Genomic DNA, 45,481 nt, shown 5'->3' with positions numbered 1-45,481 from the left:
GCCAGGCCCTGATCTGGCCGTCGGTCTGGATCTGGATCAGCTCGGACCTCCCGTCGTCGTCGAGGTCGGCGAAGCGCACCCTGGCCGGGTCGGTGAATCCGGTCGCGATGACGACGGAGTTCCCGTACGGCGAGGCGGCGAAGCCGAGGTCGTTGTGCCAGGCCCTGATCTGGCCGTCGGTCTGGATCTGGATCAGCTCGGACCTCCCGTCGTCGTCGAGGTCGGCGAAGCGCACCCTGGCCGGGTCGGTGAAGGAGGTTCCGATGACCGCGGCGGCGCCGTACGGCATGGCGTCGAAGCCCTTGTAGTTGTGCCAGGCCTTGATCTGGCCGTCGGTCTGGATCAGGGCGATCTCTGCGCGGCCGTTGCCGTCGAGCGAGGACTTGCGGCTGCCGCCCTGGACCGGTAGGCCGTTGACCCAGCGGAGGTCGATCGAGTACATGTGCCTGCTGCCGTCCGCGACCGCGGCGTGCATCACGACCTTGTCGCCGCCGCCCAGCCCGTCCTGGGCCGTCACGACGTCCGCCCCACCCGGACCGCAGAGTCCCGTGTTCGCCTGGGTCATGAAGGCGCTCTGCGCCGGCGTCCAGGGGCCGGTGACCGCCGGCGCCGTGGCGTACGACGTGTAGTAGCCGCAGCTGGCGAAGGACCCACCGGAGTAGAACAGCACCATCTTGTCGTCACGCTGGACCAGGTCCGGCGCCTCGATGATCTGCCCTGCCGCAACGGTCAGCATCGCGGTCGTCGGACCGACCAGGGTGGTGCCGTTGTTGGTGACCTGGCTGACCCAGAGCGTGGACGGGCGGTTGATGGCGTTGCCGTCGTTCTTCCAGGTGAGGTAGCGCGTTCCGTTCCGTGCGACGAAGGTGTTCGCGTCGATCGCGCCGCCCTGGCTGAGGGGGCAGATGAGCGGCCCTGATCCGTAGGGCACGAACCCCCCGAGCGGCGAGGTCGCGATCGCCACGCCGATGCACTGACGACCAGAGGCGGCGTCCTGGGCCGTGTAGGTGAGGGTCAGACTGCCGTCAGGGTTGGGCTGCACGTCGGGCGCCCAGGTTCTGCCGGCGACGGCCCAGCTGCCGGGTCCGCCCGGCATCGCGTCACCGAGGACCTGCCACGGCCCGTCGATGGTGGGCGCGCTGGCCACCGGGAGGTGCCTGAAGTCGTTGGTGGCGTAGGCGTACCAGGTCTGGCCGATGCGGACCACGTCCGGGTCTGCGAACCCTTGTGCGATGAGCTTTCTGGGGCCTTCGGCCACGGCGGTGACGGCACTCGGGCCTGCCACGACCGGCGCTGCCGGCACGACCAGAGCGAGGGCGGCAAGCGCGGCGAGCAAGGCGGCGTGGGCCTGGCTGCGGCGGATGGGCGGGATACGCATGGCGATCTCCCTTCGGGGTCGGCCGTCGATGTCGGCGGCACGGCCAGATACCGGACTAGGCCAGTATCGTGGAGCCCGGTCGGGTCGATGTCAATGGATCGCTACGCACAGCGACCCGGACCAGCGCCTGTCGTTCGCCGGTAGGGGGTTGACGTGGTCGGGAGTGGCGTGGATCCTCGTCCTCGGTATAGACCGGTTGCTCAATCGATTCCGCCCGCGGATGCCAGCCCCGCCCGGGTCATCCTCCGGGAGGCCCTCTCGCGCGGCCGTCGGCACCGCCCCCGACGGCCGGCCTCGTCCCTGCTGACCCGATCAGGCCGGCAGACGTCACGTCGGCCGGTCCGCGCGGTGGTCCGCTCACCGCACGCCACGCCGAACCCATACCGGAACCACGGCTGGCCCAGATCTGATGTGGAGGTTCGATGTTCCTGTTGCGCTCGTTTCGCGGCTGTCGCCGCACCGGCGTGTTGGCCGGATCGGTCATGCTCGCCATTGGCCTGGTGAGCCCTCTGCCGGCTCGGGGCGAGGCCCAGGCCCCCGATCGCGTGGGCGGGGCGCGTGTCCTTCCGGCGCCGCAGCGCGTGGAGCCGCGTCCAGGATCTGTTGTCCTGCCCGAACACGTCGACGTCGTCGCGGGTGCGGCCGCGGATCCGGCGGCCCGGCAGTCTGTCGTGGACGTGCTCGGCGCGCGCGGGGTCACCGCCAGGGTCGTCGGAAGCGCGGACATGTCGACATCGCGTCCGGTGATCGTCCTTGGCGGCCCGGACGAGACGCCGGCGAGCGTCGCCGCGCTGAGCGCTCTCGGGGTGCCGGGGCCAGCGGGGTTGCCCGGTGAGGGTTACGTGCTGGCGGCCGGGCACGACCGGCTCGGGCGACCGCGGATCGTCCTCGCGGGTGTGGACGGTGCCGGCACCTTCTACGCCGTTCAATCACTGCGTCAGCTGCTCGTGTCGAAAGGAACCCGGGTGGCCGTCGACGGCGTGGCAATGCGCGACTGGCCGAGCTACCGGATCCGTGGGGGCATGGAGTCGTTCTACGGACCGGTGTGGTCGCAGGAGGACCGGCGCTCGCAGATCGAGTTCCTGGCTCGACACAAGATGAACCAGTTCTTCTACGGGCCGGCGGACGACCTGCGTACCGGATCGCACTGGGACTCCCTGTACGACGAGGCGGAACTGGGTCGGCTGAAGGAGATCCTCGACCTGGCGACGTCCCGTCATGTCGATTTCGTGTACCGGATCTCGCCGGAGGCGCCCCTGGCGCCGGGCAGGGGGATCTGCCACGTGCGCGACACCGATCGGGCCAAGTTGCTGGCGCGTCTGGCGCAGTTGTGGGAGATCGGGGTCCGCAGCTACGTCATCGCCTGGGACGACGTGTCCGGAAACTTCGCGTGCCAGGAGGACCGGGACGCCTACCAGGGCGATCCGTCGCCGCTCGCGGCCGCCCAGGCCGGTGTCACCAACCTGGTCCAACGCGAGTTCATCGAGAAGCGTCCCGGCGCCAGCCGCATGGTGGCCGTGCCGACGGAGTACTGGGGCATGACGCCCACGCCGTACAAGAACCGGTTCGACGAGTTGCTGAGCACCGAGGTCGACCTCTACTGGACGGGCCCGGAAGTGGTCTCGCCGCGCATCACCGAGGACGACCTCCGGGCCGCCCAGGATGCCTGGCCGCGGCACCGGATCATGATCTGGGACAACTACCCGGTCAACGACTACAGCCCCGACCGACTCCTGCTGGGCCCACTGGTGAACCGCGACGCCGGCATGGCGGACGACGTCCTGGGCATCTCGTTCAACGGACTCGTCCAGCATCAGGAGGCCTCGCAGATCCCACTCGGCACGCAGGCCGACTACGCCTGGAACCCCGGGGCCTACGACGCGCAGCGCTCATGGACGCGGACCCTCGAGATCATCGGCGGCGACGCGTACGAACAGCTGCGGCTCTTCGCGGAGAACAACAAGGCCAGCGCCCTGGACAACACCGCACGGCCGCAGTTCGCCGCGCTCATCAACCGGCTCATCGCCGACTACTCGGCGGGCCGGGCGGTGAACGCCCAACTCGACCAGCTCGACCGCGAGCTGCGCCGTCTGGAGGAACTCCCCACCACGCTCCGGGCGCAGCTGGACAACCCTCTGCTACTCAAGCAGATCGAGCCCTGGCTGGACCGGGTCGGCACGACCGGCCAGGCGGGTCGGGCGGCCCTGGGCATCCTCCGGGCGCAGGACCGGGGGGACGGCGAAGCCGCCTGGCTGGCCCGGCGGGAGCAGGCGCGTGCCCGCGGCATCCTCGACAGGACCTCGCACCAGATCAGTCCCGGCCCGGTCGACGACCTCCTCAGCTTCGCGGCCTCCCAGAGCGACGGCTACGTCGGTGACCGCTGGTACGGCGACCTCGGGGCCCCCACGGGCCTACCGGCTGCCGCCCAAGGGTCCGCGCTGGGCAACCTGACCGACCGGCGCGACGACACGGCCTACGTCGCGGCCGGCAAGCCGCGCGACGGCGACGCGATCACGGTACCGATCACCAAGCCGCACCGGCTGTCGGCGGTGACCGTGGTGCAGGACGCGACCGCTCCCGCCGACGGGGTGATCCAGGCGATGGTCGATGGCGCCTGGGTGGATCTCGGACCGCTCGCCGACGGGTTCACCAAGGTGCCGGCGGCGGACCTTTCCGCCAGCGCGGTGCGGATCCTCTGGGCGTCGGGCGGCGCGGCCCCGCGCATCTACGAGATCGTCCCGCACTACTCCGACGTGTTCAGCGGCACCGTCTCGGTCGACCCGCCGGGGTCGCTCGTCGCGCCGGGGAAGACGAAGCGGTTCCAGGTCGCCGTCGAGGTGTTCGCGGATCACCGGCTCAGCGCACAGGTGACCGCCACCGGCCCGGACGGCTGGACCACCGACCCGGCGACGCAGGTGTTCCGGGCCCGGCCGGGTGGCCGGACCATCGTCGCGAGCGTGCCGGTGACGGTGACCGTCCCGGCCGGCGCGAAGCCGGGGCGCTACCAGGTCACGGTGGCCGTCAACGAGGACGGCGCGCCGCCGGTGGACGTGTCGCTGCCGATCCTGGTCGGGGAGCAGAGCTACCCGAACCTCGTGACCGGGGCGGACCCGGCCGGCTACTGGCGCCTCGGCGACCCGGCCGGCTCCGGCACCGCCGTGGACAACTCCACCAGCGGACGGAACGGGACCTACCTCGCCGGCGCCCGTCCGGCCGCCGAGGGTGCGATCACCGGTGACCGGGCGGCGGACCTCTCCGCCGGCTACGTCGAGGCGCCGCGAAGCCCGCGGACCGACCTTCAGGGCGCTTTCACGTTGGAGGCGTGGGTGAAGCTCGACACGCTCGCCCCGGCGCCGGGGCAGGCGGTCATCGAGAGTTACTCCGGGCCGGCGGTCGACGGGTACGCCCTGCGGGTGACCGACGGCGTCCTGCAGGCGTGGTCGCTCGGTGCCGCGGGGAAGGGCCACGGCCTCGTGACCGGCCGTACCCGGCTGACGGCGAACGAGTGGCACCACGTCGCCGCCGTCTTCGACGGGTCACGACTGACCGTGTACCTCGACGGCGTCGCGGACAACAGCGTCGCGACGTCGGTGCCGCCCGGCAGCGGTACGGCGAGCGTCAAGCTCGGTGGCCGCGGGGACGACGCGAACCACCGGCTGCAGGGTGACCTCGACGAGGCGGCGATCTACGATCGTGCCCTGACCGCAGCCGAACTCGAGGCGCACTACCTCACCGGTCTGCGCTGACGGCTCTCCGGATGCGCGTCAGCCGCCCTGGGACGGGGGGCTGACGTGCATCTGGATGGCGTAACGGTCACCGCGGTAGAGCGACCGGCCGTATTCCACGACCTTTCCCATGTTGTCGACCGAGATGCGCTCTATCAGGAACGCCGGGGTGTCCTCGGCGACTTCGAGCCGTTCTGCCTCGGTGTCGGTCAGCCGGGCGATGGTGACGGTCTGCCGCGCCGATTCGAGCCGCACCCCGAAGACGCGGCTCAGAACCTCGTACAGCGAGTCGTCGCGCTCCATCACCTTCAGCAGGCTGGGGAACCGCGCGGCGGCGAGGTTCGTCCGCTCCAGCGCCATCGGGATGCCGTCCGCCGTGCGGATCCGCTCGATGTAGTGGGTCGGGTCGCCCGGGGCGATGTCGAGGCTGGCGGCGACCAGGCGGGTGGCCGGGCGGGTGCGGGCGCGGTACGACTTGGCACCCGGTGTCATGCCGCGCATCCGCATGTCCTCGCTGAACGAGCGGAAGATCTCCGAGTGGGTCAGCGTGGGATGCTGCACGAAGGTCCCACGTCCGGGCACCCGCCGGACCATCCCCTTCGACTCCAGCGCGTCGATGGAGCCCCGGACGGTCATCCGGGCGACGCCGAACCGTTCGGCGAGGACCCGCTCCGAGGGGAGCAGCGCACCGTCCCGCGAGTTCAGGACCATGGCGGTGAGGACGTCCCTGATGTGCTCGCCCTTGCCGCCGTTGCGCTCCGCCGGCAAGGACTCAAGCGCCCCGTCGCTCGGCTCATGTCGGGTCCTTGGCACGAACCAGCTCTCCTTCCTACGGATTCAAGCCATCGTACGGGCAACTGCCCGCACGGCTGGTGAGGTCGGCGTAACCGTTGACCTCCGGTCTATACCAGTATTAACCTCGGCTCATCCGCCACCTCCAGCGGGTGGCGGCCACGACGATCGGAGACGCGATGCCCAGAAGACGCGGTGTGTTGGGGGCGGCAGCGCTGCTCGCCATCACCCTTACTGCGTGCGCGCCAGGCAGCGGGGACGGCGGCGACGACGCCGTCAACCTGAAGGTCTGGGGCTGGCGGCAGGAGGATGTCGCGGCATACAACAAGATCTTCCAGATCTACGAGAAGGCCCACCCGGGCGTGACGGTGGAGTACCTTCCCTACAAGAACACCGAGTACGACACGATCCTCAAGACCGGCCTCACCGACTCCAGCGGCCCCGACGTCGCGCAGCTGCGCTCCTACGGGCTGCTCCAGCCGCTGGTCGCCGCCGGCAGCCTGGTGCCCCTCGACGACCAGGTCGACAAGCTCGGCGGCTTCCCGAAGCCGGTCCTCGACGGCGCGAAGGGCGAGAAGGACGGGCGCGTCTACGGCGTTCCGTTCGCGCTGCAGACGCTGCACGTCATCTACAACAAGAAGCTCTTCGCCGACAACGGCATCGCCGCCCCCACCACGTGGGCGGACATGATCGCGGGCTTCGACAAGCTCAGCAAGGCCGGCGTCACCCCGCTGGCGAACACCGTCACCGACAAGTGGATGCTGCCGATCGAACAGGAGATCTTCGGCGCCACGACGTACGGCGGTCCCGACTACCTCACCAGGATGCTCGACGGCTCGGCGAAGTTCACCGGCACGCCCTGGGTGAACTCCCTCGAGACCTGGAAGAGCACCCAGAAGTACTGGCCGGCGCAGGCGTCCGGGGTTAGCTACGCGGACGCGCAGGCACTCTTCACCTCCGGCCGGGCCGCCGCGTTCCCCGGTGGCGTGTGGGAGATCGCCGGGTTCAAGAAGGCCAACCCGCAGCTGGACCTGGGCATCTTCAACGTGCCGCCCGCGCCCGGCGCGGCGGTCGACAAGACGTTGGTTCCCGGCTACGTCGACGGGTCGTTCGGCGTCTCGGCGAAGTCGCCCCACCGGGATGCGGCTCTGGACCTCGTGCGGTGGATGGCGACCGAGGAGTTCGGTCTCGCCCTGGCCACCGAGCTCCGCCAGATCTCCGCGGTGCCGGGCGTCCAGCCGCAGGACGAACTCCTGGCGCAGGCGCTCAGGGAATACCAGGCGAACCCGAGCCCGTACGTCACCTACGCGTACTTCTCCGGCGGCACACCCACCGCCTGGGACCTCGCCTCCGAGGCGTTCTCCGACTACGTCCTCGGCCGACGCAACGCCGCCGACACGGCCGCGCACGTCCAACGAGGGGTCGATCAGTGGTTCCGGCCCAAGAACTGACGGTCCGTCCTGCCCGGCGGTCACGCCGCCGGGCGGGACGGGTCTCGGCAGGCTGGATCACGGCCTTCTGCCTGCCGGCTCTCGCGCTCTACGGCCTCTTCCTCGTGGTGCCGCTGGTCACCGCCTTCTACTACGGGCTGTTCCACTGGGACGGCACCCGGCAGGGGGAGTTCGTCGGAATCGGCAACTACCAGGAGATCTTCACCCGCTATCCGTTACGCGACGAGATCCCCGCCGCGCTGGGGCACAATGTCCTCTTCTTCGTCGGGACCATGGCGATCCAGAACACCATCGGACTGGGCCTGGCGGTGCTCCTGCACCGCAATCCCTGGGGCAAGCGGCTGTTCCAGACGCTCTTCTCGCTTCCCTACCTGATCAGCCCACTGATCGTCGGGTACATCTGGTCGCTCCTGCTGAGCCCCACCTTCGGCCCGATCAACTTCGCGCTCCGCGCGGTCGGCCTGGACGCGTGGGCGCGCCCGTGGCTCGGTGAGCCGGACCTCGCCCTGCCCGTACTGATCCTGGTCAACGCCTGGCAGTGGATCGGCGGACCGATGCTCATCTTCGGCGCCGCGCTGGGCGGCATCCCCCAGGAGTTGGAGGAGGCGGCCGCGATGGACGGCGCGTCCGCGACCCGGGCGTTCTGGAGCATCCGGTTCCCGCTCCTGATGCCGGCGGTCGGCGTGATCACCGTGCTGACGTTCATCGGGTGCTTCAACATCTTCGACCTCGTCTACGCGCTGGGCGGTTCCGACGGCGGACCCGGCGGCGCGATGGACGTACTGGGCCTGCTCTACTACCGGACCGCCTTCCAGGGCGGCAGCAACGCGATCGGAGAGTCTTCGGCGTTGGCCATGCTCATCTTCGTGTTCATCTTCGGGGTCTCCCTGGCCCTGGAGCGGGTGCTGCGCCGCCGGGAGGTCCACTAGATGACCACCCTGCGCGCCGCCCCCCGCACGGCACCACAAGCCAGGGGCGAACTTGAACCTCCGCGCGGCACCCGCCAGCGTTCGCTGCTCCGCACCGCCGGCAGCCAGTTCGTCCTGTGGGCCTACGCCGCGATCGCCTTCGGCCCGCTGCTGCTGGTGCTGATCGGATCGCTGCGGCCCAACGCGGAGATCCTCCGGGCACCGGTCGGGTTGCCCGGCTCGTTCGACCTGAGCAACTACACCCGCGCGTGGCAGACCGCGTCGATCTCGACGTACTTCGTCAACTCCCTGACCGTCACCTGCGCCTCGGTGGCGCTGTGCGTCAGCGTGTCGGCGATGGCCGCCTACGCCCTGTCCAGGTGGAGGTTCCGGGGCCGCGCCCTGCTGGCGGCGTTCTTCCTGTCCGGGTTGATGATCCCCGCGAAGCTCGGCCTGCTGCCGGTGTTCTACATGTTCCAGTCGATGGGTCTGATCGACAGCCGGATCGGGTTGGTGCTGCTCTACGCGGCGAGCGGAATCCCGTTCTCGATCTTCGTGATCATGGGCTTCATGCGGGGACTACCCGGTGAACTGGAGGAGGCCGCGCGCATCGACGGGGCACACGAGGGCCGGCTGTTCGTGTCGGTCGTCCTGCCCCTGATGCGGCCGGCGCTCGCGGTCGCCACGGTCTTCCAGTTCGCACCGACCTGGAACGACTTCTTCTATCCGTTGGTGCTGCTGCGCAGCGGGGACAAGTACACCGTCCCGGTCGGGCTGACCCGGTTCTTCGGCGAGTTCGCCGCCGACCGCGGCACCCTCTTCGCCGGACTCGTGATCGCCCTGGTGCCGCTGGCCGTGGTGTTCGCACTCGCGACCAAGCAGATCGTCGCGGGCCTGACCGCAGGGATGTCACGTTGACAATGACGATCACCATCGACGGCGGCAAGTCCGAGCTTCGGCTGCTGCTGTGCACCGCGGCGGGCCGCCAGCTCGGCACCGGCCCGGGCTTCTCCTACCAGCCCCACGAGGACGGCGTCGAGCGGATCCTGGCCGCGGTTCGTGGCGCCGCGGCGACGATCCCCCTTCCCACACAGGTGGCGGGCGTGGTGGCCGGCCTGACCGGCGTACCGGGGGAGCCCGCGGAACGCCGGCGCCTCGCCCTCGCCCTCGAACGGCAGTTCGGCGGTCCGGCCGTGGTCGTGGAGGACAGCATCCTCGCGCACGCCGGCGCTCTCGGCGGCCCCGGCGTACTGCTGTGTGTCGGGACCGGGACGACCGTGCTCGCCGTGGACGCCGACGGCGATCACGCCCGGCTCGACGGATGGGGTCCCCACCTCGGTGACCGGGGCAGCGCGCACGCCATCGGGCTGGCCGGGATGCGCGCCGCGACCGCGTCGTACGACCGGGTCGGGCCGGCCACCGTGCTGGTCGACCGTCTCGTCGCGGCGCTCGGCGGCGTCGACCTGGCCTCGCTCCAGCGGTACTACCGGGACCCGGCCATGATCTCGCGTACGGCGGCCTTCGCCCGCGAGGTGCTCGACGCGGCCGCCGGGGCCGATCCGGTGGCGGGCCGGATCTGCGCCGGGGCCGCGGCCGACCTCGCCGACGCGGCGCAGGCGGCGACCGACCGGCTCGGTCTCGGCGGGGCGGCTCGCCGGGTGTCCTTCAGCGGACGGCTGCTGACCCCGGGAAACGCTCTCCACCAGGCGCTGTCGGCCGAACTCGGGGCCAGAGGGCTGCCCCTGGTCACACCCAGAGCGGAGCCGCTCGACGGCGGTCCGGTGCTGCTGAGCGGTGCCGCCCCCTACGCGCGCCTGCTGGCGCGCCAGGAATCCGGTGGTGACGCATGAGGGCCGGACACGGGGTGGCACGTCTCGAGGTCGTACCCGGAGAGCCCATGGGCGGGTATGCCGACCGCTCTGACGGCGTCCAGGACGTGCTCGACCCACTGGAGGTCCATGTCGTGACCTTCGCCGACGAGGGCCACCGCTTCGCGCTGGTGGTCGCGGACCTGGTCTGCGTCAACGTCGACGTCGTGGAACGAATCCGGACCGCCATGCGAGACGTCGGCGTGCAGTCCTGCTGGGTCTCCGCCACCCACACCCACGCGAGCCCCGAGGCGGGCTGCAGCCCTGGCGGCGAGGCCACGCCACCGCACGTCGCCGACCGGCTCGAAGCCGCATCCCTCGTGGCCGCGCGGTCTGCCATGGCGTCCGAGCGCGCCGCCAGACTCGGCTCCGCCCGCACGCTGGTTCCCCAGCTGGCAGGTCACCGTAACATCGCTGATCCGGCTCCCCTGGACGTTCCCGTCGACACCATCGTGGTCACCGCGGGTACCGAGGTGGTGGGGCTGGTCGTGGTGTCACCGGTCCACCCGACCGTCCTTCCCGCCGGCAACAACCAGGTGAGCGCGGACCTCAACGGCGGCATCCGCCGGGCGTTGTCCACACCGGACAGGTGGGTGGTCGTCGCCACCGGTGCGGCCGGCGACATCAGCACCAGGCACACTCGTCGGGGGCGGGGGCTTGACGAGGTGGATCGGCTCGGCGCCTGGCTGGCCGACCGGGTCGATCCGGTCTCGCCGCGCGTCGGCGGAGGTGCCGCACCGCCGGTCCGCCCGCCGGTCTCGCGAACAGTGACGCTTGCGCCGAAACAGCCGTCGGAGCTCGAGGTCGCCGTGCGGCAGACCCCGCAGCCAGGGGGCGGAAACGAACGCATCCACCGCGTCATGCAACAGGGGCTGCGGATCGCGGCGGAACAGGCCGCCCGCCAGCGCACGGAACCGTATGTGATCGACGTGGAGGCGGTGGACCTCGACGGGGTCACGGTCGTGGCCGTTCCCGGCGAGCTGTTCCTGGAGCTGGGCGAGACGATCCGTGCCGCAGCGCCGGAACAGGTACGGGACATCGTGGTCCTCGGCTACGCGAACGGCTACCTCGGCTACCTGCCCACCCGTGACACGCAACCCTGCTACGAAACCTATGCCAGTCCGGTCACCTCGGGCAGCGGCGAGGTCGTCGTCGAGGCCGCCGTGTCGGCCGCCGTAGAGGCCGTCCGCGGCCGGGAACCCTCCAGGAGGACCAGTGCCTGAGCCTGCCTACGCCAACATCGCCCGGACCGCACTCGAACAGGTCCTGGCAGCACAGCTCGACGCCATCGAGGCGGCGGCCGGGCTCGTCGCCGACGCCATCGCCGCCGGCGGTGTCCTACAGGCGTTCGGGACCGGCCACTCGCGGATCGTCACCCTCGAACTCGCGGGGCGTGCCGGCGGGCTCGCCGCCGTCAGCATGCTGGCGGTCAAGGACCTCGTGATGTTCGGTGGCGCCGACCCGGGGCCGATCCTCGACCCGACGTACGAGCGCGAGCCCGGCCTCGCCGAGCGGATCTACCACCTCGCCGGGCCCTCCGAGCATGACGCCTTCCTGATCGTCTCGAACTCCGGAATCAACGCTGCCGTCACCGAGATGGCGGTGCTGGCCCGCGAGCGTTCCCACCCGATCGTGGCGGTCACCTCACTGGCGCACACCCGCTCGGCCGGTGCCCGTTCCACCCAGGGACCACACCTCGCCGACCTGGCGGATGTGGTGATCGACAACCACGCGCCGGCGGGGGACGCGGCACTGGAGATCACCCCGGGAGTTCGGATAGGGGCGGTCTCGTCGTTCACCGGAGTCCTCATCGCGCAGCTGCTCACCGAACTGGTCTGCCGCCAGTTGCTGGACCGCGGCATCGACCCGCCTGTCCACGTGTCCGCGAATCTGGCGCGGGGCGACGCGCACAACCGCGTGCTCTATGAGCGGTACGGCGGTCAGGTCCGCCCGATCGAACCCTGATCAGCCGGGACGAGGGCTTCCAGGCGTCGGGGGAGAAGGTGAGGCTCGCGGTCGGGCGGGCCGAGTCTCCGTGAGCTCCCGGAGAACACCCGTTCGAGCGCTCCACCGAACCCGCGCCTGGAAGCCAGGATCCGCGATGTGGTCGGCCTGTACCTCGACCCACCAGACAAGGCCGCAGCACGGGCGGCGCCGCCCGACGCTAGAGGGGAACCACGTACTGGATGAACCCGCGGTTCTCGGCGACCTGATCGTAGAGCCGCCGGGCTGTGCGGTTGTCTTCCCTCGTGAGCCAGTACAGCCGATCACAGCCCTGGTCGCTCGCCCACGCTTCGACGGCCCTGATCAGCGCACGGGCGACACCCCTGCCGCGCGCCTCGGGAGCCGTGAACAGGTCCTGCAGATAGCAGACGTCGGGCGACGTCGTGCTGGCGTGGACCAGGAAGTGGGCGATGCCGACCAGCCGGCCGTCCAACCGCGCCCCGAGCGCACGCACTCTGTCGCCGCGCTGGAACTCCTGCCAGGCCCGGTCGTACCGATCCGCGGGCCAGGTGCGGCCGTAGAAGGCGTTGTAGCCGCAGAACAACTCCTCCCACCCGGGGCGGTCGTCCGACTGGAGCGGGCTGACGCTGACCATCGCTTCCTTCCTCGTCCGGGAACGCGCAGGTGTGACCCGGTGTCGCAGACATCGGCGTGAAGGAATCCTAGCCTCGCAACACCAGTGCTTGCGCAGCTCGGCTGCCGACCGGTGGTCAGCCCGGCGAGGTTCGACGCCCTGGGGGGAGGAAACCTTCAGATCTCAGATCAAAAGACGTAGACATCTTTCATGTTCTATCGATGTCCCGCTATATTGCCGAGCAGTGTCGATCTCTCCCGATGACGAGGTGCACATGTTCGACAACCCGACGCTTCGGCGGCGTACCCTGTTGGCGGCCGTCGCCGGCGCCGCGGCCGTCCCCATCGTCGCCGGCCCCGCGTGGGCGGCGTTGCCGAAGGTCTACATCGATCCGGGCCACGGCGGCACCGACCCCGGCGCGGTCGGCAACGGGCTGCAGGAGAAGGCCCTGACGCTCGACATCTCCCTGCAGCTGCGCAACATCCTGCTGGCCAACTGGGGCGTCGACGTCCGCATGTCCCGGACGACCGACATCACCCGCAGCCTGGCGTACCGCACGGACGACGCCAACGCGTGGGGCGCGAACCTGCTCGTGAGCGTGCACATCAACTCCGGCGGCGGCACCGGCTTCGAGAGCTACCGGTACCCGACGGCGGGCGCGGCCACCGTCAACCTGCACAACGCGCTGCACCCGAGGGTGATCGGCGCCATGCGGACGATCGGCGGGGTCACCGACCGGGGGCTGAAGACCGCGAACTTCCACATGCTGCGCGAGGCGGCCATGCCCGCGGTGCTGACCGAGAACCTCTTCATCGACAGCGTCGCCGACTCGAACCTGCTCAAGCGGGCGGACTTCATCACCGCCGTCGCCCGTGGGCACGCCGAGGGCATCGCCGCCTACCTCGGCCTGGGCGCACCCAACCCGCCCACGGGCGGCACCATCGTGGACAACGCCACGGCGGGACGGTTCACGGCGAGCACCAACTGGGGCACCTCCTCGTACTCGGCCCAGCGCTACGGGGCCGACTACCGCTTCGCCAACCCCACGCCCGCCAGCGACGCCGCCTGGTTCAAGGTGAACATCCCGACGGCCGGCGACTACCGGATCGAGGTACGCCACCCGGCCGACCCCGGCTACAACAGCGCGGCCCCGCACGTCGTCGTCACCGCCTCGGGCAACCGCACGGTCAACGTGGACCAGCGCTCCAGCGGCGGCGTGTGGCGCTCGCTGGGCACCTTCGGACTGGCCGCCGGTGACCGCAACCTGGTCGCGGTGAGCCGGTGGACCAGCACCCCCGGTTACGTGGTGGCCGACGCCGTCCGGGTCACCAAGGTCTGACCGCACCGCCTGGGAGCGGACCGGGATCGTGTGACCACAGGATCCCGGTCCGCTCGCACGTCGGTGCCAGTCGTGGAATCCGCGCGCCTGGCAGACCGGGACCGCGCCGCCGGTACGGACCGACAGGTCCTCGGCGTCGCGCCGCGCGACCCGGACCGTGGTGGAGCGCGATCCGGGCCAGCGCGCTCAAAGCGCCTGTGGTGTCCGACCGTACCGAGCGGACGACAGTCCTCCGAGCCGGCGCGGGCGGACATCGACGTCGACGCGGGCCGGCGATCGACGGGCGTCACCCGGACCGCCGACGACACGCCCGAGACCGACATGTGGGGTGTGACAACGGCGCCAACCCTATATATGGTGTCGGCGCAGCTGGTTCGGCCGCTCATCCGGAGCGGTCGAGGCAAGAGGGAACCCGGTGGGAATCCGGGACTGCCCCGCAGCGGTGAGTGGGAACGACCGCCGTCATCAGCACTGGGCCGCCAGCGGCCTGGGAAGCGACGGCCAGTAGGAGACCGGCGAGCCCGGTCGCGCCCGCGAGTCCGAAGACCTGCCAGTGCGCCGTACGCCCGCATCCGGGTGCGCGGCGGTCCGAGGCCGCGTGGGACGGCCGACGCCATCCCGACGCGTGCCCTGCGCGCGTCGTCGTCGGTGTCCGCTCCCCGCGTGCCCAGGAGTTCCGTCTGGGATCAAGGCTCGCGAGGAGTGAGTGGTGACAGTCACCGAGGTTGTTCCGGCCGACGGCACGGCGGTCGACGATGCGGCCGTGGCGGGCCAGCGGCGGCCGCAGATGCGGGTCCGCAAGCGTGACGGCGGCACCGAGGCGGTCGACGTCAACAGGATCGTCCGGGCGGTCGAGCGGTGGGCCGACGACCTCGCCGACGTCGACCCGCTGCGGGTGGCGACCCGGACGATCAGCGGCCTGTACGACGGGGCGACGACGGCCGAACTGGACCGGCTGTCCATCCAGACCGCCGCGGAGATGATCGGTGAGGAGCCGCAGTACTCGCGGTTGGCCGCCCGCCTGCTGGCCGGGTACGTCGACAAGGAGGTCCGCCGGCAGGGCATCGGCTCCTTCAGTGCGGCGATCCGGCGCGGCCACGCCGAGGGCCTGATCGGCGACGACACCGCGGCGTTCGTCGCCGCCCACGCGAGCGCCCTCGACGCCGCCGTCGATCCGCGCGGTGACCTGCGCTTCGAGTACTTCGGGCTGCGCACGGTCTACGACCGGTACCTGCTGCGCCACCCGACGAGCCGGCTGGTGCTGGAGACCCCGCAGTACTGGCTGCTGCGGGTGTCCTGCGGCCTGTCGCAGGCACCGGACGAGGCGATCGAGTTCTACCGGCTGATGTCGAGTCTGGCGTACCTGCCGAGTTCGCCGACGTTGTTCAACTCCGGCACCCGGCACACCCAGATGTCCTCCTGCTACCTGGTCGACTCCCCGCGCGACGAACTCGACTCCATCTACCAGCGGTACGCGCAGGTGGCGAACCTGTCGAAGTTCGCCGGCGGGATCGGCATCGCGTTCTCGCGGGTCCGCTCGCGGGGCGCGCTGATCAGGGGCACCAACGGGCAGTCAAACGGGATCGTGCCGTGGCTGCGGACGTTGGACGCCTCGGTGGCGGCGGTCAACCAGGGTGGTCGGCGCAAGGGCGCGGCCTGCGTCTACCTGGAGCCGTGGCACCCGGACGTCGAGGAGTTCCTCCAGCTGCGCGACAACACCGGTGAGGACGCCCGGCGCACCCACAACCTCAACCTGGCCAACTGGATCCCGGACGAGTTCATGCGGCGGGTGGAGGCCGACGGGGTGTGGTCGCTGTTCGACCCGGACGTGGTGCCGGAGCTGCCGGACCTGTGGGGGGAGGAGTTCGACGCGGCGTACCGGGCCGCCGAGGAGCAGGGCCGCTACGTGCGGCAGGTCCCGGCGCGGGAGCTGTACGGGCGGATGATGCGCACCCTCGCCCAGACCGGCAACGGGTGGATGACGTTCAAGGACGCCGCGAACCGGTTGTGCAACCAGACCGCCGAGGCGGGCAACGTGGTGCACCTGTCCAACCTGTGCACCGAGATCGTCGAGGTCTCCAGCGACGCCGAGACCGCCGTGTGCAACCTCGGTTCGGTCAATCTCGCCGCCCACCTGGGCGCGGACGGCATCGACTGGGAGCGGCTGCGCGCCACCGTCCGCACCGCCGTGACGTACCTCGACCGGGTCATCGACATCAACTACTACCCGACGGCGCAGGCGGCGGCGAGCAATCCCCGCTGGCGTCCCGTCGGGCTCGGCCTGATGGGCCTGCAGGACGTGTTCTTCGCGCTGCGGCTGCCGTTCGACTCCCCGGCCGCCCGGGAGCTGTCCACCCGGATCAGCGAGGAGCTGTACCTGACCGCCCTGGAGACCTCCGCCGACCTGGCGCGCCGCGCGGGCGCCCACCCGGCGTACGGGCAGACCCGGGCGGCGCGCGGGCAACTGCAACCCGACCTGTGGGGCGTCACGGGAACCCAGACGGCGAGGTGGAGCGCGCTGCGGGAGCGGGTCGCCGCGTACGGGCTGCGCAACTCGCTGCTGGTGGCGATCGCGCCGACCGCCACCATCGCCTCGATCGCCGGTTGTTACGAGTGCATCGAGCCGCAGGTGTCCAACCTGTTCAAGCGCGAGACCCTGTCGGGGGAGTTCCTCCAGGTCAACACCGCCCTCGTGCGGGAGTTGAAGGCGCGTGGCCTGTGGACGGAGCGGATCCGCTCGGCGATCAAGCGCGCCGAGGGCTCCGTGCAGGACGTCGCGGAACTGCCGGCCGAGGTGCGGGAGCTGTTCCGCACCGCGTGGGAGCTGCCGCAGCGGGCGCTGATCGACCTGGCCGCGGCCCGCGCCCCGTACATCGACCAGTCGCAGTCGCTGAACCTGTTCCTGGCCGCGCCGACGATCGGCAAGCTCTCCTCGATGTACCTGTACGCCTGGAAGGCCGGGCTGAAGACGACGTACTACCTGCGTTCGCGGCCGGCCACCCGGATCCAGCAGGCCACCGTCGCGCCCGTCGGGCCGGCCCGCGCCGCCGGCGTCGTCGCGGCGGTGGCGACCGTCGACGAGGCGCTGGCCTGCTCCCTGGAGAACCCCGAGTCGTGCGAGGCCTGCCAGTGACCACCACCACGACCACCAGCGAACCGAGGACCACACACATGCTGCTCGACCCGGGGATGGACCTCACCCTCCGCCCGATGCGCTACCCGCACTTCTTCGACCGCTTCCGCGACGCCATCCGCAACACCTGGACGGTGGAGGAGGTCGACCTGCACGCCGACCTCGCCGACCTCGACCGGCTCTCCCCGGCCGAGCGGCACCTGGTCAGCCGCCTCGTCGCGTTCTTCGCCACCGGCGACACCATCGTCGCCAACAACCTCGTGCTCAACCTGTACCAGCACGTCAACTCGCCGGAGGGCCGGCTCTACCTGTCACGGCAGCTGTTCGAGGAGGCCGTGCACGTCCAGTTCTACCTCAACCTGCTCGACACCTACGTGCCCGACGAGACCGAACGCTTCGCCGCGTTCGCCGCCATCGAGAACATCCCGTCGATCCGGCGCAAGGCGGAGTTCTGCTTCCGCTGGATCGACTCGCTGGGCGAGCTGCGGCAGCTGCGTACCCGACAGGACCGGCGGGCCTTCCTGCTCAACCTGATCTGCTTCGCCGCCTGCATCGAGGGGCTGTTCTTCTACGGCGCGTTCGCCTACGTCTACTTCCTGCGCTCCCGGGGGCTGCTGCACGGCCTGGCGTCGGGCACCAACTGGGTGTTCCGCGACGAGTCCATGCACATGGCCTTCGCCTTCGACGTGGTGGAGACCGTACGCGGGGAGGAACCGGACCTGTTCGACGACGAGCTGGCCGGTCAGGTGCGGCAGATGCTCGCCGAGGCCGTCGAGTGCGAGGTCCAGTTCGCCGAGGACCTGCTCGGCCAGGGTGTGTCCGGGCTGTCCCTGACCGACATGCGCGAGTACCTGCAACACGTCGCCGACCGGCGGCTCGCGCAGCTCGGTATCCCCGCCCACTACGGCTCGACCAACCCGTTCGCGTTCATGGAGTTGCAGGACGTCCAGGAGCTGTCGAACTTCTTCGAGCGGCGCGTGTCGGCGTACCAGGTCGGGGTGAGCGGCACGGTGGCCTTCGACGACGACTTCTAGCACGGCGGCCGCCGCGCGGTCATCCTCCGCGGACGCGGCGCATTCGGCCAACCCCCGGGTCGTCGCCACGACCGGCACGCGGCTGGGCGGGCGTCCGTGGTTCGCGGCCGTCGCCCCGGCCGGCCGCCACGGATCACGTCGCGCCGCCCGCACCGCCGCGTGGTCGCCGACGATCCCGGCGGCGGTGACGGCCAGGAACCGGTGGTACGACGACGCCTCGCGAGCGCGTCCAGGTCGCCGAGCAGCCGTCGTGTCGATCTCCGCACGTCGCTCACTGTGTCGGTCGGGGGGCCGTTCCGCCGACCCGGTTCCCCCCGGCGCCTGCCGGCGGTGGCGCGGCGGCGTGCAGCGAGGTGGTCGTGGCGACCGCGACGCCGACCGCCGCGAGCAGCACCAGCGACGCGAGGCTGGGCAGCGCGGCGGTCGCCGGAGCGGCGAGCGCCACCACCAGCAGTCCGAGCATCCGACGCCGGCAGAACCGGCCCGTCGCGCGTCTCCAGATCAGCTGGTCGCCGGCGAGGAAGACGAACACGCCGCCGTGCAGGGCGGCGTGTCCCAGCGACGCCAGCGGCGCGCCCGGCCGCTGCGCCACCTGCGCCAGCGCCGTGGTCAGGCCGAGGGCGACCAGGATCAGACCGGCGACGGTCAGCAGGTGCAGGTAGGTGTAGGCGTCCCGGGCCAGCGCCGCCCCGCGCGGGCCGGTCGACACCTGCGACAGCCGCCGGTCGAGGACGCGGTCGGTGCCGACGTACGTCCACCACAGGGCGGCGAGCAGGGTGACGATCAACGCGACGGTGACCAGGGACGCCGCTGAGATCGACGTGTCGGCCAGTGCGACGCCGGTGGAGATGAAGCCCTCCCCGAGGGCGACGAGCACGACGAGGTTGTACCGGTGCGTCCACTGCTCGATGGAGCGGATCCCCCAGTCCCGGGCGCCGGTCAGGTAGCCGCCCGCCAGGTCCACCACCACCGCGGCCGTCCAGCACGCCGCGCTGAGCGGCGAGATGGGCTGGCCGATCGGGGGAAAGGTCAGCGTCGCGCCCACCAGCAGCGCCAGCGCCGCCGCGGTGGGTACGGCGGCCCGGGCCGCCTGGGCCCGCAGCGCCGGATCGCCCCGCGCGACCAGGAAGAACGAGGCGAGGTGCAGCACCCGCAGCGCCACGTAGCAGGCCACCACGATCAGCGGGCCGGGCAGTCCACCGGGTACGCGGCTGAACGCCTGCGGGATGGCGACGCCGAGCATGAGGATCAACGCACTCGCCGCCAGCACCGTCGTCCGCACCAGGGGGGTGAAACGGGGCGCCACGCTCTCCAGCCAGTTGTACAGGCACCAGGACCACCAGAGCAGGGCCAGGGCACCGAGGCCCTGCGCCAGCCCCGCCGGGGACGGCTGGCGGTTCACCAGGACGGTGATCTGGATGAACGCGTACACGACGATCAGGTCGAGGAAGAGCTGGTGCGGGCGGACCACCGTCACCCGGCGCACCGTGCCGGCGATCGCCTCGTGCAGCCGGCGGTGCCGACGCGCGAAGACGGTACGGTCGGCGATCATGGCGGCGCCCAGGCAGGCGGCGAGCACCGCCAGCGATCCCAGCGCCGGGGCGTGCAGGGCCACCGGTGCGGCGGCGAGCAGCAGCCCGATGCCGAGCACCACGCTGCGCCCCACCAGGTTGAACCCGCGCTTCTCGAAGGCCAGCAGCCCGAGCAGGTAGAGCAGCGCCCCGCCGTGCAGGGCGAGCACGCTGCCCGTACTCCAGCGTCCTGCGGTGCTCACCTCCGTCGCGCTCAGGGCGTGTTTGAGGCCGAGGGCGAGCAGGATCAGGCCGCCGACCATCGGCAGGTGCAGCAGCGCGTAGGCGTCGCGGCCCACCAGCGACGTGACGCCGCCGGACAGGCGCCGCAGCGACTGTTCGGCGGCGAACCGGGCGAGGTCGAAGTAGGTCCACCACAGCACGATCACCACGACGACGCCGAGGGCCGATCCCCCGAGCACCGACCAGGTGACCGGCGTATCGCCCACCAGTCCCCGGCTGGTGCCGATCGAGATGATCGTCTCGCCCAGGGCGACGAGCACGATCAGGCTGTGCCGTTCCGCCCAGTGGCCGACGGACCCGAGCTGCCAGTCGCCCGAGCCGAGTCCCGCCAGGCCGGCGTAGTCGACAGCGGTGGCCACGGTGAACAGCACGAGCTGCGCGAGGTGCACCGGCGGCCAGTCCGGCAGCAGTGCCGGCAGGGACGCGGCGGCCAGCAGCAGCGGCGAGGTGACGCACAGCGGCAACCACGCGCGCCGGGCGAACAGGGACCGGTCGCCGGTGTTCAGCCCGGCGAGGGTGGTGACCGCCACCGGCACGAGGCGCACCAGGACGAACGCGACGGCGAAGACGAGGGGACCCCACAGGCCACCCGGCCGGTCCACGAACGCCACGGGCAGGGCCACACCGACCACGAAGATGCCGGCCGCCGCCCCGAAGACGACCAACGGCATGATCCCCCGGTCGAAGCGCACCGTGTTGCCGAACCAGGCGTACGACGCCCAGCACCGCCACAGCAGTGCGACCACCAGGAACCCCTCGAACAGCCCGACGGGGTGGAAGTTCGCCGACATCAGCTCGGTGACGTTGAAGAACGCGTAGACGAAGACCAGGTCGAGGAACAGTTCCAGGCGTGTCACCCCGCCCGGGCCGGGCTGGATCCGCCCGGACACCGCGGCGCGGGTCCGCCCCGTCCCCGACGCTCTCATCGCCACCCGACCACTCTCCCAACCGACGGGCAGGCGCCACGCGGGATCGCCGAAGCCGAGCCCGGGGCGTCGGGAGTCGTCGGGCGTACCGCCGACCGCCCGGGGGCGGGCGCCTTGCCGGCGTCTGCCATGCTCGGGCCGGTGACGACCGGCCGCCCCAGCACCCCCCGCACCCACCGCCGCGTCCGCAGCCGCCGCACCCGGATCGTGCTCGTCTCCGGCGCGGTCGCGGTGGTCCTCGCCGTCGCCGTGTTCGTCGTCGCGGTGGTCGTGCCGCTGGTGCGGCCGGCGGGTCCGCGCCCGCTGTTCCAGCTTCCCGTCGCGTGCGGGGAGACGTGGCAGCTGGGCACCTATCCCGGTCACGACGACTACGACGTGGACCTGTTCCCGACCGAGGGCAAGGCGTGGGGGCGGCCGGTGCTCGCGTCCTACGCGGGGGAGGTCACCGTGGCGGGGATCAACGGGTCGCTGGGTGGCCGTACGCCCGACGACCCGGACGGGCCGCGGGGCCGCGGCGGCGGCTACTGGGTGAAGATCGACCACGGCGGCAAGTGGGAGACGCAGTACCTGCACCTGCTCGAACCGCCGCTGGTCCGGGTCGGTCAGCGGGTCGCCCAGGGTGAGCAGATCGGGCGGGTGGGCAGCACCGGCAACTCCGGGGCGCCGCACCTGCACTACGAGCAGCGCCGGGGCTGGGAGAAGGTCGAGGCGTACTTCGACGGGGTGCCGTCGGGCATCACCCACGACGACACCGAGTACACGGTCAAGCGCAAGAGCAACAACTGCGTGCCCGGATGACCGCCGCCGGTCGCCCGCGGGAGGTCAGTGGCTGTGGCTGCCGGCGGTGTCCGTGTCGTAGGTGTCGTGGTGGGGGAACTCGTTGACGTAGCGCTGCCGGCCCAGCGGCGTCAGGTCCAGGAAGTTGTACGTGTTCAGCAGCGGGTCGAGGCCGCGGCCGTACACGGAGTAGGTGTGCAGGACCCGGTCGCCGTCGCGGACGAAGACGCTCAGGCCGTGGCTCTCGCCCCGCATGTGGTGGGTGAGGCCCTGCGCCGCCAGGGTCTCGGCGTCCTTGTAGTTGTATTCCACCGGGGCGACGGCCGGGTCCATGGTGACGTGGAAGTCGTAGTTGAAGTCGCTGCCGTGCGAGGAGTACCAGGGAAAGCGCCAGCCCATCCGGTTCTTGAACGCCGCGATGGTCGCAAACGGCGCGCGGGAGACCACGGCGAGCGTCGTGTCACTGGCGTGCAGATGCGTGAGGTGCCCGAAGTTGTCGACCAGCAGGGAACAGCTCGTGCACCCCTCGGCCCATTCCGGGTCGAACATGAAATGGTAGACGATCAACTGTCGTCGTCCCTCGAACATGTCGGCCAGCCGGACGGGGCCGGCGGGGCCGGCGAAGGAGTAGTCCTTCTCGATGGCGACCGCCGGCAGCTGGCGCCGGAGCGCGGTGGCCCGGTCCCGCAGGCGGGTGATCTCCTTCTCGTGGTCGAGCAGCTCCTTGCGGGCGTCGATCCACTCGTCCCGGGACACGACCTTCGGTTCAATCATCGAGGACACGCCTTTCCGCTGGAGCGCCTGGCCCATTCTTGTCGGGCGACCCGCGACCACACCAGCCTCCGCCCGGTGCCTTGGGATTCCCATTTCCGTATCCCGTTGCGGCGATTCCGCCGGCCGGTCGGGGACGATGTGCAGGTCGGCGGTCCGCCCTCGACGCCCGCCGGCCCGCGTACCGGGAAAGGGCACCGGCGTGAGCCGGTGAAGTGCGCACTTTCGAATAAGCCCGTGTCGTTCCCGGCGCCGGGTTCGACGACGGGAACCGCCCGCACCCGGCCCTCCCCACGGTCGGGGGCGACGCCTCGCCGGCCCCGGCGATACGGTGTGGCGCGTGGACGAGTCGAACATCGGGGCGTTGCGGGCCGTCACGGTCGACGGAGTGGCCCTGGCCTACCGCGTCGCCGGCGACCCGACCGACCCACCCATGGTGCTGCTGCACGGCCTCGGCGAGGACGAACGCGACTGGCACGGCGTCCTGGCCGCGCTCGCCGCCCGGCACCGGGTGTACGCGCTGGACCTGCGCGGCCACGGCCGCAGCGACCACCCCGGCCGGTACTCGCTCGAGTCGATGCGCGACGACCTCGTCGGGTTCCTCGACGCGGTGGAGGTCGAGCGGTGCGTGGTGATCGGTCACTCCATGGGTGGGGCCGTGGCGATCCTGCTCGCCGAGGCCGCCCCGCACCGACTCACCCACCTGATCCTGGAGGACGTGGCGGTACCCCGACCGGGCGCTCTCGAACGGCCGCCCCTGCCCCCGCCGGACGCGCCCACGCCGTTCGACTTCGCCGCCGTCAACGCCATCCGCGCCCAGCTCAACGACCCCGACCCGGCCTGGTGGGAGCGTACCGACGCCGTCGACGTGCCGACCCTGGTGGTCGGCGGCGGCCCGGACAGCCCCATCCCGCAGCAACTGCTCGCCGAGATGGTCGACCGGATGCCCGACGCCACCCTCGTCACGATCCCGGCCGGGCACGACGTGCACGCCAGCCGGCCGGCGGAGTTCCTGGCCGCGGTCGACGGCTTCCTCGCCGCCCGCGCCCGGCACTGAACCGCCCGACCCGTGGCGCCCGACCGCCCGGGCCGCAGCCGGCGAGCCGTCCGGTGCTGCCCTGTCGGACCGGCACGGAGACCGCACTAGTCTTGCCCGGCGGGTCCGGGTCGAAGGGAGCAGGTCAGATGGGGCAGCGGTCGGTGCGGGAGGCCGCGGCGCTGTTGGCGCAGGCTCGGCGCGTCGTGGTCTTCACCGGCGCGGGCGTCTCCGCGGAGAGCGGCGTGCCGACCTTCCGCGACGCCCTCACCGGCCTGTGGCGCAGCTTCGACGCACAGCGGCTCGCCACGCCGGAGGCCTTCGGCGACGATCCCGCGCTGGTCTGGGGCTGGTACGAGTGGCGACGCGCCACCGTGCGGCGGGCCCGCCCGAACGCGGGCCACGTGGCCGTGGCCGCGATCGAGGCACGCGTCCCCGGCACGGTCGTCGTCACGCAGAACGTCGACGACCTGCACGAGCGCGCCGGCTCGGTCGCGCCGATCCACCTGCACGGCAACCTCTTCGCGCCGCGCTGCTCGGCCTGCGCCCGTCCGGCGCCGGTGCCGGACGAGGCCGCGGAGGAGCCGGGTGAGGGCCGGCGTGTGCCCCCGCCCCGGTGCGCGCGCTGCGCCGGCCCCGTCCGACCCGGGGTGGTGTGGTTCGGTGAGGCGTTGCCGACCGCCGCGTTGGAGGCCGCCGTGGAGGCGGCGTCCACCTGCGACCTGTTCGTGACCGTGGGCACCTCGGGCCTGGTGTATCCCGCCGCCGAGATCCCGCAGGTGGCTGCCCGCTTCGGCGCCACCGTGCTTCAGGTCAACCCGCAGGAGACGCCCCTGGACGCCGTGGCGGACGTGAACCTGCGCGGCCCGGCCGCCCAGGTGCTTCCCGCCCTGGTGCACGCCGCCTGGGGCACCGACCCGGCGTGACGACGCGCGGGAGCGTCCGGTGCGGCAGACCGCCCGGCCGGCGCCCGCCGGGTCAGGAGGGCCGGCGCATCCCGAGCTGGTCCAGCCAGCCGTCCACGTCGAATCCCTGGGCCTCGGCCCGGTCGAGCCACTCGGCGGCGCGGGTCGGATCGGTGGGCACGCCGGAGCCGAGCAGATACATCACCCCGAGGGTGGCCGTGGCCCGCGGGTTCCCGGCGTTCGCCGCCCGTTCGTACCAGCTGGCGGCGGCGGCCTCGTCCCGGGGGAAGCCCCGCCCGCTGGCGTACCCGGCCGCGACGTTGTACAGGGCGCGGGGGTGCTCGCGCTCGGCGGCGCGCAGCAGCCACTGCCGCGCCGCCGCCTCGTCGCGCGCCACCATGTCCCCGGTGTCGTGCAGCACGTGCAGCTCGAACATCGCGTCGGCGTTGCCGGCCTCGGCGGCCTGCCGGTGGTACGCGACCGCCGCCTCGCCCTCGCCCAGCAGGTAGTGCACGATGCCGGACCAGTAGCGTGCCTCCCCGGTCGGGTCGTCGGCGCGCAGCGGCTCCAGCAACGTCAGCGCGTACCGCCCGACCCGGTCCACGGCCTCCCGGCCGACGGCGGCGAACAGGTACGCGCCCTGGCGGTTGCCGTGCCCGGCGGCCTCGGCGAAGCAGCGCAGGGCCGCGTCCAGGACGTCGTTCCCGCTGGTGGGGAACGGGTGCGGCGACGGCCACGTTGGCGGCTGCGCGACCGGCAGGTCGAGCAGCCGGCGTCCCAGGGACACCCACACGTCGGTCCGGCCGGCCCGCGCGGCGGCCAGGTAGCCCCGGAGCAGCACCTCGTACGCCTGGACCGGCAGGATCCCGATCATCACGTCCCCGCGGACGATCCGGCCGTCGATCTCCCGGCACAGTCCTTCGAGGTATGCGGCGTCGAGCGGGTCGGCGGCCGTCACCCGTTCGGCCTCGGCGAGCAACACGTCACCGGGGGTGGACGGGGCGGTGGCAGGGGTCAGGGTCACGTCGACACCCTACTGTCGGGCGTCCACGCGTCCGCGCACCCGTCCCGGATGCCTGCCCGGGCGGGATCTGTCACACAACCGTCATCCGCCCGAGGCATGACCGCGCATCCCGGCCGGCAGGTTGGGCTGAACGGGAGCGCACGCCCGCGTGGGGCGCGGGTCGAGGGCCTTCTCCAGGTAGGGGGCGGCGGCGATGCCCGGACGCCGGCGCTGGATCCGGTCGACGGACGCCTCGGTCACACCCGGCTCCACCGCTGGTTGGCGTTGCCGTGACAGTCCCAGATCAGCGTCCGGGTGCCGTTGGCGGTGTTGGCGTCGTCGACGCCGTGGGAACGGCGCCATGCCCCTGTCCGGGCGCTGCGGTCTTCCTGCGGACCGGCCGGTCGCCCGTGGCCCCCGACCGACCGGGTGTCGGTCGGGTCGTTCGTCCTCCCGGCCTGCTGCTCGACCTCCGCGCCGCCGCGCGCCGCCGCGCGGTGGCCGGTTCCTGCGCGGTAGCTGCGGGCCGACGCGTCGATGGCGAACATGTTATCGCTGACATCAGGCTGTGTAAATGCATTCGGGCCGGACGCCCTCGACCGGTCGACGGTCCGCTGCGGCTGCCGGTTCGCCTTCTTTCGTTGGTGAGGTTAGGCGCGTCAGCGGCGGCGTGGTGGTCGGCGGGAGGCCCTTGCGCGGGGAAGGGGCGTTCCGCCAATCGTCTCTGTTGCGGAGCCATTGCGCCGAGATATCTTGACGATGTTGGATGTGAGCGTTAACACTAGGCCCGTCGTCGTTCGGAGGTGGGCATGAGCAGTGTGGACGGTAGCGGGGACCGGTACGTGGTCGGAGTCGACTACGGCACCCTCTCCGGGCGGGCCCTGGTGGTCAGGGTTCGGGACGGCGCGGAGGTCGGGGGCGCGGTGCACGAGTACCGCCACGGCGTCATCGAGTCCGCGCTCCCCGGTGGCGGCCCCGCGCTGCCCCCGGACTGGGCCCTGCAGGACCCGGAGGACTACCGCGACGTCCTGCGGCACGCCGTCCCCGCCGCCGTGGCCGCCGCCGGGGTGGATCCGTCCCTGGTCATCGGGATCGGCACCGACTTCACCGCCTGCACCGTCCTGCCGACGCTCGCCGACGGCACCCCGCTGTGCGAGATCCCGGAGCTGCGCCACCGGCCGCACGCCTGGGTGAAGCTGTGGAAGCACCACGCCGCCCAGTCGCACGCCGACCGGATCAACGCGCTGGCCCACGAGCGGGGCGAGCCCTGGCTCGGCCGCTACGGAGGGAAGATCTCCGCCGAGTGGCAGTTCGCGAAGGCGCTGCAGATCCTGGAGGAGGACCCGGAGACCTACCGGCGCGCCGAGCGTTTCATCGAGGCGGCCGACTGGATCGTCTGGCAGCTCAGCGGCGAGGAGACCCGCAACGTCTGCACCGCGGGCTACAAGGGCATCCGGCAGGACGGTCGGTACCCGTCGGCGGACTACCTCGGCGCGCTCAACCCGGGCCTGGCCGACTTCGTGACCAAGCTGGACGGTCCGCTGCTGCCCCTGGGCGACCGGGCCGGCAGCCTCAGCGCCCGCGCCGCCGCCTGGACCGGGCTGCCGGCGGGCATCGCCGTCGCGGTCGGCAACGTCGACGCGCACGTCACCGCTGCCGCCGCCCAGGCACTGGAGCCCGGCCGGCTGGTGGCCATCATGGGCACCTCCACCTGCCACGTCCTCAACGGCACCCACCCGGCCGAGGTGCCGGGCATGTGTGGCGTCGTCGACGGCGGCATCAGCGCCGGCGCCTGGGGCTACGAGGCCGGCCAGAGCGGTGTGGGCGACATCTTCGGCTGGTTCGTCAGGCACGCCGCCCCCGCCGGGACGGACTCGCACGAGCGGCTGACCGAGTTGGCCGCCGCACAGCCGGTCGGCGCCCACGGGCTGGTGGCGCTGGACTGGTGGAACGGCAACCGGTCGCTCCTGGTCAACCACGACCTCAGCGGGCTGATCGTGGGGCTGACGCTGGCCACCAGGCCGCAGGACGTCTACCGGGCGCTGTTGGAGTCCTCGGCGTTCGGGACCCGGATGATCGTGGAGGCCTTCGTCTCGGCCGGGGTGCCGGTGACCGACCTCGTCGCCGCCGGTGGCCTCACCTCGAACCGGCTGTTGATGCAGATCTACGCCGACGTCATGAACCGCCCGCTGAGCGTCATCGGCTCCGCCCAGGGCCCGGCACTGGGATCGGCGATCCACGCGGCCGTCGCCGCCGGGGCGTATCCCACGGTCCGCGAGGCGTCGGCGGCGATGGGCCGGATCGACGAGGGCGTCTACCAGCCGGACCCGCACAACGTGCGGGTGTACGACGCCCTCTACGCCGAGTACCGCGCGCTGCACGACCACTTCGGCCGCGGCGCCGACGACGTGATGCTCCGCCTGCGGGCGATCCGGAACGCGGCCGTCGACGCGGCCGTGACGCAGACCGAGTCGGTCCTGGAGGTGGTCGGATGAACAGCGAGGTGGCCCGGCAGGTGGGCAAGCTGCGGGAGACCGTGGCGCGCCTGCACGGTGAGCTGACCCGCTACCAGTTGGTGGCGTGGACCTCCGGCAACGTCTCGGCGCGGGTTCCAGGTCAGGACCTCATGGTGATCAAGCCCAGCGGCGTCGACTACGACGACCTGGCGGCGGACACCATGGTCGTCTGCGACCTGAACGGGACCGTCGTCGACGGAGGCGGGGCCCCGTCCAGCGACACCGCCGCGCACGCCTACGTCTACCGCGCCATGCCCGAGGTCGGCGGCGTCGTGCACACGCACAGCAGCTACGCCACCGCCTGGGCGGCCCGGGGCGAGGCGATCCCGTGCTGGCTGACCGCCCAGGCCGACGAGTTCGGCGGGGAGATCCCGGTGGGGCCGTTCGCGCTGATCGGCGGGGACGACATCGGCAAGGGGATCGTCAGCACCCTGTCCGGGCACCGCTCACCCGCGGTGCTCATGCGCAACCACGGGGTCTTCACGATCGGCAGGGACGCCCGGGCGGCGGTGAAGGCCGCGGTCATGTGCGAGGACGTCGCCCGCACCGCCCACCTGGCGCGCGCCGTCGGGCACCCGCTGCGGATCGCCCAGCCTGACATCGACTCGCTGCACGACCGGTACCAGAACGCCTACGGCCAACGGCCGGTCAGCGGCTGACGGACCTCCCGACCGGCACCACCCCCTCTCGCACCGCACCCGCCACCACAACCGGACGCGCGCCCGCAGGCCAGTGCCCGGCTCACCCATCCCGAGGAGAACCGATGAGAACCAGGAGAACGGCACGCACCGTCATCGCGGTCGTCGCCACCGTGCTGCTCGCGGGCAGCGCGACGGCCTGCGGCAACAGCGACACCGGCGCCGGCGGCGACAGCGGCGGCGGTGACAGGGTCGTACTGGGCTTCTCCCAGGTCGGCGCGGAGAGCGGCTGGCGCACGGCGAACACCACCTCGATCAAGGAGGCCGCCGCCGCGGCGGGCATCGAACTCAAGTTCGACGACGCGCAGCAGAAGCAGGAGAACCAGATCAAGGCGATCCGGAACTTCATCCAGCAGAAGGTCGACGTCATCGCCTTCTCGCCGGTCGTCGAGTCCGGCTGGGACACCGTCCTGAAGGAGGCGAAGGACGCCGGCATCCCGGTCATCCTGACCGACCGGTCCGTCGACTCGGCCGACACGTCGCTCTACAAGACCTTTCTCGGCTCGGACTTCGTCAAGGAGGGCCGCCTGGCCGGCGAGTGGCTGGTGGAGCAGACCAAGGGCGCCAACGGCCCGGTGAACATCGTCGAGTTGCAGGGCACCACCGGCTCCGCGCCGGCCAACGACCGCAGGGAAGGCTTCGCCAAGGCGATCGCCGCCAACCCGAACCTGAAGATCGTCGCCTCCCAGTCGGGTGACTTCAAGCGGGCCGACGGCAAGCAGGTCATGGAGCAGTTCCTCAAGGCGACCCCCGACATCGACGTGCTCTTCGCGCACAACGACGACATGGGACTGGGCGCGCTGGAGGCGATCACCGCCGCCGGCAAGACCCCCGGCAAGGACATCCTCATCATCACCATCGACGCGGTGAAGGACGGCATGCAGGCCCTCGCCGACGGCAAGTTCAACTTCATCGCGGAGTGCAGCCCGCTGCTCGGCCCGCAGCTGATGGACCTGGCGAAGAAGGTCCACGCCGGCGAGGAGGTGCCGGTCCGGATCGAGACCGAGGAGACCACCTTCACGCAGGAGCAGGCCAAGGCCGTCTTGCCCGGCCGCAAGTACTGACCGACGCCGGGGCCGCCGTCCGGGCACGGCGACCCCGACCCGTCGCTCGCCCCTGTCCTACCGACACCATCCAGAAGAGGTCCGATGGGATGACGGATAGCCGTCCGGTCCTGACCATGACCGGGATCAGCAAGACCTTCCCGGGGGTACGCGCGCTGCACGATGTCGACTTCCGGCTGTTCCCCGGCGAGGTCCACGCCCTGATGGGCGAGAACGGCGCCGGCAAGTCCACCCTGATCAAGGTGTTGACCGGCGTCCACGGCATCGACGAGGGCACCATCACCCTCGACGGCGAGCAGGTCGCGTTCCGCGGCCCGATGCAGGCGGCGGCCTCCGGCGTGAGCACCGTCTACCAGGAGGTCAACCTCTGCACCAACCTGTCCGTGGCGGAGAACATCTTCATCGGCCGGGAGCCGCGCCGCCTCGGTGCCGTCCGGTGGGGCGAGGTGCGCAGGCGGGCACGGGAACTCCTGGCCCGGCTGGACCTCGACCTCGACGTCACCGCACAACTGGGAACGTACTCGCTGGCGGTGCAGCAGATGGTCGCCATCGCCCGGGCCATCGACGTACGGGCCCGGGTGCTGATCCTCGACGAGCCGACGTCCAGCCTGGACGCCGGCGAGGTCGCGCAGTTGTTCCGGATCATGCGGCAGTTGCGCGACGAGGGCATGGCGATCCTCTTCGTCACCCACTTCCTCGACCAGGTGTACAGCATCGCCGACCGCATCACGGTGCTGCGCAACGGCACGCTCGTGGGGGAGTACCGGACCGGGGAGCTGCCCCAGTTCAGCCTCGTCGAGAAGATGATCGGCAAGGAGCTCGACGTGCTGGAGCGCCTCGACGAGCAGCAGCGACGGACGGCCGTCGTCCGGTCCGGCGAGGCTCCGTTGGTGGAGGCGTCGGGCCTCGGCCGCAGGGGCGTCGTCGCTCCGTTCGACCTGCGGATCCACGCCGGCGAGGTGGTCGGGCTCGCCGGGCTGCTCGGCTCCGGCCGCACCGAGGTGGCGCGGCTGCTCTTCGGCGCCGACCGCGCCGACCACGGCAAGGTCGTCGTCGACGGCGGCGCGACGACGTTGCGCAACCCCGTCCACGCCATCGACCGCGGCGTCGGGTTCTGCTCGGAGAACCGCCGCGCGGAGGGCATCGTGCCCGAGCTGTCGGTGCGGGAGAACATGATCCTCTCGATGCAGGCCGCGCGCGGCTGGCTGCGACCGGTTCCCCGCCGACGCCAGGACGAGCTTGTCGAGAGGTACGTCAAGGCGCTCGGCATCCGGCCGGCGAACCCGGACCTGCCCGTCCGTAACCTCTCCGGTGGCAACCAGCAGAAGGTGCTCCTGGCGCGCTGGCTCATCACCGAGCCGCGCCTGCTGATCCTCGACGAGCCCACGCGCGGGATCGACATCGGCGCGAAGGCCGAGATCCAGAAGCTGGTGGTGCGGCTCTCCGACGGCGGTATGGCGGTGCTGTTCATCTCCGCCGAGTTGGAGGAGGTGCTGCGGCTGAGCCACCGCGTCGCCGTGATGCGTGACCGGACGATGGTGGCCCATCTCGACAACGACGGCAGCCTCGACGCCGACCGCGTCATGCAGACCATCGCGAGTGGCACCGGCGGCGCGGAGGTCCACCGGTGAACACCGTCGCCGCCCGCCTCCGGCCGCTGGCCGGCCACCGGCTGTTCTGGCCCGCGCTCGTGCTGGCGGTCATGGTCGCCGCCAACACGATCCACCGACCCGGCTTCCTCGCCATCGAGGTCAAGAACGGGCACCTCTACGGCACCCCGGTCGACATCCTCCGGCTGAGCGCCCCGCTGATCCTTGTCGCGCTGGGCATGACCCTGGTGATCGCCACCGGCGGGATCGACCTGTCCGTCGGCTCGCTCTGCGCGACGAGCGGCGCCATCGCCTGTCTCCACATCAGCCAGGCGCCCGACCAGGACAGCCCGTCCACCGTGTTCACCGCGCTGGCGCTGGCCTTCGGCGCCGCGCTCGTGCTCGGCGCCTGGAACGGGGTGCTGGTCGCCGTCATCGGCATCCAGCCCATCATCGCCACGCTGATCCTGATGGTGGCCGGCCGGGGGCTCGCGCAGCTGGTCACCGAGGGGCAGATCATCACGATCAACTCCGGTCCGTACCGCGCGATCGGGCTCGGGCACTTCCTGACCCTCCCGCTGGCCGTCTTCATCGCCCTGGGGGCGGCCCTGCTCATCGCCGCGTTCACCCGTCGCACCGCGCTCGGCCTGATCGTCGAGTCGGTCGGTGGCAACGCCGAGGCGAGCCGGCTGGCCGGCATCCGCTCCAGCCGCGTCATCTTCCTGGTGTACGTGGTCAGCGCCGCCTGCGCCGCGGTCGCCGGGTTCATGATGACCGCCAACGTCTCCAGCGCCGACGGTAACGCCGCCGGCCTCTGGGTGGAGCTCGACGCGATCCTCGCGGTGGTCATCGGCGGCACGTCCCTCGCCGGCGGCCGGTTCTCCCTCGGCGGCACCATCCTCGGCGCGCTGATCATCCAGACCCTCACCACCACGGTCTACGCGATGAACATCTCGCCACAGACGTCGCTGCTGTTCAAGGCGGTCGTGGTCATCGCCGTCTGCCTCATCCAGTCGCCGGCGTTCCGGGCCAGGTTCGGCCGCCGCCGGGGCGGGGCCACGCCCGGGCCGACGGTGCCACGGCGGGAGAAGGCGCAGGTGCCGTCATGAGCAGCACGTCTCTGACCACCGCCCGTGGCCGACATCCCCGCGTGCCCCGACGGCACGTCCCGGTCCTGGCCACCCTCGCCCTGCTGCTGGTCATGTACGGCGTCGGCGTGTCCCAGTACCGGGCGTTCTCCAACGCGCAGGTCGTCCTCAACGTCTTCATCGACAACGGCTTCCTGCTGGTCGTCGCGGTCGGCATGACCTTCGTGATCCTCACCGGTGGCATCGACCTGTCGGTCGGCTCCGTCGTCGCGATGACCGCCATGGTGTCGGCGTCGCTGCTGCAGAACGGGGTGCCCGCGGCCCTGGTGCTGCCCGTCGCGCTGCTGATCGGCCCGACACTCGGGTTCCTGATGGGCTGCGCCATCCACTTCTTCGAGATCCAGCCGTTCATCGTCACCCTCGCCGGGATGTTCTTCGCCCGGGGCATGTGCACGTTCATCAGCGACGCGTCCATCCCCATCACCGACGGCTTCTGGACGGCGGTCTCCCAGGAGCGCATCGGCGACCCGCGCGGCAACTTCGTGTCGGTCGTCGTGCTGATCGCGTTCGCGGTGGTGCTCATCGCCGCGTACGTGCTGGCGTACACCCGCTTCGGCCGCAACGTGTACGCCATCGGCGGCAACCCCCAGTCGGCGCTGCTGATGGGCCTTCCGGTCGGCCGTACCCGGATCGCGGTCTACACGGTCAGCGGGCTCTGCTCGGCCATCGGCGGCATCCTGCTGTCGTTCTACACGCTCTCCGGCGCACCGCTGATCGCCGTCGGCATGGAGCTGGACGTGATCGCGGCGGTCGTCATCGGCGGCACCGTGCTCACCGGCGGTTCCGGCTACGTGTTCGGCACCGTGCTGGGTGTGCTGGTGCTGGGCGTGATCCAGACCCTGATCACCTTCGACGGGAGCCTGAACTCCTGGTGGACGAGGATCGTCATCGGTGGCCTGCTCTTCGCCTTCATCCTCCTCCAACGTCTCATCGGCATCCGCCTCAAGTGACCGCCCATCTCGCGGAAGGCAACCGCATGGCAACGCACCCGCAACCCGAGGTCTGGTTCCTCACCGGCAGCCAGGGCCTGTACGGCGAGGAGACCCTCCGGCAGGTCGCCGACCAGTCCCGGCAGATCGCCGCGCAGCTCGACGACTCGCCGGGGATCCCGGTCCGGGTGGTCTGGAAGCCCGTCCTGACCTCCAGCGCCGACATCCTCCGGGCCTGCCGGGACGCGGCAGCGCAGGGAGCCGTCGGGGTGATCGCCTGGATGCACACCTTCTCGCCGGCCAAGATGTGGATCGCCGGCCTGGACGCCCTGCGGACGCCGCTGCTGCACCTGCACACCCAGGCCAACGTCCTCCTGCCGTGGGACGAGATCGACATGGACTTCATGAACCTGAACCAGGCCGCGCACGGCGACCGCGAGTTCGGCTTCATCCAGACCCGGCTCGGCGTGGCCCGCAAGACCGTCGCGGGGCACGTGAGCGACCCGCGGGTGATCGCCCGGGTCGGCGCGTGGGCGCGCGCGGCGCTCGGGTACTCGGCGATGCGGTCGCTGCGGCTGGCCCGCTTCGGCGACAACATGCGCGACGTCGCCGTGACCGAGGGCGACAAGGTCGAGGCGGAGCTGCGGTTCGGCGTCTCGGTCAACACCTACGGCGTGAACGACCTCGTGGCGGTCGTCGACCAGGTGGCCGAGGCACGAATCGAGGAGCTGGTCAAGGAGTACGACGACACGTACCGGGTCGACCCGCAGCTGCGGCCCGGCGGGGCGCGACACGACGCCCTGCGGTACGCCGCGCGCCTGGAACTGGGCCTGCGCTCGTTCCTCGACGAGGGCGGCTTCCGGGCCTTCACCACGAACTTCGAGGACCTCGGCGGTCTGCGCCAACTGCCCGGCGTCGCGGTGCAGCGGCTGATGGCCGACGGCTACGGCTTCGGCGGCGAGGGCGACTGGAAGACCTCCGTCCTGGTCCGCACGCTCAAGGCGATGGCGGTCGGCGTCCCGGGCGGGACCTCGTTCATGGAGGACTACACCTACGACCTCACCCCGGGCGACGAGCTGGTGCTCGGCGCACACATGCTCGAGGTCTGCCCGACGATCGCCGGCGACACCCCGACCGTGGAGGTCCACCCGCTGAGCATCGGTGGCCGGGAGGACCCGGTGCGCCTGGTGTTCAGCGCCGCTGCGGGCCCGGCGGTGGTGCTCGGCATGGCGGACCTCGGGGACCGTTTCCGCCTGGTGGCCAACGAGGTGGACGTGGTGGCGCCGCCGCGCCCGCTGCGGAGACTGCCGGTGGCCCGGGCGGTCTGGCGGCCCCGCCCGCACCTGGCGGGGTCGGCGGAGGCGTGGATCACCGCCGGCGCGCCCCATCACACCGTGCTGTCGCAGGCCGTGGGGGTCGAGGAGCTGTACGACCTGGCCCAGATGACCCGTACCGAGCTGGTGGTCATCGACGCCGGCACCCAGCCCCGCCGCTTCGCCGACGAGATCCGGTGGAACCAGGCGTACTACCGCCTCGCCCGGGGGCTCTGAGCCGAAACGGATCGACGAACCGGTGGTCCCGGTCCCGTCGTCTCTCGAAGGAGGATCATGGTCGGCATCGGTGGATCCACCCGCGCCGCGTCACGGCGTCGGGGGTCGTTGTTCCGGCTCGCCGCCGTCGCGGTGGCGGTGCTGGTGGGCGGCGCGCTCGCCGCGGTGTCCCCGTCGCCGGCGTCGGCGGCGACGGTGGACACGAATGCGTGGTACGTGTTGGTGAATCGCAACAGTGGCAAGGCGTTGGATCTGTACAACATGGCCACGGGCGACGGTGCGCGGATCACCCAGTGGTCGCGTAACGACGGGAACTGGCAGCAGTGGCAGTTCGTCGACTCCGGTGGCGGCTACTACCGGTTGAGGTCGCGCCATTCGGGCAAGGTGCTCGACGTCTACAACTTCTCCACCGCCAATGGCGCGAGCATCGTGCAGTGGGCCGATCACAACGGGACCAACCAGCAGTTCCGGCTGGCCGATTCGGCGGGTGGATACGTGCGGTTGGTCAACCGGAACTCGAACAAGGCGATGGAGGTGCAGAACGCCTCGACCGCCGACGGTGGCAACGTCGTGCAGTACGACGACTTCAACGGCAGCCACCAGCAGTGGCAGCTGGTCCGCGTCGGCGACGGCGGAGACCCCGGCGGCACCTTCACCAACCCGGTCGTCTGGCAGGACTTCGCCGACGTCGACATCATCCGGGTCGGCGACGTCTACTACATGTCCGCCTCCACCATGCACTACTCGCCCGGCGCCCCGGTCCTGCGGTCGTGGGACCTGGTGAACTGGGAGTTCGCCGGGCACTCGGTGCCCCGGCTGGACTTCGGCGCGAAGTACGACATGGCAGGCGGCAGCCACGGGTACGTGGACGGCATCTGGGCCTCCACGCTGAACTACCGGCCGAGCAACCGGACCTTCTACTGGGCCGGCTGCATCGACTTCGCCCAGACGCACATCTACACCGCGTCCGCCGTCGACGGCACGTGGAGCCGGCACGCGACCATCCCCAACTGCTACTACGACGCCGGGATGCTGATCGACGACAACGACACCATGTACGTCGCGTACGGCAACGGCGCGATCAGTGTGGCGCAGTTGTCGGCCGACGGGCGCACCCAGGTGCGGGCCCAGCAGGTGTACCAGACGCCGTCGAACATCGGCACGCTGGAGGGGGCGCGCTTCTACAAGCGCAACGGCGCGTACTACATCTGGCTCACCCGCCCCGCGAACGGCCAGTACGTGCTGAAGTCGACGAGCGGCCCGTTCGGCCCGTACGAGCAGCGGCAGGTGCTGCTCGACATGGCGGGTCCGATCGTCGGCGGTGGTGTGCCGCACCAGGGCGGGCTCGTGCAGACCCAGCACGGCGCGTGGTACTACATGGCGTTCACCGACGCCTACCCGGGTGGTCGGATGCCGACGCTGGCCCCCGTCACCTGGACCAGCGACGGCTGGCCGCAGGTGCAGACGGTGAACGGCTCCTGGGGCGTCAACTACCCCAACCCGCTGCCGCCGCGCCCGGTCAAGCCGCTCACCGGGACCGACACCTTCGCCGGCACCGCCCTCGGCGTCCAGTACGAGTGGAACCACAACCCGGACGACAGCCGGTGGTCGGTGGACAACGGGCTGCGTCTGCAGACCGCGTCGGTGACCGACGACCTCTACCGCGCGCGCAACACGCTGACCCACCGGATCCAGGGTCCGACCTCGACGGGCACCATCGAGCTGGACTACTCCGCCATGCGCGACGGCGACCGGGCCGGCTTGGCGATGCTGCGTGACACCTCGGCGTGGATCGGCGTCAAGCGGGACAACGGGGCCGCCCGCGTGGTCATGACCAATGGCCTGACCATGGGCAGCGACAACTGGAACACCACCGGCAGAGGAACCGAGATCGCCGGCGCCCCGGTGTCCGGCGGGCGGATCTGGTTGCGGGCCAACGCCGACATCCGGCCCGGCCCGGGTCGTCAGGCCAGGTTCTCGTACAGCACCGACGGGGTCACCTTCGTCCCGCTCGGCAACGCCCTGACCCTCAACAACGCCTGGCAGTTCTTCATGGGATACCGGTTCGGCATCTTCAACTACGCCACGCGGTCCACCGGCGGCACGGTGACGGTGCGTCGATTCGCCCTGACGACGCCGTGACGTGGGCCGGCGGTGCCGCTGGCGTAGACTGTCGGCGTTCCGGCCTCGGCCAACCGGCACGCCCGTCGGCGTGCCGGCGGCGAGGGTGATCTCGTACCACGAAGGCCGCTCCCGTCGTCGTCGGACGTGGCGCAGCCGCCGGACGGGGCGGGCGGGGGAAGGCGAGGTGGCCGTGCGCGGTCCTGCGATGACGGACGTGGCTCGCCTCGCAGGCGTCTCCCACCAGACGGTGTCCCGGGTCCTCAACGGACACCCCAACGTGCGCGAGCAGACCCGGCTGCGGGTCCAGGCGGCCATCGCGGAGCTCGGCTACCGGCCCAACCGCGCGGCCCGGGCGCTGGTCACCGGCCGGTCCCAGGTGATCGGCGTGGTAGCGCAGAACACCACCCTCTACGGTCCGGCCTCGCTGCTGGCCGCCCTGGAACAGGCGGCCGCCGAGGCGGGGTTCGCGGTCAGCGTCGGCAGCGTGAGCGACCTCGACCACCAGTCCATCTCCGCGGCGGTGGAGCGGCACCTCGCGCACCGGGTCGCCGGCATCGTGGTGATCGCGCCGGTCGAGTCGGCGGGGGAGGCCCTCGAACGGCTCCCCAAGGACGTCCCGTTGGTCACCGTCGACGGCGACCCGCGCCGCCCGGTGCCCCTGGTGACCGTCGACCAGGTCGCCGGGGCCCGAGCCGCCACGCAGCACCTCCTCGACGCCGGGCACCGGACGGTCTGGCATGTCTCCGGGCCGTCGGACTGGTTCGACAGCGCCGGCCGGATCGACGGATGGCGGGAGACGTTGCAGGCGGCGGGCGCGGAGTTGCCGCCGCTGCTTCCGGCGGACTGGTCGGCGGCAGCGGGGTACCGGTGCGGGCAGATGTTGGCCCGGATGCCCGAGGTCACCGCGGTCTTCACCGCCAACGACCATCTGGCGCTCGGTGTGCTGCGGGCGTTGCACGAGCACGGCCGGCGGGTGCCGGACGACATCAGCGTGGTGGGCTTCGACGACGTGCCCGAGGCGGCGTACTTCATTCCGCCGCTGACCACCGTGCGCCCCGACTTCGCCGCGGTCGCCCGGGCGAGCCTGGACCTGCTGCTGGCGCAGATGGAGTCCGGCAGCGCCGGCCCGCTGCGGCAGACGGTCGCGCCCACCCTGGTCGCCCGTCGCAGCGTCGCCGCCCCGCCGCGGCGCTGACCCGTCCGGCCGTCCCGCCGTCCGCAGGCGGCGCCCCCGGATCGGTGGGCGGGAGGCCGCATCGGCGTGTGTCTATTGACAGGAGGGCCGCCTCGGGCCGACGCTGAGAGAGCGCTCTCTCAGTCGTCCACCACCCCTGAGGAGGACCTTTCGTGAAGCTACGAAGAAGGCTGCTCGCCGCCGTGTCCGCGCTGGTCGCCGCCGTCCCGGTGACCCTCGCCGCAGCCCCCGCCCACGCCGTCGGGCCCGCGCTGCTGCCTGTCACGGTCACCAACAGCACCGGCCGCGGCGAAGCCGTCCACCTGTACGTGATCGGCGTGCAGCTGTCCAGCGGCCGCCTCGGCTACGTCAACCAGGGCGGCACCTTCGTCCCGTGGTCGGGCGGACAGCTCCCGCCGTCGCCCGCGCCGGACGCCTCGATCCCGGGCCCCGGCAACGGCGGCAGCACGACCATCCGGTTCCCGCGCGGGTTCTCCGGCCGCGTCTACTTCTCCTTCGGCGAGAAGCTGAAGTTCTTCCTCACCCCGGACGGCCTGGTCCAACCCGCGCCGTGGGCGGCCGGCGACGCCAACCGCGACATCCTGTTCGACTGGAGCGAGTTCACCTACAACGACGCCGGACTGTGGCTCAACAGCTCGCAGGTCGACATGTTCGCGGTGCCGCACGCGGTCACGGTGACCGGCGCCACCGGCGTCACCAAGCGCACCGGTGACGTCGTCGCGGGAGGCCGCAACGCGATCATCGAGGGCATCCGGTCCCAGCCGGGCTGGGCCAACACGGTCCACACCCGCTCCGACGGGACGGTGTTGCGGGTGCTCGCGCCCGGCAAGGCGGCCGGCGCCGGCCTGTTCAGCGCCACCTACCTGGACTCCTACATCGCGTCTGCCTGGAACGCGTACACGACCAGGACGCTGACCGTGGTGCCGTTCGCCGATCAGCCGAACACCCGTTACTTCGGGCGGACCTCGGGCAACGTCATGACCTTCACCAACAGCGCCGGCCAGGTGGTCGCCTCCTTCAACCGGCCCTCGTCGGCGAGCGTCTGGGGCTGCGACGGTGACCTGCCCGCCCCCAACGACCCGGTCGTCGGCCCGATCTCCCGGACGCTCTGCGCCGCGCTCAACCGGGGCACGCTCGGCACCATCGACACCCAGCCCAGCACCAACGCCGCCGAGTTCTACCGCAACAACCCGACGAACCACTACGCCCGCGTCATCCACGCCAACATGACCGACGGCAAGGCGTACGCCTTCGCCTTCGACGACGTCGGCGCGTTCGAGTCCCTGGTCCACGACGGCGACCCCCGCGCCGCCGGGATCGTCCTGAGCCCGTTCGGCGCCGGCGGCAGCGGACCGGGGAACCCCGGCGGCGCGGTACCCGTGCTGAGCAACTGGAACAACAAGTGCATCGACGTGCCGAACGCGAACTTCGTCGACCGCGCGCAGTTGCAGATGTGGAACTGCAACGGCACCGACGCGCAGAAGTGGACGTTCACCGGCGACACCCTGCGCAGCCAGAACAACAAGTGCATGGACGTCGACGGCGGCGCGACCGGCAACGGCGCGGTCGTCCAGCTCTACACGTGCAACGGTACGGGCGCGCAGCGGTTCACCCTGACCGCGGCCGGTGACCTGGTCAACGTCCAGGCCGGCAGGTGCGTCGACATCCGGGAGTGGAACAGCGCCGACGGCGCGAAGCTCCAGCTCTGGGACTGCGCGGGCACCGCCAACCAGAAGTGGCGCAAGGGCTGACCCGCTCGGCGGATGGCGGCGGTCCCGTCGCCATCCGCCCCGGCCCGGACCGCCGGGGCGACCGACGTCCGTCGCGTCCGCTGTGCCATCGTGGTGCTGCCGTCGGACGTGCCGGACGCCGGCACCCGGCAGGTGCCACGACGCCCCGCGCCGGCCGTGGCGTCGACGGGAAGGGGAGCGGCGATGGGGGAGCAACTGTCCGGACCGCTCAGCGGCGTCCTCGTCGCCGACTTCTCGCGGATCCTCGCCGGACCGTACGCGACCATGCTCCTCGCCGATCTGGGCGCCGAGGTGATCAAGGTAGAAGGGCCCGGCGGGGACGACACCCGGGCCTGGATGCCGCCCATGCGCGAGGGCACCTCCACCTACTACCTCGGCGTCAACCGCAACAAGCGGTCCATCGCCCTCGACCTCGCCGACCCCGACGACCTGGAAGTCGCCCGGGAACTCGTCCGCCGCGCCGACGTCATGATCCAAAACTTCCGGCCCGGCGGGCTGCGGCGCTTCGGCCTCGACTACGACAGCGTCGCCGCCGTCAACGAGCGGATCGTCTACGCCTCGATCAGCGGGTTCGGCGCCGGTGCCGGTGCCAACCTGCCCGGCTACGACCTCGTGGTCCAGGCCGCGTCCGGCCTGATGAGCCTCACCGGCGAGCCGGACGGCCCGCCCTACAAGGCCGGGGTCGCCGTGTTCGACGTGATCGCGGGCCTGCACGCGGCCGTCGGCATCCTCGCCGCCCTGCACCACCGCGACCGCTGCGGCGACGGCCAGCACGTCGAGGTGGACCTGCTCTCCTCCGCGCTGTCCGGCCTGGTCAACCAGACCAGCGGCCACGTCGCCGGCGGCGCGACGCCGTTCCGGATGGGCAACGGGCACCCGAGCCTGTTCCCGTACGAACCGCTGCCCACCGCCGACGGCGACCTCGTCGTCATCGCCGGCAACGACGGCCAGTTCCGCAAGCTGTGCCAGGTCCTCGGCCTGCCCGAACTGCCCGACGACCCCCGGTTCGGGCGCAACCAGGACCGCACGGTCAACCGGGAGGCACTGCGGCCCCTCCTGGTCGCGCGACTGGTGCGGCGGACCCGCGACGAGTGGTTCCGGGACCTGCGCGCGGCGGGCGTGCCGTGCGCCCCGATCAACACGGTCGCCGGGGGCGTCGACCTGGCCCGGGAACTCGGGCTCGACCCGGTGGTCACCACCGGCGGCGTGCCCGGCATCCGCCACCCGATCGGCCTCACCGCCACCCCGGCGCGCTACGACCTGCCGCCGCCCGGGCTCGACGAGCACGGCGACGAGATCCGCAACTGGCTGGCCGGCGGATCACCGCCCGCCACGCCTGCCGGGCGGTGATCCGGTAGGCGGTCGCAGGTGAGCGGCGTCACGCCGGAGCCCGGCCGCGTGAAGAAGGCGTCAAGAAGCGCGTCGCCGCCGTAATGATCGCGTGATGACCCCTGTCCCTCGCGAAGCCGTGCGGTCGGCGAACTCGATGGCGTCGACGGCCGGCGTCCCTACTGCAACCGCCGACGGCGTGGAATGGGCCGGCGCGCCCCACCCCACCCCACCCGTGGTCCGGTCCGACGACCGGCCGGGCCGGTGATCAGGGAGGATGTCCACGTGCCCAGGGGAGAACTGCGCATCTACCTCGGGGCCGCGCCCGGCGTCGGCAAGACGTACGCGATGCTGGAGGAGGCCCGGCGGCGCGCCGGGCGCGGCACCGACGTGGTGGTCGGCCTGATCGAGACCCACGGCCGCGCCCAGACCGCCGCGATGGTCGGCGACCTGGAGGTGTTGCCGCGTCGGGTGGTGACCTACCGAGGAGCCGCGTTCACCGAGATGGACCTCGACGCGGTGCTGGCCCGCCGGCCCGAGGTCGCCGTGATCGACGAGCTGGCCCACACCAACGTGCCCGGCTCCCGGCACGAGAAGCGCTGGCAGGATGTCCAGGAACTCCTCGACGCCGGCATCAGCGTCCTGTCGACCGTCAACGTCCAGCACCTCGAATCGGTCAGCGACGTCGTCGCGCGCATCACCGGCACCACCCAGCGGGAGACGGTGCCCGACGCGGTGGTCCGCGCCGCCGGGCAGGTCGAGCTGGTCGACATGACCCCGGAGGCGCTGCGCCGCCGGATGGCCCACGGCAACATCTACCCACCCGACCGGATCGACGCGGCCCTCGGCAACTACTTCCGGATCGGCAACCTCACGGCCCTGCGCGAGCTGGCCCTGCTGTGGCTGGCCGACAAGGTCGACGAGCAGCTCGGCGCGTACCGCGCCCAGCAGGGCATCTCCGAGACCTGGGAGGCCCGCGAGCGGGTGGTGGTGGCGCTCACCGGCGGGCCGGAGGGCGCGACGCTGGTCCGCCGTGCCGCGCGGGTCGCGGCCCGCAGCAAGGGCGCGGACCTGCTCGCCGTGCACGTCGCCCGCAGCGACGGGCTGGCCGGCGCCGACCCGGCGCAGCTCGCCCGGCAGCGTGTCCTGGTGGAGAGCCTCGGGGGCACGTACCACCAGGTGCTCGGCACCGACATCCCGGCGGCGCTGCTCGACTTCGCCCGGGGCGTCAACGCCACCCAGCTGGTGCTCGGCGCGAGCCGGCGCGGGCGGTTCGCGCAGCTCTTCTCCCGCGGCGTCGGGGTGACCACCACGGCGCTGTCCGGGCCGATCGACGTGCATCTGGTCACCCATCCGCAGGTGGGACGGGGGCGGCGCGGCGCGGGCGTGCCGGCCGCGCTGTCGCGGCGGCGCCGGCTGCTCGGCTTCGGCCTCGCCGGGCTCGGCATGCCGCTGCTGACCGTGCTGCTGCGGGCGCTGCCGGACCTCAGCCTCACCAACGACATCCTGCTCTTCCTCACCGTCGTCGTCGGGGTCGCGCTGGTCGGCGGGCTGTGGCCGGCGCTGGTCGCCGCGCTCGGCGGCTTCCTGCTGCTCAACTGGTTCTTCACGCCCCCGTTCCGGACGCTGACCATCGCCGAGGCCGACAACCTGCTCGCCCTGGGCGTCTTCGTCGCCGTCGCCGTCGCCGTCAGCGGGGTCGTCGACGTCGCGGCGCGGCGCACCAGGGAGGCCGCGCGTGCCTCCGCCGACGCGCAGACCCTGGCCACGGTGGCCGGTGGCGTCCTGCGCGGCGAGCGGCCGCTGCCCGCGCTGCTGAACCGGCTGCGCGAGACGTTCGGGCTGCGCGCGGTCAGCGTCCTCGAACTCGTGGCCGACGCCGGGGGGCGGCCGGGGCGGGCCAGCGAGGACGAGGCGTGGCGGATCGTGGCCAGCGTCGGCGAGGACCCGGCGGGCAACCCGGGCGCGGGCGAGACGGCCGTGCCGGTGGACGACCGGCTCACCGTGGTGCTCTCGGGCCGGCGGCTGGAGGCGGCGGACCGGCGCGTCGTGGAGGCGTTCGCCGCCCAGGCCGCTGTCGCGCTGCGGCAGGAACGCCTCGCCGACGAGGCGGCCAGCGCCCGGCCGCTCGCCGAGGCCGACCGGATGCGTACGGCGCTGCTCGCCGCGGTCAGCCACGACCTGCGTACGCCGCTGGCCTCGGCGAAGGCCGCGGTGAGCAGCCTGCGCAGCCCCGACGTCGAGTTCGACGCTGCCGACCGCGAGGAGCTGCTGGCCACCGCCGACGAGTCCCTGGACCGGCTCGGCCGGCTCGTGGCGAACCTGCTGGACATGAGCCGCCTCCAGGCCGGTGTCCTCGGCGTGACCCGCGTGCCGCTCGGGTTGGAGGACGTGGTGCCCCGGGCCCTGGACGAACTGGGTCCGGCGGCCGCCGACGTCAGCACCGACATCCCCGCCGACCTGCCCGCCGCCACCGCCGACCCGGGGCTGCTGGAACGGGTGCTGGTCAACATCGTCGCCAACGCGCTGCGGCACAGCCCGCCCGGGCGGCCCCCGGCCATCACCGCCAGCGCCCACGCCGGGCAGGTGGAGTTGCGGATCGTCGACACCGGCCCCGGCATCCCCGAGGACCAGTGGGAGCACGTCTTCCTGCCGTTCCAGCGCCTCGGCGACCGGGACAACGCCACCGGCGTCGGTCTCGGCCTGGCCCTGTCCCGTGGTCTCGCCGAGGCCATGGGTGGCAGCATCACCCCCGAGACCACGCCCGGGGGCGGTCTCACCATGGTGCTGCGGTTGCCCGCCGCCACCCCGAGCGTCGCGGAGGGGCAGCAGGAATGACCCGCATCCTGGTCGTCGACGACGAGCCGCAGATCGTCCGCGCCCTGCGGATCAACCTACGGGTCCGGGGCTACGACGTGCAGGCGGTCGCGACCGGCACGGCGGCGCTCAGGGCCGCCGCCAGCGACCCGCCCGACCTGGTGGTGCTCGACCTCGGCCTGCCCGACATCGACGGGGTCGAGGTCATCCGGGGCCTGCGGGGCTGGACGCACGTGCCGATCATCGTGCTCTCCGGCCGGGCCGGCAGCCAGGACAAGGTCGCGGCCCTGGACGCCGGCGCCGACGACTACGTCACCAAGCCCTTCGGCATCGACGAGCTGCTCGCCCGCATCCGTGCCGTGACCCGGCGCCTGCACGTCAGCGCCGACGCGGCCACCGCCACGCTGCGGGTCGGCCGGCACACCGTCGACCTCGCCGCCCGCACGGTCACCCGCGACGACGGCGCCGACGTCAGGCTCACCCCCACCCAGTGGGGGGTGCTCGAACTGCTGCTGCGGCACCCGGGCAAGCTCGTCAGCCAGCGCCAGATCCTGCACGACGTCTGGGGACCGGAATACCAGGACGAGACCAACTACCTGCGCCAGTACCTGGCCCAGCTGCGCCGCAAGCTGGAGGACGATCCGGCCCGCCCGCGCCACCTGCTCACCGAGCCCGGCATGGGTTACCGGTTCCGGCCCTGAGCGTGGACCGGGCACCCGACCGCGCGGTCGCCCCCCCTGCCCGGGAGGAGGGGCGCGACCGCGCGGCCGGTCTCCGGCGGCTCAGCGGCCCTGGAGAGCCCTGACGTTGTCGCCGAAGGTCCAGCCCTTCGACCCGTCCCAGTTCAACGACCAGGTCATCAGGCCCTTCAGGCCGCCGCGGTAGGTGTTCCACGCCTGGGCGACCGTCGCCGGGGCCATGTGGCCGCCCCCGGCGCCGGGCTGCGCCGGCAGTCCGGGGACCTGCTTGTCGTACGGGACCCGGATGGTGGTGCCCTGGACGACCAGCCCGGCGTTGAGGCAGTCGGTCTGGGCGGTGAAGCCCTGCACGGTGCCGGCCGGGTAGGAGTCGCCGGAGCAGCCGTACATGCTGCCGTTGTAGTACTGCATGTTCAGCCACCAGAGCCGGCCGTTGTCGGCGTACCGCTTGATGATCGGCAGGTACGCGCCCCAGATGGAGCCGTAGGTGACGCTGCCGCCCGTGACGTACGCGGTCTCCGGTGCCATGGTGAGGCCGAAGCCCGCCGGCATCCGCGCGAGCACCCCGTCGATGATGCGGATGAGGTTCGCCTGCGACGGGGAGAGCTGGGAGATGTTCCCGCTGCCGGTGAGCC

The 45,481-nt window shown here is 71.8% G+C and carries 35 protein-coding genes and 1 riboswitch (1 of these 36 running past the window's edge); of the genes, 26 read left to right on the top strand and 9 right to left on the bottom strand.

The window, feature by feature from the left end:
- Positions 1-1,378: family 43 glycosylhydrolase (locus AB0883_RS18795; protein WP_366642435.1), on the bottom strand; the 1,378-nt coding region annotated here is incomplete at its 3' end.
- Between the two features lie 422 nt (positions 1,379-1,800).
- On the opposite strand from AB0883_RS18795, the gene AB0883_RS18790 reads away from it, so the two are divergent.
- Positions 1,801-5,124: a beta-N-acetylglucosaminidase domain-containing protein gene (locus AB0883_RS18790; RefSeq protein WP_366642434.1), complete on the top strand. Its 3,324-nt coding sequence runs from the start codon at positions 1,801-1,803 to the stop codon at positions 5,122-5,124.
- 18 nt (positions 5,125-5,142) lie between these two features.
- Here the strand turns inward: AB0883_RS18790 and AB0883_RS18785 are convergent, their stop codons facing one another.
- Positions 5,143-5,916 carry a GntR family transcriptional regulator gene (locus tag AB0883_RS18785; RefSeq protein WP_366642433.1) on the bottom strand — a complete coding sequence of 258 codons (774 nt, stop codon included), beginning with the start codon at positions 5,914-5,916 and terminating at the stop codon, positions 5,143-5,145.
- A gap of 158 nt (positions 5,917-6,074) precedes the next feature.
- On the opposite strand from AB0883_RS18785, the gene AB0883_RS18780 reads away from it, so the two are divergent.
- The 6 genes from AB0883_RS18780 to AB0883_RS18755 are packed head-to-tail and all read left to right on the top strand — an operon-like array spanning position 6,075 to position 12,087.
- Positions 6,075-7,346: an extracellular solute-binding protein gene (locus tag AB0883_RS18780; protein ID WP_366642432.1), complete on the top strand. Its 1,272-nt coding sequence runs from the start codon at positions 6,075-6,077 to the stop codon at positions 7,344-7,346.
- Positions 7,325-8,275 (top strand): sugar ABC transporter permease, encoded by a 951-nt coding sequence (locus AB0883_RS18775; protein WP_366642431.1) that lies wholly within the window; start codon positions 7,325-7,327, stop codon positions 8,273-8,275. Before AB0883_RS18780 ends, AB0883_RS18775 begins: the two co-directional genes overlap by 22 nt.
- Entirely contained in the window at positions 8,276-9,172 is an 897-nt protein-coding gene (locus AB0883_RS18770) for a carbohydrate ABC transporter permease (RefSeq protein ID WP_366642429.1), read from the top strand.
- A gap of 2 nt (positions 9,173-9,174) precedes the next feature.
- Positions 9,175-10,104, top strand: coding sequence for a BadF/BadG/BcrA/BcrD ATPase family protein (locus tag AB0883_RS18765; RefSeq protein ID WP_366642656.1), 930 nt, complete (start codon positions 9,175-9,177; stop codon positions 10,102-10,104).
- A 47-nt stretch (positions 10,105-10,151) separates the two neighbouring features.
- Positions 10,152-11,345 carry a hypothetical protein gene (locus AB0883_RS18760; RefSeq protein WP_366642428.1) on the top strand — a complete coding sequence of 398 codons (1,194 nt, stop codon included), beginning with the start codon at positions 10,152-10,154 and terminating at the stop codon, positions 11,343-11,345.
- Positions 11,338-12,087: an SIS domain-containing protein gene (locus tag AB0883_RS18755; protein WP_366642427.1), complete on the top strand. Its 750-nt coding sequence runs from the start codon at positions 11,338-11,340 to the stop codon at positions 12,085-12,087. The genes AB0883_RS18760 and AB0883_RS18755 overlap by 8 nt, the downstream gene beginning before the upstream one ends.
- Positions 12,088-12,286: 199 nt before the next feature.
- Here AB0883_RS18755 and AB0883_RS18750 read toward each other — a convergent pair whose 3' ends face one another.
- Positions 12,287-12,721: a GNAT family N-acetyltransferase gene (locus AB0883_RS18750; RefSeq protein ID WP_366642426.1), complete on the bottom strand. Its 435-nt coding sequence runs from the start codon at positions 12,719-12,721 to the stop codon at positions 12,287-12,289.
- Positions 12,722-12,944: 223 nt separating this feature from the next.
- On the opposite strand from AB0883_RS18750, the gene AB0883_RS18745 reads away from it, so the two are divergent.
- From AB0883_RS18745 to AB0883_RS18735, 3 genes are all read left to right on the top strand, one after another.
- Positions 12,945-14,039: an N-acetylmuramoyl-L-alanine amidase gene (locus tag AB0883_RS18745; RefSeq protein WP_366642425.1), complete on the top strand. Its 1,095-nt coding sequence runs from the start codon at positions 12,945-12,947 to the stop codon at positions 14,037-14,039.
- 353 nt (positions 14,040-14,392) lie between these two features.
- Positions 14,393-14,609, top strand: a riboswitch (cobalamin riboswitch).
- Positions 14,610-14,826: 217 nt separating this feature from the next.
- Positions 14,827-17,172 carry a ribonucleoside-diphosphate reductase subunit alpha gene (locus AB0883_RS18740; RefSeq protein WP_366642655.1) on the top strand — a complete coding sequence of 782 codons (2,346 nt, stop codon included), beginning with the start codon at positions 14,827-14,829 and terminating at the stop codon, positions 17,170-17,172.
- A 38-nt stretch (positions 17,173-17,210) separates the two neighbouring features.
- On the top strand, positions 17,211-18,206 hold the full coding sequence (locus AB0883_RS18735; protein ID WP_366642654.1) for a ribonucleotide-diphosphate reductase subunit beta: 996 nt from the start codon (positions 17,211-17,213) through the stop codon (positions 18,204-18,206).
- A 271-nt stretch (positions 18,207-18,477) separates the two neighbouring features.
- Here the strand turns inward: AB0883_RS18735 and AB0883_RS18730 are convergent, their stop codons facing one another.
- Complete coding sequence (locus AB0883_RS18730) at positions 18,478-20,946, bottom strand: low temperature requirement protein A (RefSeq protein WP_366642653.1); 2,469 nt, start codon at positions 20,944-20,946, stop codon at positions 18,478-18,480.
- A 129-nt stretch (positions 20,947-21,075) separates the two neighbouring features.
- On the opposite strand from AB0883_RS18730, the gene AB0883_RS18725 reads away from it, so the two are divergent.
- A complete protein-coding gene (locus AB0883_RS18725) occupies positions 21,076-21,744 on the top strand; it encodes a M23 family metallopeptidase (RefSeq protein WP_366642652.1) in 669 nt (222 codons plus the stop codon).
- A 24-nt stretch (positions 21,745-21,768) separates the two neighbouring features.
- Here AB0883_RS18725 and AB0883_RS18720 read toward each other — a convergent pair whose 3' ends face one another.
- On the bottom strand, positions 21,769-22,497 hold the full coding sequence (locus tag AB0883_RS18720) for a DUF899 domain-containing protein (RefSeq protein ID WP_366642424.1): 729 nt from the start codon (positions 22,495-22,497) through the stop codon (positions 21,769-21,771).
- A 430-nt stretch (positions 22,498-22,927) separates the two neighbouring features.
- Between AB0883_RS18720 and AB0883_RS18715 the strand changes: the two genes are divergently transcribed.
- Both AB0883_RS18715 and AB0883_RS18710 read left to right on the top strand, forming a co-directional pair.
- Positions 22,928-23,551 carry an alpha/beta fold hydrolase gene (locus AB0883_RS18715; protein WP_366642651.1) on the top strand — a complete coding sequence of 208 codons (624 nt, stop codon included), beginning with the start codon at positions 22,928-22,930 and terminating at the stop codon, positions 23,549-23,551.
- Between the two features lie 128 nt (positions 23,552-23,679).
- On the top strand, positions 23,680-24,456 hold the full coding sequence (locus AB0883_RS18710) for an NAD-dependent deacylase (protein WP_366642423.1): 777 nt from the start codon (positions 23,680-23,682) through the stop codon (positions 24,454-24,456).
- Positions 24,457-24,508: 52 nt separating this feature from the next.
- On the opposite strand, the gene AB0883_RS18705 is transcribed toward AB0883_RS18710, so the two are convergent.
- The 3 genes from AB0883_RS18705 to AB0883_RS18695 form a co-directional block, all read right to left on the bottom strand.
- Positions 24,509-25,459: a tetratricopeptide repeat protein gene (locus tag AB0883_RS18705; protein ID WP_366642422.1), complete on the bottom strand. Its 951-nt coding sequence runs from the start codon at positions 25,457-25,459 to the stop codon at positions 24,509-24,511.
- Positions 25,460-25,540: 81 nt separating this feature from the next.
- On the bottom strand, positions 25,541-25,699 hold the full coding sequence (locus tag AB0883_RS18700; protein WP_366642421.1) for a hypothetical protein: 159 nt from the start codon (positions 25,697-25,699) through the stop codon (positions 25,541-25,543).
- A complete protein-coding gene (locus AB0883_RS18695; protein WP_366642420.1) occupies positions 25,696-25,986 on the bottom strand; it encodes a hypothetical protein in 291 nt (96 codons plus the stop codon). The genes AB0883_RS18700 and AB0883_RS18695 overlap by 4 nt, the downstream gene beginning before the upstream one ends.
- A gap of 261 nt (positions 25,987-26,247) precedes the next feature.
- Between AB0883_RS18695 and araB the strand changes: the two genes are divergently transcribed.
- From araB to AB0883_RS18630, 13 genes are all read left to right on the top strand, one after another.
- Positions 26,248-27,933, top strand: a complete 1,686-nt coding sequence (gene araB, locus AB0883_RS18690; protein ID WP_366642419.1) for a ribulokinase — start codon at positions 26,248-26,250, stop codon at positions 27,931-27,933.
- Positions 27,930-28,613: an L-ribulose-5-phosphate 4-epimerase gene (locus tag AB0883_RS18685; protein ID WP_366642418.1), complete on the top strand. Its 684-nt coding sequence runs from the start codon at positions 27,930-27,932 to the stop codon at positions 28,611-28,613. The genes araB and AB0883_RS18685 overlap by 4 nt, the downstream gene beginning before the upstream one ends.
- Before the next feature lie 104 nt (positions 28,614-28,717).
- Positions 28,718-29,716, top strand: coding sequence for an ABC transporter substrate-binding protein (locus AB0883_RS18680; RefSeq protein WP_366642417.1), 999 nt, complete (start codon positions 28,718-28,720; stop codon positions 29,714-29,716).
- 89 nt (positions 29,717-29,805) lie between these two features.
- Positions 29,806-31,347, top strand: a complete 1,542-nt coding sequence (locus tag AB0883_RS18675) for a sugar ABC transporter ATP-binding protein (RefSeq protein WP_366642415.1) — start codon at positions 29,806-29,808, stop codon at positions 31,345-31,347.
- On the top strand, positions 31,344-32,414 hold the full coding sequence (locus AB0883_RS18670) for an ABC transporter permease (protein ID WP_366642414.1): 1,071 nt from the start codon (positions 31,344-31,346) through the stop codon (positions 32,412-32,414). Before AB0883_RS18675 ends, AB0883_RS18670 begins: the two co-directional genes overlap by 4 nt.
- The gene (yjfF, locus tag AB0883_RS18665) at positions 32,411-33,403 is read left to right on the top strand and encodes a galactofuranose ABC transporter, permease protein YjfF (protein ID WP_366642413.1); all 993 of its coding nucleotides are present in this window, start codon (positions 32,411-32,413) and stop codon (positions 33,401-33,403) included. Before AB0883_RS18670 ends, yjfF begins: the two co-directional genes overlap by 4 nt.
- A gap of 26 nt (positions 33,404-33,429) precedes the next feature.
- A complete protein-coding gene (gene araA / locus AB0883_RS18660; protein WP_366642412.1) occupies positions 33,430-34,932 on the top strand; it encodes an L-arabinose isomerase in 1,503 nt (500 codons plus the stop codon).
- Between the two features lie 57 nt (positions 34,933-34,989).
- Complete coding sequence (locus tag AB0883_RS18655; RefSeq protein ID WP_366642411.1) at positions 34,990-37,074, top strand: RICIN domain-containing protein; 2,085 nt, start codon at positions 34,990-34,992, stop codon at positions 37,072-37,074.
- 187 nt (positions 37,075-37,261) lie between these two features.
- Positions 37,262-38,251 (top strand): LacI family DNA-binding transcriptional regulator, encoded by a 990-nt coding sequence (locus tag AB0883_RS18650; RefSeq protein ID WP_366642410.1) that lies wholly within the window; start codon positions 37,262-37,264, stop codon positions 38,249-38,251.
- 152 nt (positions 38,252-38,403) lie between these two features.
- Positions 38,404-40,002 (top strand): beta-1,3-glucanase family protein, encoded by a 1,599-nt coding sequence (locus AB0883_RS18645; protein ID WP_366642409.1) that lies wholly within the window; start codon positions 38,404-38,406, stop codon positions 40,000-40,002.
- A 183-nt stretch (positions 40,003-40,185) separates the two neighbouring features.
- Positions 40,186-41,352: a CoA transferase gene (locus AB0883_RS18640; RefSeq protein ID WP_366642408.1), complete on the top strand. Its 1,167-nt coding sequence runs from the start codon at positions 40,186-40,188 to the stop codon at positions 41,350-41,352.
- Between the two features lie 264 nt (positions 41,353-41,616).
- Positions 41,617-44,169: a DUF4118 domain-containing protein gene (locus tag AB0883_RS18635; protein WP_366642407.1), complete on the top strand. Its 2,553-nt coding sequence runs from the start codon at positions 41,617-41,619 to the stop codon at positions 44,167-44,169.
- Positions 44,166-44,849, top strand: a complete 684-nt coding sequence (locus tag AB0883_RS18630; RefSeq protein ID WP_366642406.1) for a response regulator — start codon at positions 44,166-44,168, stop codon at positions 44,847-44,849. The genes AB0883_RS18635 and AB0883_RS18630 overlap by 4 nt, the downstream gene beginning before the upstream one ends.
- An 81-nt stretch (positions 44,850-44,930) precedes the next feature.
- Here the strand turns inward: AB0883_RS18630 and AB0883_RS18625 are convergent, their stop codons facing one another.
- Positions 44,931-45,481, bottom strand: the 3' end of a protein-coding gene (locus AB0883_RS18625) for a glycosyl hydrolase family 18 protein (RefSeq protein ID WP_366642405.1). It continues 793 nt past the right edge of the window; only the last 551 of its 1,344 coding nucleotides appear in the window; its start codon lies off the right edge, out of view; its stop codon occupies positions 44,931-44,933.

The organism is Micromonospora sp. NPDC047812, from assembly GCF_040704175.1.
Lineage (GTDB): Bacteria > Actinomycetota > Actinomycetes > Mycobacteriales > Micromonosporaceae > Micromonospora.
This window is presented reverse-complemented; position numbering and strand designations above follow the sequence as displayed.

What these genes read in the sequence shown, in the direction of transcription:
- AB0883_RS18790 (WP_366642434.1), top strand. Translation starts at nt 1,801, where the DNA reads ATGTTCCTGTTGCGCTCGTTTCGCGGCTGTCGCCGCACCGGCGTGTTG.
- AB0883_RS18780 (WP_366642432.1), top strand. Translation starts at nt 6,075, where the DNA reads ATGCCCAGAAGACGCGGTGTGTTGGGGGCGGCAGCGCTGCTCGCCATC.
- AB0883_RS18770 (WP_366642429.1), top strand. Translation starts at nt 8,276, where the DNA reads ATGACCACCCTGCGCGCCGCCCCCCGCACGGCACCACAAGCCAGGGGC.
- AB0883_RS18765 (WP_366642656.1), top strand. Translation starts at nt 9,175, where the DNA reads ATGACGATCACCATCGACGGCGGCAAGTCCGAGCTTCGGCTGCTGCTG.
- AB0883_RS18760 (WP_366642428.1), top strand. Translation starts at nt 10,152, where the DNA reads ATGGGCGGGTATGCCGACCGCTCTGACGGCGTCCAGGACGTGCTCGAC.
- AB0883_RS18750 (WP_366642426.1), bottom strand. Translation starts at nt 12,721, where the DNA reads ATGGTCAGCGTCAGCCCGCTCCAGTCGGACGACCGCCCCGGGTGGGAG.
- AB0883_RS18740 (WP_366642655.1), top strand. Translation starts at nt 14,827, where the DNA reads ATGCGGGTCCGCAAGCGTGACGGCGGCACCGAGGCGGTCGACGTCAAC.
- AB0883_RS18735 (WP_366642654.1), top strand. Translation starts at nt 17,211, where the DNA reads ATGCTGCTCGACCCGGGGATGGACCTCACCCTCCGCCCGATGCGCTAC.
- AB0883_RS18730 (WP_366642653.1), bottom strand. Translation starts at nt 20,946, where the DNA reads ATGAGAGCGTCGGGGACGGGGCGGACCCGCGCCGCGGTGTCCGGGCGG.
- AB0883_RS18725 (WP_366642652.1), top strand. Translation starts at nt 21,076, where the DNA reads ATGCTCGGGCCGGTGACGACCGGCCGCCCCAGCACCCCCCGCACCCAC.
- AB0883_RS18720 (WP_366642424.1), bottom strand. Translation starts at nt 22,497, where the DNA reads ATGATTGAACCGAAGGTCGTGTCCCGGGACGAGTGGATCGACGCCCGC.
- AB0883_RS18715 (WP_366642651.1), top strand. Translation starts at nt 22,928, where the DNA reads ATGGTGCTGCTGCACGGCCTCGGCGAGGACGAACGCGACTGGCACGGC.
- AB0883_RS18710 (WP_366642423.1), top strand. Translation starts at nt 23,680, where the DNA reads ATGGGGCAGCGGTCGGTGCGGGAGGCCGCGGCGCTGTTGGCGCAGGCT.
- AB0883_RS18695 (WP_366642420.1), bottom strand. Translation starts at nt 25,986, where the DNA reads ATGTTCGCCATCGACGCGTCGGCCCGCAGCTACCGCGCAGGAACCGGC.
- araB (WP_366642419.1), top strand. Translation starts at nt 26,248, where the DNA reads ATGAGCAGTGTGGACGGTAGCGGGGACCGGTACGTGGTCGGAGTCGAC.
- AB0883_RS18685 (WP_366642418.1), top strand. Translation starts at nt 27,930, where the DNA reads ATGAACAGCGAGGTGGCCCGGCAGGTGGGCAAGCTGCGGGAGACCGTG.
- AB0883_RS18680 (WP_366642417.1), top strand. Translation starts at nt 28,718, where the DNA reads ATGAGAACCAGGAGAACGGCACGCACCGTCATCGCGGTCGTCGCCACC.
- AB0883_RS18675 (WP_366642415.1), top strand. Translation starts at nt 29,806, where the DNA reads ATGACGGATAGCCGTCCGGTCCTGACCATGACCGGGATCAGCAAGACC.
- yjfF (WP_366642413.1), top strand. Translation starts at nt 32,411, where the DNA reads ATGAGCAGCACGTCTCTGACCACCGCCCGTGGCCGACATCCCCGCGTG.
- araA (WP_366642412.1), top strand. Translation starts at nt 33,430, where the DNA reads ATGGCAACGCACCCGCAACCCGAGGTCTGGTTCCTCACCGGCAGCCAG.
- AB0883_RS18655 (WP_366642411.1), top strand. Translation starts at nt 34,990, where the DNA reads ATGGTCGGCATCGGTGGATCCACCCGCGCCGCGTCACGGCGTCGGGGG.
- AB0883_RS18650 (WP_366642410.1), top strand. Translation starts at nt 37,262, where the DNA reads ATGACGGACGTGGCTCGCCTCGCAGGCGTCTCCCACCAGACGGTGTCC.
- AB0883_RS18640 (WP_366642408.1), top strand. Translation starts at nt 40,186, where the DNA reads ATGGGGGAGCAACTGTCCGGACCGCTCAGCGGCGTCCTCGTCGCCGAC.
- AB0883_RS18630 (WP_366642406.1), top strand. Translation starts at nt 44,166, where the DNA reads ATGACCCGCATCCTGGTCGTCGACGACGAGCCGCAGATCGTCCGCGCC.